Here is a 56,890-nt window from a genome sequence, read left to right on the forward strand (position 1 = left end):
CACACGGAGGTGGGATGAGTATTCGTGATTGGCCTGCGGCAGAGCGGCCACGAGAGAAGCTTCTGGAAGGGGGCGCGCAGAGCCTCTCCGATGCCGAGCTGTTGGCGATTTTCCTGCGCACCGGGGTGTCCGGGCGCAGTGCCGTGGACCTTGCGCGACATCTGCTTGCGCAGTTTGGAGGCCTGCGACCGCTGCTGGAGGCCAACCTGGCACTGTTCAGCCAGCAATTGGGCCTGGGGCCGGCCAAGTTCGCCCAATTGCAGGCTGTGCTGGAAATGGCCCGGCGCCACATGGCCGAGCGGCTGAGGAGTGATTCGGTGTTGGAAAGCCCGCGAGCCGTGCGCGACTACCTCAAGGCGATGCTGCGCCATGAGCCCCACGAGACTTTCGGGTGTCTGTTTCTAGACTCCAAGCACCGAGTGCTGGGCTTCGAGGTGATGTCCCAGGGCACCATCAATTCGGCCATGGTGTACCCGCGACAAGTGGTCAAGCGCGCCCTGGCCTACAACGCCGCAGCGTTGATCCTGTGCCACAACCATCCTTCCGGCAGCCTTGAGCCAAGCGCGGCTGATCGAAAATTGACCAAGCTGCTGCAAACGGCGCTGGAAGTGATCGATGTGCGAGTGTTGGATCACATCATCGTTGGCGATGGTGATCCGCTGTCGATGGCTGAATACGGGTGGATGTAAACCCGCCCCAGTGGGGCGGGGTTGTATTCATGGCTTGACGCTGACCTTGGAGAAGTCTTGCCGGCCAAACGGGCTGACCTGATAGCCCTCTACGCCCTTGCGTGTCAGCGCAAAGGCCGTCGGGTGCGCCAGCGGCAGCCACAGTGCCTGCTGCTGGATCTGCGCCTGCGCCTGCTGATACAGCTTGCTGCGCACGCCCTGCTCGCTGGTGGTCTTGCCGGCGCTGATCAGCTTGTCCAGTGCAGGGTCGCAGTAGCGGGCAAAGTTGGTGCCGGACTTGACTGCGGCGCAGGAGAACTGAGGGGTGAGGAAGTTATCCGGGTCGCCGTTGTCGCCGGCCCAGCCCATGAACAGCAAATCGTGTTCGCCGGCCTTGGCGCGGCGAATCAGCTCGCCCCACTCGATCACGCGAATTTCAGCCTGGATGCCGACTTTGGCGAGGTCTGCCTGCAGCAGTTGCGCGCCGAGGTTCGGGTTGGGGTTCAGCAGGCTGCCAGTAGGGCGCGTCCAGATCGTGGTCTTGAAACCGTCCTTGAGCCCGGCACGGTCCAGCAGTGCCTTGGCCTTGGCGAGGTCCTGTGGATAACCCGACAGTTCCTTGGCATAGCTCCAGGTATTGGGCGGGTAAATGCCGTTGGCGGCTTCGGCGGTGCCTTCAAATACGCTTTTCAGGTAGCTGGCCTTGTCGAAGGCCAGGTTGATCGCCTGACGCACTTCGGGTTTGTCCAAAGGCGGGTGCTGGCTGTTGATAGCCACGAAAGCGGTCATGAAGGCGGCGGTTTTCTCGACGTTGAGCGCAGCGTCCTTTTCAGCCTCGCTCACATCCAGCGGCTTGGGCGACAGGGCGATCTGGCATTCATCCCGACGCAGTTTCTGCAGGCGCACATTGGCGTCCGGGGTGATGGCGAAGATCAAGTTATCCACGGCAGGTTTGCCGGCAAAATAGTCCGGGTTGGCTTTGTAGCGCACCACGGCGTCTTTCTGGAAACGCACGAAAACGAAGGGGCCTGTACCGATCGGTTGGCTGTTGAGCTTTTCGGTGGCACCGGCCTTGAGCAGTTTGTCGGCGTATTCCGCCGAATAGATAGAGGCGAAGCCCATGCTCAGGGCCGCCAGGAAGGTAGAGTCGGCGTGATCCAGGGTGAAGCGCACGGTCAGCGGGTCGAGCGCGTCGATCTTTTTGATCAGCGCCGGCAGTTGCAGTGACTGGGCGTGGGGGAAGCCGCTCTGGGCTACCTGATGCCACGGGTTGGCCGGGTCCAGCATGCGTTCGAAGCTGAAGCGCACGTCTTCGGCAGTCAGGGTGCGGCTTGGGGTGAAGTACTCGGTGCGATGGAATTTCACGTCCGGGTGCAGTTTGAAGGTGTATGTCAGACCATCCGGCGACACCTCCCAGCTGTCCGCGAGGCTCGGCACCAGCTTGCCACTGACCGCGTCGTAGTCCACCAGGCGGTTCATCAGCGTGTCGGCTGAAGCGTTGGTGGTGGTCAGCGAGTTGTACTGCACCACGTCGAAGCCCTCGGGGCTGGCCTCGGTGCAGACGCTCAGGTTGGTGGCGGCAGACGCCAGGGGCGCAATAAAGAGAGGAGCGAGCAACAGCGGTAGGGCAGCGAGGCGCATAGTCGGTTTCCTTTGCAGATCGAAGGCCCATCTGCGAGTGCAGTCTGGAAAAGGCCTACCGTAGTGGCCTGTTGGATAAATGACCAGTCCATTTTTGCCTGTGTTTTTGGGGCAAATGCTGTTTTGATAGCGCCTCGGTGAGTTTCGCTGCGCATTTTGTCGTGCGCGCGAGCGCGGTGAATCATTCTGTGCGACGAGCGGTCGGCAGTTACAGCGCCCCTGCTGGCAACGGTTCAGGCGCCCGCTGCCCAGATTTGCACAGGGAAAAACTCACAGGATGTTGTTGCGCTTGGGTCTTTCTGGTATAAAGCAGCGCTCTTTTCTAGGGGCCCGGTTCCTTCGCTTGTAGGTGTAGCCGGTAAGACCCTAAAGAAACGCGGCGCCTGGCGCCAAATGACTGAGAGATTAAGCGGCCAACCCATGCCGGGTTGGGCATGTGGTTTTAGAGGGCTGAGGCATGTCGAGAGTCTGTCAAGTTACCGGTAAGGGTCCGGTGACTGGGAATAACATTTCCCACGCAAATAACAAAACCCGTCGTCGTTTCCTGCCGAACCTGCAGCATCACCGCTTCTGGGTTGAAGAAGAGAAACGTTTTGTTCGCCTGCGTGTATCCGCCAAAGGCATGCGCATCATCGACAAGCGTGGCATTACTGCCGTGCTGGCCGAAATCCGCGCCGCTGGCAAGATCTAAGGAGTTCTATCATGCGTGAATTGATTCGAATGATCTCTAGCGCCGGTACTGGTCACTTCTACACTACCGACAAGAACAAGCGTACTACCCCGGACAAGCTCGAAAAGAAAATGTTCGACCCGCGCGTTCGCAAGCACGTGATGTACAAAGAAGGCAAAATCAAGTAATTGATTTTCCTCCTGAAAAAAAGCCCGTATCGCGAGAGACGGGCTTTTTTTTGCCTGTAATTCGCTGATCAGGCCTTTTGTTCGAACACCACGTAGATCTTTCGGCAGGGCTCCAGCACTTCCCAGGTCCCGCTGAAGCCTGCGGGGATCACGAAGCGGTCGCCCGCGCGCAGGGTCTTGGCGTTGCCATCCGTATCGCGCAGCACCGACACCCCCTGCACGATCTCGCAATACTCATGCTCGGTGTAGTTGACCTTCCAGTGTCCGACCTCACCCTCCCAGACCCCGGCACTCATCTGGCCACATGGACTGTTGTAGTGGTTATAGATCGTTTGCTCGGGATCGCCCTTGAGGATTTTTTCGGCGGCAGGGCGGTAGCGATCGGCGGCGGTCTTGGCTTGGCTGAAGTCGACGATGTCCTGGATGCTCATGTGCGTGTCCCGTCTGGCCTGGGGTTGGAAAGCCCAAAGTCTATGTTTATTAAAATGAACATCGCAAGGGCGTTTGCCGGCGTTATGTCAAATATATTGAAACACCCCCAGCCGCTGGTTTAGGGTGGCAGCTGCCTTGAGCCGAACAGCAGGCTGGCCGGGCAAGAATTCTGTGAGGTTGCCAGGGGACATCGCCTGGCCCTTGTATTCAATAAGAGGAGGACACTCGCATGACCACCCTGACCCGTGCCGACTGGGAACAACGCGCCAAGGACCTGAAGATCGAAGGCCGCGCCTACATCAACGGCGAGTACACCGCCGCCGTTTCCGGCGCCACGTTCGAATGCATCAGCCCGGTCGATGGCCGTCTGCTGGCCACCGTTGCCAGTTGTGACGCCGACGACGCGCAGCGCGCCGTGGAAAACGCCCGCGCCACTTTCAATTCCGGCGTGTGGTCGCGCCTGGCGCCGGCCAAGCGCAAGTCTGCGATGATCCGTTTCGCGGCGCTGCTCAAGGCCAATGCCGAAGAGCTGGCGTTGCTCGAAACCCTGGACATGGGCAAGCCGATCAGCGATTCCCTGGCGGTCGACGTGGCGGGCGCCGCCAACGCCTTGAGCTGGAGCGGCGAAGCCATCGACAAGATCTATGACGAAGTTGCGGCTACCCCGCACGACCAACTGGGCCTCGTGACGCGCGAGCCTGTTGGTGTGGTGGGCGCTATCGTGCCGTGGAACTTCCCGTTGATGATGGCGTGCTGGAAACTGGGCCCGGCGCTGTCCACCGGTAACTCGGTGATCCTCAAACCGTCGGAAAAATCTCCACTGACCGCCATCCGCATCGCCGCCCTGGCGGTGGAAGCCGGTATTCCAAAAGGCGTGTTCAACGTGCTGCCGGGTTACGGCCACACGGTGGGCAATGCGCTGGCGCTGCACATGGACGTCGACACCCTGGTGTTTACCGGTTCGACCAAGATCGCCAAGCAATTGTTGATTCGCTCCGGCGAGTCGAACATGAAGCGCGTTTGGCTGGAAGCGGGTGGCAAGAGCCCGAACATCGTGTTCGCGGATGCCCCGGATCTGCAAGCCGCGGCTGAATCCGCCGCCAGCGCCATCGCTTTCAACCAGGGCGAAGTCTGCACCGCGGGTTCGCGCCTGCTGGTAGAGCGCTCCATCAAGGACAAATTCCTGCCACTGGTGATCGAGGCGCTCAAGGGCTGGAAACCGGGCAATCCTCTGGATCCAGCTACCAACGTCGGCGCGTTGGTGGACACCCAGCAGATGAACACGGTGCTCTCGTACATCGAAGCTGGCCACGCTGATGGCGCCAAGCTGGTGGCGGGCGGCAAGCGTACCCTCGAAGAAACCGGCGGCACCTACGTCGAGCCGACGATTTTCGATGGTGTGACCAACGCGATGAGGATTGCCCAGGAAGAAATTTTTGGCCCGGTGCTGTCGGTGATCACATTCGACAGCGCCGAAGAGGCCATCGCGATTGCCAACGACACCCAATATGGCCTGGCCGCCGCAGTCTGGACGGCGGACATCTCCAAGGCGCACCTCACCGCCAGGGCCTTGCGCGCCGGCAGCGTATGGGTCAACCAGTATGACGGCGGCGACATGACCGCGCCGTTCGGTGGCTTCAAGCAATCGGGTAATGGCCGCGACAAGTCGCTGCACGCGTTCGACAAATACACGGAGCTGAAGGCGACCTGGATCAAGCTGTAACGTTCAGGCATCACAGCAGTTCAAAAAAGTGGGAGCGGGCTTGCCCGCGAATACGGTAGTTCAGTCGGTATATGTGCTGACTGACCCAGCGTATTCGCGAGCAAGCCCGCTCCCACACTGATTTGTGTGTTCTCAAACATGATCCACAGGAGCGTGGAAATGCGTTGGGCGACTTACTTTGCCGTCCTGGCCTCGGTGCTCAGCGTCGGCCTGGCGCTGGGTGTCAGCATGCCGCTGGTGTCCCTGCGCCTGGAAAGCTGGGGCTACGGAAGTTTCGCCATTGGCGTGATGGCGGCCATGCCGGCTTTTGGCGTTCTGCTGGGGGCCAAGGTTTCCAGCCGGATGGCCTCGTGGTTGGGCACTGCCAACCTGATGCGCTTGTGTCTGTGGGCCGGCGCAGTGTCCATCGGCTTGTTGGCGATCCTGCCGAGCTACCCGGTGTGGCTGGTGCTGCGGCTGATGATCGGGGTGATCCTGACCATCGTGTTCATCCTCGGTGAAAGCTGGATCAACCAATTGGTGGTGGAGCAGTGGCGTGGCCGGCTGGTGGCGTTGTACGGCTGCAGCTATGCGTTGAGCCAGCTTTCGGGGCCCCTGTTGTTGGGATTGATCGGCACCGACCACGACTACGGTTTCTGGGTCGGCGTGGGTCTGTTGATGGTGGCGCCGTTGCTGCTGTTGGGGCGTACCGGCGCACCGACGGCCGAGTCCTTCAGTGTGACGCTCGGCGACCTGTGGCACTTCTGCCTGAGCCTGCCGGCGATTGCCTGGGCGGTGGCGTTGTTCGCCGCGTTCGAAGCGATGATTCTGACGCTGCTACCGGTGTATTGCCTGCAACAGGGCTTCACTGCCGAAATCGCCCTGGCCATGGTCAGTACGGTGGTGGTCGGCGATGCGTTGCTGCAACTGCCCATCGGTGCATTGGCGGACTACCTGCCTCGGCGCACGCTGTTCCTGGGGTGTGCGCTGTTGTTGCTGGCGTCGAGCCTGGCGGTTCCGTTGCTGATGCACACGCTGTTGATCTGGCCGATCTGGGTGCTGTTCGGCGCGAGTGCGGGGGGGCTGTTCACGCTGTCGCTGATCCTGATCGGCGAGCGTTATCGGGACGATGCGCTGGTGCGCGCCAATGCCCACGTGGCCCAGCTGTGGGGCATCGGCTGCCTGATCGGCCCGCTGGTGGCCGGGGCGGGCAGCCAGTGGATCAATGGGCATGCATTGCCGTTGCTGATGGCGGCGGGTGCCTTTGGGTTGGTGATGTTGCTCCTGCGTCAGGGAGCATTCGGTGCAGCACAGCCCGCCTGACGTTGGAACACGACAAGCATTGTGGGAGCTGGCTTGCCAGCTCCCACATGGGTTCGGCAGTGTGTTTAGAGCATGCGTTCCAGCCCGACGCTGGTGGCGAACCAGGCATTGAACCTGCGCCACCAACTGCCCGGCTCGCGGGTCAGGGTGTGCAACTGGCCGTTGTCCTCCGTGACCCATACCACCTGCCCATCCTGTAGTTTCGCCTCATAGCTCAAAGCCGGCGCCATGCCTTGCAGGGCCAGGTTGCGCACGTGTTCCGCCAGTTCCGGGCTGTCTACCAGCACGCCGACTTCGGTGTTCCACAACACCGAGCGCGGGTCGAAGTTGAAGGAGCCGATGAAGGATTTTTCCCGGTCAAAGATCATCGCCTTGCTGTGCAGGCTGGAGTCCGAGCCACGGAAGGTGCCGCGTCGAAACAGGTGCGGCCCGCTGCCGGCGCCGGGGTCGCCCGGTTGGCGGCGCAGTTCGTAGAGTTTCACCCCGTGCTCCAGCAACGCCTTGCGGTAAGGCGCATAACCGCCGTGTACGGCAGGCACGTCCGTGGCCTCCAGTGAGTTAGTCAACAGACTCACGGAAACTCCGGCATCGGCGCGCCCGGTCAGGTAGACGAGGCCGGGTTGCCCAGGGACGAAGTACGCCGAAATCATCATCAGCTCGCGGCGGACCCCCTTCAACTCCGGCGCCAGTTGTGTGGTCAGCAACAGCTGCGGATCCGGGTCGGCCTTGGACAGCACCTTGCTCGGCGCATCCCACAGCGCCTGGTTCCAGGCCCAGATCAGCTCGCGGCGCCAGATGTTCATGCGCGGTTGAGTCTGATAGGTGCGCAAACGGTTGTAGAGCACGTGGTTCTGCTGGCGCGACTCGGCCAGCGATGCCTCCAGGCGCACGCGGGCGGCGGCGAGATCGCCTTTGGAAGGTGTGTTTGAAACGAAATCGTCGATGGGTTTGCTCAGCGCGCTGTTCCAGTACTGGTCGAAACTGTGCCCGAGCTGTTCAGCCACCGGCCCCACGCTGAGCATGTCGATATCGGTGAAGTTCAGGTTGGGCTCGGCGTCGAAGTACTCATCCCCCAGGTTGCGCCCGCCGACGATGGCGACGCTGTTGTCCGCGAGCCACAGTTTGTTGTGCATGCGCCGGTGTTGCAGTGACAGGTTGAACAGTCGGCCCATGGCCCGCGTCACGCCGGTACTGCGCCCCAGATGCAGCGGGTTGAACAGGCGAATTTCGATGTTGGGGTGGGCGGCGAGGGTGGCGATGATCTGGTCGAGGCCGTCACTGGTGGTGTCGTCCAGCAGGATGCGTACCCGTACGCCACGGTCCGCCGCCTTGAGCAGTTCATCCACCAGCATGCGTGTGCTGATGCCGTCGTGAACGATGTAGTACTGCAGGTCGAGGCTGGTCTGGGCGTTGCGGATCAGCTCGGCGCGGGCCATGAACGCTTCGCTGCTGTTGGGCAGCAGGCGAAAGCCCGAGCGCCCCTGGTGCGGCGCGGCCTGGGCCTGGATCGAGCGGCCAAACGAAGATTGCGCGGCGGGCAGGGCGTCGCTGGGGATGCGCGGTACCTCCACGGTGGCGCAGCCGCCCAGCGTCAGGGCGCCCAACAGGCAAAGCGGTAAAAGCCGTTGCATCATCAAGGACGTCGCTTCCAGAACAGGGCGGTTGTGGGCATAGGACGGTTATTTCACGGGAAAGGTCAGTCCGTCGCTTCGGCCAGCATCTTGCTCGCGGCCGCACCGACCTTGCGCACGGCCTCTTCAATCTGCGGGGTTGGCTTGGCAGCGTAGTTCATGCGCAGACAGTTCCGGTACTTGCCCGATGCAGAAAAGATACTGCCTACGGCCACCTGTACGCCTTGTTCCACCAAAGTGCGATTGAGCTTGAGGGCGTCGAAGCCTTCCGGCAGCTCCACCCACAGCATGAAACTGCCCTGGGGTCGGCTCGCACGGGTACCGGCGGGGAAGTAGCGGCTGACCCAATCGATCATCAAGTCGCGATTGCGTTGGTATTGAGTACGCATCCGGCGCAAATGCGGTTCGAAATGGCCGCCTTTCAGGAATTCGGCAATGGCAATCTGCGGTTGGGTGGCAGTGGAGCCGGTGCTGATGTATTTCATGTGCAGCACCCGTTCGAGGTAACGGCCCGGAGCTACCCAGCCGATGCGCAGGCCAGGGGCGAGGGTTTTCGAGAATGAGCTGCACAGCAATACACGGCCATCCTCGTCGAAGGACTTGATGGTGCGCGGGCGCGGGTAGCTGTAGGCCAATTCGCCATACACATCGTCTTCGATGATTGCCACGTCAAAGCGCTGGGCCAGGGTCAGCAGTGCCTTTTTACGCGCCTCCGGCATGATGTAGCCCAAAGGGTTGTTGCAGTTGGGCGTCAGCTGGATGACCTTGATCGGCCACTGCTCCAGCGCCAACTCCAGGGCTTCGAGGCTGATGCCGGTGATGGGGTCGGTGGGGATTTCCAGGGCTTTCATGCCCAGGCCCTTGAGGGTCTGCATGGCGCCGTGAAAGCTGGGCGAGTCCACCGCGACGATATCGCCAGGCTCGCAGATCGCGTGAATGCTGGCGGACAGCGCTTCGTGGCAGCCGGTGGTGATGACGATGTCTTCGGCGGTCAACTGACAGCCTGAATCCAGCGACAATCTCGCAATTTGTTCGCGCAGTTCCATACAGCCAAGAATATTGTCGTAGTACAGCCCCGGCAGATCCTGGCGGCGGCTGACGCGTGCAAGGCTGCGAAGCAAGGGTTTCATGGTGGGCGACAATACATCCGGCATGCCGCGCCCCATCTGTATGACGTTCTTGCGAGGCACGGCGCGAATCAGCTCCAGCACCTGGTCCCATTGCGAGATTTCCACTGGACGCTGGGCCGGGCGACCCACCTCGGGGAGGGCTGGCAACTCGCGACTGACGGGCACGAAATAGCCGGATTTCGGCTTCGGTGTGGCCAAGCCGTTGTCTTCCAGCAAGCGATAAGCCTGCTGGACAGTGCTCAGACTAACCCCATGTTCTACGCTCAAGGCCCGTACGGAGGGCAACCGATCGCCGGGGCGATAGAAGCCCTGTTCGATGCGGGTGCCGAGCAATTCGGCGAGATTGACGTAAAGCGTCATGACGGTCGCTCCCTGGAGACCAGTACAGATGAGGGAAAAATACAGGATTCAGCCGTCGATAGGCAGTATCTGTATGGATTTAATAAATATGGGTTGAATCTGTATTGGTTTTTGTCATCCGCCCATTCTAGTCACTCATGGCAACAGGCAAATGAGGGGCAGCAAAATGAGCGGCATGAGCGATGTGCGGTTGGCGTTACACGGTCAGGAACTGGAAGCGGGGCAGGAGCGGGTGTTGTCCGTGCCCGCTCTGAGTCGCTGGGATGCGTTCTGGCGCCGTCGTCATACCCGCAAAGCCTTGCTGGAGTTGACCCCCGAGCAATTGCGCGATGTCGGGCTGAGCGCCGAACAAGCGCGTCAGGAAGGTTTGAAACCCTTCTGGCGCAGCTGATTCACACCAGCTCTTTGAGGCGATGCCAGAGCATCCCCAGCGCCAGCAGCGGCGAGCGCAGGTGCTCGCCGCCGGGGAAGGTGATGTGCGGCACCTGGGCGAACAGGTCGAAACGGCCCTGCTGCTGACCGCTGATGGCTTCGGCCAACAGCTTGCCGGCCAGGTGCGTGGCATTCAGTCCATGGCCTGCGTAGGCCTGGGCGTAATACACGTTGGGCTGGTCTGCCAGCCGTCCGATCTGCGGCAGGCGGTTGGCGCCGATGCCGATCATGCCGCCCCACTGATAGTCGATTTTTACGTCGGCCAACTGAGGGAACACGTGCAGCATCTTCGGACGCATGTAGGCGCCGATGTCCTTGGGATCGCGACCGGAATAGTGGCAGGCGCCGCCGAACAGCAGGCGGAGGTCGGCGGACAGCCGGAAATAATCCACCGTCACCCGCTGGTCACACACCGCCATATTTTGCGGCAGCAGGTTGGCGGCCTGCGCTTCGCTCAACGGTTCGGTGGCGATGATGTAGCTGCCGGCGGGCAGTACTTTGCCGCTCAAGTGCGGGTTCAAGCCATTGAGGTAGGCGTTGCAGGCCAGTACCAGGGTTTTGGCGCGCACGTTGCCCTGGGCGGTGTGGATGTTGAGCGTGGGGCCGTAGTCGATGCGGGTGACTTCGGACTGCTCGAACAACTTCACGCCCGATTGCTGCGCCGCTGCGGCTTCACCGAGGGCCAGGTTCAATGGGTGCAAATGGCCGGAGCCCATATCGATCATGCCGCCCACGTAGCGGTCGGAGCCGATCACGCTGCCCATTTCGCCCGCATGCAGCAGGCGCACTTCATGGCGATAGCCGAGGCCGCGCAGTTCTTCGGCATCTTCGGCCAGGCCATGCAGGTCGCGAGGTTTGTTGGCAAGGTCGCAGTAGCCCCAGGTCAGGTCGCAGGGGATTTGGTAGCGCTCGACGCGCTCGCGTACGATCTCCACGGCTTCCAGGCCCATCAGCTTCATCTGGCGCACGCCGTCGGTACCGATGATATTGGCAAACTGATCCAGCCCATGGCCGACGCCGCGAATCAGCTGGCCGCCATTGCGCCCGCTGGCGCCCCAGGCAATCTTGCGCGCTTCCAGCAACGCCACGCTGAAGCCGCGTTCGGCCAGTTCCAGTGCCGTGTTCAGCCCGGAAAACCCTCCGCCGACCACACACACATCCGCCGTGATTTCTCCGGTCAACGCCGGGTAATCGGGTTGCGGCACACTGCTGGCTGCGTAGTAGGACGTGGTGTGCCGGGCGCTGGCGGTCATGGGGAGCATCCCTGTTTGGAAAATTTGACGCAGGATACAGCGGTGAGGCGAAGCTGTCTGCGCGGGGCGTTTTGCGGCAGAATCCACGCGTGTTCGCCGTTCGGTATGGGTTTCGATGAGTTGCAACCGTCAGACAATCAGCGCATTGCGCAGGCAGATTCCTTCGTTCGAGTGTGTGCCCGGCTGCCACGACTGTTGTGGCCCGGTGACCACATCGCCCGAGGAAATGTCGCGCCTGCCCCGCAAGACGGCCGCTGAGCAGGACGCCGCCATGGATGAGCTCAATTGCGTGCACCTGGGACCGAATGGCTGCACGGTGTATGACGAGCGTCCTTTGATCTGTCGCTTGTTCGGCACCACCCAGACCTTGCCGTGCCCGAATGGGCGCAGGCCGGTGGAGCTGATTCATCCACGGGTTGAGAAGCAGATTCACGACTACATGGCCAGCACACGGCAAGTGCTGGTTTAACTCGGTTAATGTGGGAGCTGGCAAGCCAGCTCCCACAGTTGACGGTGTTGTGTCAGTCAGTCCGGGATCGGCAGGTTCAGGCTCTCCTTCACTTCCTCCATCACGATATAACTCTTGGACTCGCGCACATGGGGCAGCTTGAGCAAGATATCGCCGAGCAGTTTGCGGTACGACGCCATCTCCGAAATGCGCGCTTTCACCAGATAGTCAAAGTCCCCGGACACCAGGTGGCACTCCAATACATGGGGCAGCTTCAGCACGGCGCGACGAAATTCTTCAAAGGTGTCGCCGGACTTGTAATCGAGGCTGATCTCGACAAATACCAGCAGGCTGCCTTTCAAATGTTGCGGGTTGAGCCGCGCGTTGTAGCCCATGATGATCCCTTCGCGCTCCAGGCGGCGTACCCGCTCGGTGCACGGCGTGGTCGACAGCCCAACCTTTTCGCCCAGCTCCGTGAACGAAATGCGCCCGTCGGTTTGCAGGATGCGCAGGATGTTGCGGTCGATCTTGTCCAGCTCCCGCTTGGTCTGGGTGTTGGTACGCATAGGGGATACGCCTCTGTGAAAAGGGTTTTTGCCAAGAATTGTCGCCAAATATAGGTGCTTATATAGTGAAATGCACTGGCAATAGTTTTTTACACTGCGCACATCATTGCTCGAACAACACACGTCAGCGGCCACGCCCGCGATGAGGATATAAAAATGCGCGTTCTGGTCTTGGGTAGCGGCGTCATTGGTGTGACCAGTGCCTACTATTTGGCGCGGGCCGGTTTTGAAGTGGTCGTGGTCGACCGTCAGCCTGCCGCTGCCATGGAAACCAGTTTCGCCAACGCCGGCCAGGTCTCTCCAGGCTATGCTTCGCCCTGGGCTGCGCCAGGCGTGCCACTCAAGGCCATCAAGTGGCTGTTGCAGCGCCACGCGCCGCTGGCGATCAAGGCCACCGGCGACATCGATCAATACCTGTGGATGGCGCAGATGCTGCGCAACTGCACCGCCAGCCGCTATGCCGTAAACAAGGAGCGCATGGTGCGGCTGTCCGAGTACAGCCGTGATTGCCTTGATGAACTGCGTGCCGAGACCGGCATTGCCTACGAGGGCCGTAGCCTGGGGACTACCCAGCTGTTCCGCACCCAGGCCCAGCTCGACGGCGCGGCCAAGGATATTGCCGTGCTTAAAGAGTCCGGCGTCCCCTTCGAGCTGCTCGACCGCGCCGGCATCGCCCGCGTCGAACCCGCCCTGGCCAGCGTCACCGACATCCTTGCCGGCGCCCTGCGCCTGCCGAACGACCAGACCGGCGACTGCCAGATATTCACTACTCGCCTGGCCGACCTGTGCAAGGAACTGGGCGTCGAGTTCCGTTTTGAACAGGATATCCAGCGTCTCGACTACGCTGGTGACCGCATCAACGGCGTGTGGATCGACGGCAAGCTGGAAACCGCCGACCGCTACGTGCTGGCCCTCGGCAGTTACTCGCCGAAGCTGCTCAAGCCACTGGGGATCAAGGCACCGGTGTACCCACTCAAGGGCTACTCGCTGACTGTGCCGATCACCAACCCGGCGATGGCGCCGACTTCGACCATTCTCGACGAGACCTACAAGGTCGCGATTACCCGTTTCGACAACCGTATCCGCGTCGGCGGCATGGCTGAAATAGCCGGTTTTGACCTGTCGCTGAATCCTCGTCGGCGCGAAACCCTGGAGATGATCGTCAACGACCTTTATCCTCAGGGCGGCGACTTGACCGAAGCCAGTTTCTGGACCGGTCTGCGTCCGACCACTCCCGACGGCACGCCGATTGTCGGTGCCACCCCGTTCAAGAACCTGTTCCTGAATACTGGCCACGGCACCCTCGGCTGGACCATGGCCTGTGGTTCCGGGCGCTTGCTGGCCGACCTGATGGCGAAGAAAACACCGCAGATCAGTGCGGCCGGCCTCGACATTTCCCGTTATGGCAACCACCAGGAGTCTGCAAAGCATGTCCATCCAGCGCCAGCTCACCAATGAGCGCATGAGCCAGATCGTCGTTCACAGCGGTACCGTGTATCTGGCCGGGCAAGTCGGCGACGACATGAGTGCCGGCATTGAACAGCAGACCCGTGAAACCCTGGCCAATATCGAGCGTTTGCTGGACCTGGCCGGCACCGATAAAAGCAAGTTGCTGTCGGTGACGATTTACCTGAAAGACATCGACGCCGACTTCGCCGGCATGAACGCGGTGTGGGACAAGTGGTTGCCCAAGGGCGTTGCTCCGGCCCGTGCCACTGTCGAAGCCAAGCTGTGCGAACCGGAAATCCTGGTAGAGCTGTCCGTTGTGGCGGCCCTGCCTTAAACCTGGATCCCTCTCCCGGTGCCGACGTTGTCGGTCGGTACCGGTTTTTCTTCACTCTGCCGCCTAGAAGCCTGCCGCCATGCGTCCTGCCCGTGCCCTGATCGATCTCCAAGCCCTGCGCCACAACTACCAATTGGCCCGTGAAGTCACGGGGGCCAAGGCCCTGGCCGTGGTCAAGGCCGATGCCTACGGGCACGGTGCCGTGCGTGTGGCCCAGGCCTTGGAAGCTGAGACCGATGGGTTTGCCGTGGCGTGTATCGAAGAGGCGTTGGAGCTGCGCGCGGCGGGGATTCGTGCGCCGGTACTGTTGCTCGAAGGCTTTTTCGAGGCTGACGAGCTGCCGCTGATCAACGAGCATGATTTGTGGTGCGTGGTGCATTCGTTATGGCAGTTGGACGCGATCGAGCAAGCCAGGCTGAGCAAGCCGCTGACCGTCTGGCTCAAGCTGGATTCGGGCATGCACCGTGTCGGTCTGCACCCCAAGGATTATCACGAGGCTTATCAGCGCCTGCTGGCGAGCGGCAAGGTTGGGAAAATCGTCCTGATGAGCCACTTCGCCCGCGCCGATGAGCTCGACTGTGTACGCAGCAACGAGCAAGTGGCGGTATTCGAAGCGGCGCGCCAAGGCTTGTCGGCAGAAACCAGTCTGCGCAACTCGCCGTCGGTGATGGGTTGGCCGAATGTGAGCAGCGACTGGGTGCGCCCGGGCATCATGCTCTACGGTGCAACACCGTTTGGTGAAGACCAGGCCGTGGCCGCGCGGTTGCAGCCGGTGATGACCCTGGAGTCGAAAGTCATCTGCGTGCGCGAACTGCCGGCCGGCGAGCCGGTGGGCTATGGTGCCAAGTTTATTACGCCAAAACCGATGCGTATCGGCGTGGTTGCCATGGGCTATGCCGACGGCTACCCGCGTCACGCGCCAACCGGTACGCCGGTGCTGGTGGCCGGGCAGCGCAGCCAGTTGCTGGGGCGCGTTTCCATGGACATGCTGTGCATCGACCTCACGGATGTGCCTCAGGCCGGGCTGGGCTCCCCGGTGGAGTTGTGGGGTAAAAACATCCTCGCCAGTGACGTTGCGACTGCCGCCGAGACCATTCCGTACCAGATTTTCTGCAACCTGCGCCGCGTGCCAAGGCTCTATTCCGGCGCCTGACGCGGCCCTACGGATGACGGTCGCCCGGATTTAGGCCCAAGTGTTGTAAATACTGAACGCTGTCGCCATGATAACGCTCACTACAACAACGCCTGAATCCTAGGAGGCTCCTGCATTGGACGTCGGCGAACGACTGCAATCCATCCGTAAACTCAAAGGTCTTTCCCAGCGTGAGCTTGCCAAGCGTGCGGGCGTCACCAACAGCACCATTTCGATGATCGAGAAAAACAGCGTCAGCCCCTCGATCAGCTCCTTGCGCAAGGTGCTGGGCGGCATCCCCATGTCCATGGTCGAGTTCTTTTCCGAGGAGATCCTCCAGGAAATACCCACGCAGATCGTCTATAAAGCCAATGAGCTGATCGACATCTCTGACGGCGCCGTCACCATGAAACTGGTAGGCCGGGCGCACCCCAGCCGGGCGATTGCGTTTCTCAACGAAATTTATCCGCCTGGCGCCGACACTGGCGAAGAAATGCTCACCCACGAAGGCGAAGAAACCGGGATTCTGGTGGAAGGCCGCCTTGAATTGGTGGTCGGACTTGAAACTTTTGTGCTCGAAGCCGGCGATAGCTACTACTTTGAAAGCACCAAGCCCCATCGTTTTCGCAACCCGTTCGATGTGCCGGCGCGACTAATCAGCGCAGCCACACCGGCGAACTTTTGACAGAAGAGGCGTGCTGCCAGCGTTGCAGACACACCCGTAGCTGTATTCCGCAAGGTCGAATCTCCCTTTATTTAATAGGGTTGTTTCGGCCCGGCGGGCTAACCGTTATACTTTCGCCGCCTGCGAAACCGTGGCCGCAGGCGTGAATAGCCACCATTGAGGGTGAACGCGTGAACCTAATTATGAAAATGCTGGCTGCACCAGCAACCGTACTGGCCCTATGGGCTGTCAGCGCTCAAGCTGCGACCAATGATGAAATTGCCAAGCGCCTGGAGCCTGTGGGCCAGGTCTGCGTCCAGGGCAAGGAGTGCAAGGGCATGGAAGTCGCGGTGGCCGCTGGTGGTGGCGGTGGGGCGAAGACGCCGGACGAAGTGATCGCCAAACACTGCAACGCCTGCCATGGCAGCGGCCTGCTGGGCGCGCCAAAAATCGGCGACACCGCCGCGTGGAAAGAGCGCGCCGATCACCAGGGCGGCCTCGACGGCATCCTGGCCAAGGCGATCACGGGCATCAACGCCATGCCGCCAAAAGGCACCTGCGCGGATTGCTCGGATGATGACCTCAAGGGCGCGATCAAGAAGATGTCGGGGCTCTAAATCGCCGACCTTCGCCAAAAAAGCCGCTTGCGAGCGGTTTTTTTGTGCCTGGTATTTGTCTTTCAACGCTGTTCATTGCAGCAAAGACCCGGCAAGCTCGGTCCAACCCCTAATCATGGAATGTTCAGGAGGTCGGACCGTGCAGTTGTGTTCAATCGAGCAAGCAGTTGATGACGTGTTGGCGCGCTTGCCGGCGCATATCCACATGGGCATGCCCCTGGGCCTGGGCAAGCCCAACCTGTTCGTCAACGCGCTGTATCGGCGGATTGCCAAGTTGCCGGAGCGCACGTTGACGATCTACACCGCACTGGCCCTGGGTCGCCCAACGATGGGTGATGGTTTGCAGAAGCGCTTTCTCGAACCCTTCATCGAGCGCGTGTTTGGTGATTACCCCGAACTGGATTTTCTCGCCGACCTGCACAAGGACAAGTTGCCCACCAACATTCGCGTGCAACAGTTCTTCATGCAGCCCGGCAGTTTGTTGCACAGTGAGTCGGCGCAGCAGGATTACGTCAGCAGCAACTACAGCCATGCCGCCCGTGATATCAACGCGGCTGGCCTGAACCTGGTGGCGCAACTGGTGGCGAGCAGCGCCGAGCACCCTGATCGCCTGAGCCTGAGCTGCAACCCCGATATCACCCTGGACTTGCTGCCAATGATCGCCAAGCGCCGTGAGGCTGGCGAAACCGTGCTGATCGTTGGCCAGGTCCATCGTGATTTGCCCTACATGCCCGGGGATGCCGAACTGGGCATGGACGCCTTCGATTACCTGATCGATGAAAAAGACAGCACCACGCTGTTTTCCACGCCGAACATGCCGGTGGGGTTCCAGGACCATTTCATCGGCCTGCATGCCAGCACGCTGGTACGCGATGGCGGCACCCTGCAGATCGGCATCGGCTCCATGGGCGATGCATTGACCGCCGCTTTACTGGCGCGCCAGGCGGACAACGAAGCCTACCGATTGCTGCTGACCGACCTGGACGTGTATCAGTGGGCGCCGTTGATCAGCCACGAAGGCGGTGTCGATCCCTTCGCCCGTGGCCTTTACGGTTGCAGCGAGATGTTCGTCAACGGCCTGCTGGTGTTGGCGGACGCGGGGATTGTCCGCCGCAAGGTCTACCCGGATGTGGCGACGCAGGCGCAGGCCAACGCCGGTACGCTCGACGACGCAGCGCAGCCCGACGGTATCTCTATCCACGGTGGTTTCTTTCTGGGCCCGCGCAGTTTTTACCAGCGCTTACAGGAAATGACCCACGCCAAGCGTCTCGAATTCAACATGACGCGCATCAGCTACATCAACGAGCTGTATGGCCAGGAAGAGCTCAAGCGCCTGCAACGGCTGGATGCGCGGTTTATCAACAGCGCGATCATGGTCACGCTGCTGGGCGCCGGCGTTGCCGACCAACTAGAAGACGGTCGCGTGCTCAGCGGCGTGGGCGGGCAATACAACTTCGTTACTCAAGGCCATGCGCTGGAGGGCGCGCGCTCGATCCTGATTCTGCGCAGCTGGCGCGAGGCGGCGGGTGAGGTCAGCTCGAATATCGTCTGGGAGTACGGCCACTGCACGATTCCGCGGCACCTGCGGGATATCGTCATCACCGAGTACGGAATTGCCGATTTGCGCGGTCAGACGGATGCCAAGGTTATCGAGGCGTTGCTCAATGTTACCGACTCACGCTTTCAGGGTGACCTGATCGAACAGGCGCAAAAGGCCGGCAAGCTGCCCAGGGATTTCCAGCTCGACCCGCGTTTTGCCGACAATACGCCAGAGCGGCTCAAGGGCATCCAGGCGCGGCATCGCCGATTGTTTCCGGAGTATCCGCTGGGCAGTGATTTCACGGATGAAGAGCGGGACTTGTTGCGCGCGCTGAACTGGCTCAAAAGCAAGTTCAAGCTGACGGAGATTCTGGAGTTGGGCAAGGCGGCGCTGGATGCACCGGAGCCAGAGGCGTTTCCCGAGCATCTGAAGCGGATGCGGTTGGATAAGCCGGAGGGGTTGAAAGAGGATTTATACCAGCGGTTATTGCTGGCGGGCTTGCAGGCCACCGCACACTAACGGCTACCGTCAATCAAATGTGGGAGCTGGCTTGCCTGCGATGAGGGCCTGACAGGCAACGTCTCTGTTGTCTGAGACTCCGCTATCGCAGGCAAGCCAGCTCCCACATTTTGAATGAGTGCCCACCCTGAATATTGGGTGTGTTCCCGATTATTCGATGAAAGTGACGACGCCGCCTTCCAGCGACTTCACCCGCGCCAGCGATTCAACCCGATAACCCTGCGCATCCAATTCTGCACGGCCGCCCTGGAACGACTTCTCGATCACGATCCCCAGGCCCGCCACGGTCGCGCCGGCTTGCTTGATGATCGAAATCAGTGCCTGGGACGCCTTGCCGTTGGCCAGGAAGTCATCGATCACCAGTACACGGTCGCTGCTGGTCAAGTGGCGCGGGGATATCGCCACGGTGCTTTCGACCTTCTTGGTGAAGGAGTAAACGGTCGCCGACAGCAGGTTTTCCGTCAGGGTCAGGGATTGCTGCTTGCGCGCGAAAATCACCGGCACGCCCAGGTTCAGGCCGGTCATGATCGCCGGTGCGATCCCTGAGGCTTCGATGGTGACGATCTTGGTGACGCCCGAGTCCTTGAACAGCGCAGCGAATTCGTCGCCGATCAGTTTCATCAGGGCCGGGTCGATCTGGTGGTTCAGAAAGGCGTCGACCTTGAGTACCTGATCGGAAAGCACGATGCCTTCTTCGCGAATTTTCTTGTGCAGTGCTTCCACGGAAAGCTTCCTCTAATGGCGCGACGTGCGCCGAAAGTAGATTGAAAAGTAGTCGATTCTAGCGCTTTAACATCGCGCGTATATCCGCCAGGGCGGTATTGCCGCGAACGGCCTTCACCTCGGTCGGGGTGTCGTCATTGCCTTCCCAGGCCAGGTCGTCCGGCGGCAGCTCATCCAGGAACCGGCTGGGGGCACAATCGATGATCTCGCCGTATTGCTTGCGCTTGGCGGCAAAGGTGAAGGCCAGGGTCTGACGTGCGCGGGTAATGCCCACGTAGGCCAGGCGGCGTTCTTCTTCGATGGTGTCGGCTTCGATGCTGGAGCGGTGCGGGAGGATTTCCTCTTCCATGCCCATGATGAACACGTAGGGAAATTCCAGGCCCTTGGAGGCATGCAGGGTCATCATCTGCACGCCTTCGGCGCCATCTTCTTCTTCCTGCTGGCGCTCGAGCATGTCGCGCAGTACCAGCTTGCCGATGGCATCCTCGACGGTCATTTCGCCGTCTTCGTCTTTTTCCAGGGTGTTTTTCAGCGCCTCGATCAGGAACCACACGTTGCTCATGCGGTAGTCGGCGGCCTTGTCGCTGGAGCTGTTGGTGCGCAGCCAGTTTTCGTAGTCGATGTCCATGACCATGCTGCGCAGGGCGCTGATCGGGTCTTCGCCGGCGCACTGTTCGCGGACCTTGTCCATGAAGCGCTTGAAACGCGACAGACGATCGGTGAAACGCGTGTCCAGGTGCTCGCCCAGACCGATTTCGTCGGTGGCGGCGTACATCGAAATCTTGCGTTCGGTGGCGTAGTTGCCGAGCTTTTCCAGGGTGGTGGAGCCGATTTCCCGGCGCGGCACGTTGATCACCCGCAAGAAGGCGTTGTCGTCATCCGGGTTTACGATCAGGCGGAAGTAGGCCATCAGGTCTTTCACTTCCTGGCGTCCGAAAAAGCTGTTGCCGCCCGACAGGCGATACGGCACCTGGTGGTGCTGCAATTTCAGCTCGATCAGCTTGGCCTGGTAGTTGCCGCGATAGAGGATCGCGAAATCACTGTAGGGCCGATCGGTGCGCAAGTGCAGGCTGAGGATTTCCATGGCCACGCGCTCGGCTTCGGCGTCTTCGTTGCGGCAGCGAATCACACGGATCTCGTCGCCATGGCCCATTTCGCTCCACAGTTGTTTTTCGAACTCGTGGGGGTTGTTGGAAATCAGCACGTTGGCGCAGCGCAGAATACGGCTGGTGGAGCGGTAGTTCTGTTCCAGCATCACCACTTTCAAGGAGGGGTAGTCCTCCTTGAGCAGCATCAGGTTTTCCGGGCGGGCGCCGCGCCAGGCGTAGATCGACTGGTCGTCGTCGCCAACCACGGTGAACTGGTTGCGTTTGCCAATGAGCATTTTCACCAGCAGGTACTGGCTGGCGTTGGTGTCCTGGTATTCGTCCACCAGCAGGTAGCGCACCCGGTTCTGCCATTTTTCGAGGATATCGGCGTGTTCCTCGAACAGTTTCACCGGCAGCAGGATCAGGTCGTCGAAGTCCACCGCGTTGAACGCCTTGAGCGTGCGCTGGTAGTGGGTGTAGACGATGGCGGCGGTCTGTTCCTTGGGGTTGCGCGCGTTTTCCAGGGCCTGGGCGGGCAGGATCAGGTCGTTTTTCCAGGCGCCGATCATGTTCTTGATCTCATCCACGCCGTCGTCGCCTGCGTATTCCTTCTGCATGATGTCGGTCATCAGCGACTTCACATCGGTCTCGTCAAAGATCGAGAAGCCCGGCTTGTAGCCCAGGCGCACATGCTCCTTGCGGATGATGTTCAGGCCCAGGTTGTGGAAGGTGCACACCGTGAGGCCACGGCCTTCGCCCGCGCGCAGCAGGGTGCCGACGCGCTCCTTCATTTCCCGCGCCGCCTTGTTGGTAAAGGTCATGGCGACGATGTACTGGGCGCGGATGCCGCAGTTCTGGATCAGGTGCGCGATCTTGCGGGTGATCACGCTGGTCTTGCCGGAGCCAGCGCCGGCGAGCACCAATAGAGGGCCGCCGACGTAGTTCACGGCTTCTTGCTGCCGGGGATTGAGTCGGGACATACAGAGTTCAGGGGGTCATTGAGCAAAAAGGGCGGGCATTTTAACAGGCTCGCAGGATTCTGCTCTCACAGAACGACAGTGTGACGTACCGCTCGATCTAAATTTGCCGGTTTTGATACTTTGCCGCAGGATGTGGGGATTATTTGCGGCTAACATTCGCGACTGATACTCGCAGCCTGCGTAGTTGATAATCCATGTCATTGGTCATTATTCGGTCGCACGTCATAATGCCCGCCGCCGACGAAATCTTGCAGAGTCTAGGGAGCTAGCTTGTCTACGCCTGTCGAACCCTTGCGTTTGCTGCTACTGGCCGATATGCCTGAGTGGGCAGCGTTGTTGCGCGAGTGCCTGGCGCCGATGGGCGAGGGGGCTGTGCTGATCAGTGCGCCAAACTGGGACTCGGTGAGTCGTCTTTTCGACGACGATCACGGTGCCGTGCTGCTGACCACGCCAGACCTGCAACCCGGACCTGGCCGTTGCAGCCTGCCGTGTGTGCTGCTGCTGGAGCAGGAACCGCTGGTTTCGCCCTTGGGCGCCAGTGACTGGTTGGTGCGCGATGCACTGGACGCTGACATATTGCGCCGCTGCCTGCGTCACGTGCGTGAACGCGGTGTGCTCGAAACGACCCTGCAGCGCCTCGCCGAACAGGACCCGCTCACCGGCATCGCCAACCGCCAGGGCTTCCAGACCCTGCTCGCGGCGCGGCTGGCCGAGAACGAAGGTCGTGGCCTGGCCCTCGGTCACCTGGACCTCGACAACTTCCGCCACGCCAACGACGCCCTCGGCCACCAGGCCGGCGACCGGCTGATCCTGCAAGTGGTCTCGCGGCTCAAGAGCCAGCTCGAGGTCGGAGATCAACTGGCTCGCTTGGGCAGCGACGAGTTCGCCCTGCTGATCGACACCCGCCGTGCACCCCAGCGTGCCGAGTGGATGGCCGAGCGCATTACCGAAGTCATGGCCGAGCCCTACTGGGTGGACGGCGAAAGCCTGCTGATCGGCTGCAGCCTGGGGGTGGCGCACGCCCGTGCCCGCGCCGGGGCAGACCCGCTGATGTGGCACGCCCACATTGCCATGCAGCAGGCCAAGAGCACCCAGGGCTGCACCTTTCACATCTTCAACGAGCGGATCAACCGTAACGCGCGCAGCCTGGCCGACCTGGAAAGCGAGCTGCGCCGTGCCCTGCGTCGGGATGAACTGGAGCTGCACTACCAGCCGCGCCTGGACCTGGACGACGGGCATATCGTCGGCCTTGAAGCGTTGGTGCGCTGGCGTCACGGCGAGCGCGGCCTGTTGCCGCCCAGCGAGTTCGTGCCGCTGGCCGAACAAAGCGGGTTGATCGTGCCGTTGGGGTACTGGGTAATCTCCCGGGCCCTGCGCGACATGCAGGCCCTGCGCGAGCGCGGGCTGCCGCCATTGCACATGGCGGTCAACCTGTCGTTCCGTCAGTTTCAGGACAGCCAGTTACTGTCGACCCTCAGCCGGCTGATTGCCGAGCGCGGCGTGGAAGCGCAATGGCTGGAATTCGAACTGACTGAAACCGCAGTGATGCGCCGCAGCGATCTGGTCAAGCAGACCATGGACGCCCTCGGCCGTTTGGGCGTGCGGTTCTCGCTGGACGACTTCGGCACCGGCTTTTCATCGTTCGTGCACCTCAACAGCCTGCCCATCGCCTTGTTGAAGATCGACAAGAGCTTTGTCGGCGGCATGGAGGGGCGTGAAGAAAACCGCAAGCTGGTACACGCCATGATCAACCTGGCCCACAACCTCAACCTGGAAGTGGTGGCCGAGGGCGTGGAAACACCGGAGCAGCTTGCCCTGCTGAGGTTGTTCGGCTGCGACCAGGCCCAGGGTTATCTGATCAGCAAGCCGTTGCCGCTTTCGGAGTTGGTGGAGTACCTGACATTCGGCAAGGGTCGGCAGGCTCTGCTGGGTTGAATTGGGAGCTTGATCAATGTGGGAGCTGGCTTGCCAGCTCCCATATCGACCGCACACATCCTCCGGTCAGGCTACATAGCCTGGAATTCAGCGCGAACCTCGGGCTCCTGCCGAATCATCCGCTTCATCTTCATTTCAAACGCCCAGGTCAGGCTGATGGCAGCACAGGCCAGGCCCAGCGCCAGGCCCCACCACACGCCGGTCGGCCCCCAGCCCAGGTGGAAGGCCATCAGCCAGGCCGAAGGTGCGCCGATCAGCCAATAGCAACCAAGCCCGACCAGAAAGGTGGTTTTCGCATCCTTCAGACCGCGGATGCAGCCCATGGCGATGGTCTGCACACCGTCGAAAAGCTCGAACCAGGCCGCCACGGCCAACAGGCTGACGGCCAGGACGATCACGTTGTGAAATGCCGGGTCGTCATGGTCTAGGAACAGTCCTACCAGCGGATCGGAAAACAGCCACAACATGGCGGCAAACCCCAGCATCACGGCGGCGCCAAAGCCTATGCCGACACGGCCGGCCATGCGCGCGTGCAGCAACTGCCCGGCGCCGTAATGCTGGCCGATACGCATGGTCACTGCGTAGGACATCCCCGCCGGCACCATGAACGCCACCGAAACGATCTGCAGGGCGATCTGGTGGGCCGCCAGTTGCGTACTGCCCATGGTGCCCATGCACAGCGCAGCGAAGGCAAACAGCCCGACTTCCACGGCGTAGGTACCACCAATCGGCAGGCCCAGACGCCACAGTTCACGCAGGTATTGGGTGTTAAGACGCAGCAGGCCGGTGCTCAGCGGGTAGGCGGCGTACGTGCGGTCGTGGCGGATGTACCACATCAGTGCCAGCGCCATCCCGTTGGCGACAATCGCAGTCACCAGGCCAATGCCCATCAGGCCCAGTTTCGGCAGGCCGAACATTCCTTCGATCAACGCGTGGTTGAGCAGGTAATTGAGCACAGTGCCGCCCAGGGCGATCACCATCACGGGTGTGGCCTTGCCGATGGCACTGGTGAAGCCGCGCAACGCCATGAAACTCAGGTAGCCGGGCAAGGCGAACGGCAGGATCGTCAGGAATTGCCCGGCGGACTGCACGTTGGTTTCGGTCTGGCCGAACATCAGCAGCAACGGCTTGAGGTTCCACAGCAGCAGGCCGGCGGCCAGGGCCATCAGCCAGGCAAGCCAGAGACCGGCCTGGGTCAGGCGAGTGGCACCCTCGATATCGCCCGCGCCGTGACGGATGGCCACCAGCGTGCCGACTGCGGCGATCACGCCGATGCAGAAAATCGACACAAATGAATAACTGGCCGCCCCCAGCCCACCCCCGGCCAGGGCTTCGGGACTCAGGCGGGCCATCATCAGGGTGTCGGTCAGCACCATCAGCATGTGGGCCAACTGTGAAGCAATCAACGGCCCTGACAGCCGCAAAATGGCCCAGAGTTCGGTACGCGCCGGATGCTGCATGATCATCACGCTCTAAAAGTCAGAGGGTAGGGGAAGGGTCGATTCTCGGCGCTCGCGACCGATTGCACAAAGGGATAAAAGCGATTGTTCGCATGATTAAAACTCATGCCGGATGAATCTGTTACGTTACGTCGATGCGCTATAGGAGTTTTCCGGATGTCACGTCGTCTTCCTCCGCTTTATGCTCTGCGTGCCTTTGAGGCAGCCTCTCGGCACCACTCCTTCACCCGGGCGGCGGAGGAGTTGTCCATTACCCAAAGTGCGGTGAGCCGGCACATCCGTACCCTGGAAGAGCATTTCGCCTGTCGGCTGTTCCAGCGCAGCGGGCGTACCTTGCAGCTGACCGAGGCGGCGCGCTTGTTGCTGCCCGGTGTGCGTGAAGGGTTCGCCGCGCTGGAGCGGGCGTGTCACACCTTGAACGCCGAAGACGACATCCTGCGCATGAAGGCGCCGTCGACCCTGACCATGCGCTGGCTATTGGCGCGGCTCAGTCGCTTTCGCGCGTTGCAGCCGGGCAACGAAGTGCAACTCACCAGTGCCTGGATGAGCGTGGATGAAGTGGACTTCAACCAGGAGCCTTTCGATTGTGCGGTGTTGCTGAGCTACGGGCATTTTCCGGCGGACTGGGAGGCCAGTTACCTGTTCCCCGAGCTGCTGATCCCGGTAGGCGCACCGAACTTGCTGACTGACGGTCCCTGGGATGTACAGCGATTGGCAGCCGCCGAGTTGCTGCACCCCACTCCCGACCGTCGTGACTGGCGCAATTGGCTGGAGCGCATGGGGTTGTCATCCCAGGTGTCGCTCAAGGGTGGCCAGGTTTTCGATACGCTTGAATTGGGCATGATCGCGGCTGCGCGTGGTTACGGTGTATCCATGGGCGACCTGTTGATGGTGGCCGAAGACGTTGCCCAGGGACGTTTGAGCCTGCCGTGGCCCACTGCCGTGGCCAGTGGCGAAAACTACTACCTGGTGTGGCCGAAAACCCGCCCGGGTGGCGAGCGTTTGCGGCGCCTGGCGGAGTTTCTTCAGGGGGAAGTGAAGGCGATGGCACTGCCTGTCGTTGAGCGTCTTGATTGACGCCGTGGCGACCGTTCATGCAATCGTTTGCCGGATACCCCTGCGGGTCGCTCAAGTATTGGTCTGGCCCGCCGAAGTAAGGGTGTTGGAACCATCGTGCACCAACGTTTCCCTTCTAGATAATTTGCCGAGCTGTGCTATGAGATCAGGATGATCCTGGCCTCGGCCAGGAGCTGTCATGTCTCAACCTCGCGCTCGGATCGCCTCCCAACTGGGCCTCGCATTGGCCGTGATTCTGGCTGTCGTCATCAGCGGCAGTACTGTTTTCGCCCTGCGTTCCCTCGACTCCGCCAACCTCGATACCCGCGAAGAACACTTGGCCAGTGAGGCGCGCTTGCTCGCCGACCAGCTCAACACCTTCCACGGTACCTTGCGCGAGAGTACACAGCGTTTGAGCGGGCTGTTCGAAAAGCGCTTTGGCGCCGGGTTGAGTGTGCACGCCGACCAGCCGGTCGCCGTGGCGGGTGTGCAAACCCCCAGCCTCTATCTGGGCGACGAGGTGCTGAACAACAATTTCGCTGAAGTGGACGAGTTCAAGCAGATGTCCGGCGGCGTGGCCACGGTGTTCGTGCGCAGTGGCGATGACTTTATCCGCATCAGCACCTCCCTGACCAAGCAGGACGGCAACCGTGCCATCGGCACCGTACTGGACCGCCAGGGCCCGGCGTACCAGCGCGTGCTGGGCGGGCAAGCCTATATCGGGCGGGCGGTTTTGTTCGATCGTTCCTACATGACTCAGTACAGCCCGGTGCGCGATGCCAGCGGCAAGGTGATCGCCGTGCTGTTTATCGGCTTCGACTACACCGATGAGCAGAAGGCCCAGTTCGACAACCTCAAACGCTTCCGCATTGGCCAGACCGGCTCGCTGGCCTTGCTCGACGAACAGAAACACTGGTTGGTGCCTCCGGCTGGCGTACAGGCGCTGGACCAGGCGATTCCGGTCATGCTCGACCTGGCGAAAAACCCAGGCGACGGGCGCTTCTGGAGCGACAAGAACGAAGATTTCTACAGTGTCTCGGTGCCATTCGAAGGGGGCCCGTGGTCGGTGGTGGCGAGCATGCCCAAGGCCGAGATTCGCTCCGTGACCTGGGACGTGGGTATTCGCCTGGTGATCGGCAGCGTATTGGCGATGCTGCTGGCGGTGGGTGCCACGGTCTGGCTGTTGCGCAGCAAACTGGCGCCGTTGAGCGACCTGGTGCGCCAGGCCGAGGCGCTGGGTGCGGGCGACTTGAGTGCGCGCCTCAATGTGTCCAGCCACGACGAGATCGGCCAATTGGCGCGCAGCTTCAACCAGATGGGCGAGGCGTTGTCGACGATGGTGTCGCACATCCGCAAGGCGGCCGAAGAGGTCAACAGCCGTGCTCAGGCACTGTCTGGCCTGTCGGGCGGTGCTTATGAAGGCATGGAGCAGCAGTCGGGTGAAATCACCAGCATGGCCGGCGCTGTAGAAGAGTTCAGCGCCACTTCGCTGAACATCGCCGACAACATGGGTAACACCGAGCGCCTGGCTCAGGAGAACGCCCAGCAAACCCGCATTGGTCGTGCGTCGATGCAGGAGGCGTCGTCCTCGCTGGAACATATCGCCACGGCCCTGAACAGCACGGCCACGGTGATCAACACCCTTGGCCAGCGCTCCCAGGAAATCGGCGGGATCGTCGGTGTGATCACCTCCATTGCCGAACAAACCAACCTGCTGGCGCTCAACGCCGCCATCGAAGCCGCTCGGGCCGGCGAGCAGGGCCGGGGTTTTGCGGTGGTTGCCGACGAAGTGCGCAACCTGGCCTCGCGGACCCGTGAAGCCACGGATGAAATCTCGGGGATGATTCAGAGTATCCAGCAGGAAACCGGCAATGCCATCAGCACCATGGAGCGCGGTAATGTGCTGATGCAGGAAGGCCTGTCGCGCAACGCCGACGTGGCGTCGGCCCTGGCGCGTATCGACGAGCAAAGCCGGTCGGCCGGCCAGCAATTTGCCGCGATCACCACGGCGACCCAGGAACAGAGCAGCACGGCGAACGTGCTCAGCAGTAACCTGCAAAGCATTGCGCTGGCCAACAGCGAACAGCGGGAGGTGGTGTCGAATCTGGCGATCACCGCCAAGGAACTGGAAACCCTGGCGGCCGGCTTGCGCCAAGAGGTCGACCGCTTCCGCTGATCCCTGGTGCTGTGTTGGGCAAGCCTGTGTGCCTGGCATCAGGTGATGCTTGCTGGCCGGTATTGCAGGGCTTCTTGCAGATGATGACGAGCGATTGCCTGCGTCTGTTCCAGATCCGCCAGGGTACGCGCCACCTTCAGCAGCCGGTGCGCGGCGCGCAGTGAGAGCGTCAGACGCTCGCACGCGCTTTCCAGCCAGCCCTCATCGGTTTTCGCCAGTTTGCAGTGTTCGCGCAACCCCGGCAGATCGAGAAAGGCATTGGCACAGCCCTGGCGCTGTTGCTGACATTCCCTCGCCCTGGCGACCTGAGCCGATGCGCTCGCCGTATCGTCGCCGGCCTGCGGTACTGGGTTCAGCGCAGTGCTTTCCCGGGCGACGGTCAGATGCAGGTCGATGCGGTCCAGCAACGGCCCCGAAAGCTTGTTGCGATAGCGCTGGATTTGTTCCGGCGTACAGCGACAGCGTCCGGTGGTGTCGCCTGTGTAGCCGCAGGGGCAGGGGTTCATCGCCGCCACCAGTTGAAAGCGCGCCGGGAAGCTGACCCGGTCACGGGCTCGGGAAATCACGATATGCCCCGACTCCAGCGGTTCTCGCAGGACCTCCAGTTTAGTTACCCCTATTCAATGTCCTAAAACTCGTCCCTCCTGAAAGCATCTGACCCCTCCACCGGACTCTATTTTCTAAAAATGACCTTGATATTTGGAAGTCGAGAACTAGGGTTACCCCTAAACGATCCCAAAAAAACAAAAACCGGGGGCTTGCAACGTGAGAACTGTTCTGGAGTTTTCCCACTGCGAATACCGAACCGTGATCGTTGACGCAGCGGGCCTGCAGTCGGTTCTACCCGTCATCGTGACAGATCAAGGGATCCTCGATCAGTTTGTCTTGTACATGCATTTGAACAGGCGAAGGAGTCGATCATGGCAGGACTCTGCAACGTTCTCGTTGCGGCTACTGGTTGAGTATGTGGCAGTCAATCACGAGCACTATGATGAACCCAAAACATTATTTAAGGCTTTTTCAGATGCGCTATTTACAGGAACGATTGGTGACTATCGCGATCCATCGGGATTATGGTGGGAGCAGAGGCATCGCAATGACGCGAATACAATTATAAGCCATATAACTCGGTTTACCGACTGGTTAGCTATTGTCAATGAAGAAAATAAATTACAGCTAAATCCCTGGCGAGACGCTACGAACCACGAGCAGCGATTAAATTGGGCAGCTTATTCGCATCGTCGCCACAATGCATTTCTATCGCATCTTTGGCAAGGGAAGCGAAATACGCAGAAGTCTCGACAAATACGTTCTCAAGCATTACCTGTTGAGCGCACAACTCCTGCAAAAGCATTTCCGGATGATTACCTGGAGGCACTTGTGCGTGAGGGGTTCCGCAGGCGGGCCCGCGATACGCTTGCGCGTACTGACCTTCGCAACACCATAATCACTTACCTTATGCACTATGGTGGTCTTAGGCTCTCTGAGGCATTATCGCTATGGAGTGAGGATGTAACTGTTGAATCGGGGGAAGTTGTTATCCGAGTGTACCATCCCGAATATGGAAAGGCACCTGACGGGAGCAAGCGCTCCACCTTCCTAGAGAAGCGCTATGGCCTCAAATCTAGAAATACCTTAGTTAAGGCAAAGGACCCGCTTTTCCTAGGTTGGAAAAATGGGTTGATTACCGATCCCCATCGTGTTTGTTTCGAGGTTTTTTTCTATCCGTATGAAGCCGCGCAGACTTTTGCTCTCTTGTGGAGGGACTATCATCTTAAGCAAAGAGTAAAGCCCAGAAGCGGTAATGTTCACCCGTACGCCTTCACCAACAGAGAGGGGCAACCTTACTCTCATCGAATGTTTAGAAAAGCGCACAAGTTAGCTGTAGAGCGTATTGGATTGGAATACGAGAAGCTCTACGGCACAACTCCTCACGGGCATAGGCATGCATACGGTCAGCGATTGGCAAAAGCCGGTGCTACTCCAATACAAATAAAAAGTGCTTTGCATCATGCATCGATCGCTTCAAGTGAGACCTATACACAACCGACCGCCATGGATATACGAGATGGACTTCGCGAACTGGAAGCAGAACTTTCGTTGAAACATTCAAACACAAGTGAAATTAACGAAGTTGGGCAGTAGGATGGTGGATAATGACTGGAAAGAAGAAGCTCTTCCATTCGTATGCTGAAGCTCAGCGTTCCGTGCGCGAGTTAGGAATTAGAGATTCAGTCGCCTACAAGATGCAACATCAACTTGATCCGATGCTTCCTAGTCATCCTGCAAGAATATACTCTAATAAAGGGTGGAAGGATTGGTATGATTATCTGGGTATTGTAAAATCCGAACGCTACTTATCCTACGCCGAAGCACAAAAGGCGGCGCAATCATTGGGGGTAACTTCCAGGGCAGACTACCTTTTATGCTTAACTACCGATCCAAGGTTGCCGCGTAAACCCGAACGAGTGTTCGCGGGAAAAGGATGGACGAGATGGAACGAATATTTAGGCGCTGAGAGGCGTGCAAGATTTTACTCATCTTACTCCAAAGCCGAAGCCGCCGCTCAGTCGCTAGGCGTCTCCACTAGTAGAGAGTACAAACTGCGTTACCGCGAAGATCAAAAGCTGCCCGCGAACCCGCATATTTACTATAATAATAAGGGGTGGGTGGACTGGAAAACATTTTTAGGGACGCAGATCCCTTACTACGTTACTTATGCTGAGGCAGCGTCAGCGGCACAAGCGCTTTGCATAACGAGCCTTCCAATTTACAAGGTACGCAAAGCAGAGGACCCTAAGCTTCCTCCTCATCCAGAAGTTCTTTATACCAACGCAGGCTGGACAGGCTTCCATGACTTCTTTGGAAAAGAGAAGAAAGGAGAGTTTTATTGTTCATACTCAGAGGCCCAAGCGGCAGCTGTGGCTCTAAATGCGAGAACCAGAGATTCATATAGTTTGCTGTATTGGAAGGATTCAAGGTTGCCCTCGAACCCCCAAAATACTTACCGAGGACAAGGTTGGGTGGATTGGCCTAGTTTTCTGGGCGTTCCAAAGCGTAACTTTTATAAAAGTTATACGGATGCTCGGAAAGCTGTACAGGCACTCGGCATCAAGACGACGACGGAGTACGCATATAGATATTTAGAAGATCCCAAGCTTTACGCCCACCCTGACAAGGCTTATGCGAACTGGAAAGACTGGTATCATTTTCTGGGAACCCAAGCAAAAAGATATTATTCTTTTGAAGAGGCACAGTCTGCAGTTCAAAACCTAGGTATTACAAAGGAAAAAGAATACAAGGAGAGGCACTCTAAGGATCCTAAGCTACCGCCAAGCCCGAAGCAGTACTATAAAAACGCTGGTTGGAAGGGGTTCCGAAGTTTTGTTGGTAAATCGCCATTTTATGTTACGTTGGCCGAAGCTAAAGTAGCGGCGCTTGCGATGCAGATTACAAACTCTTCGGATTATAAACGACGTTATCGCGAGGATCATCGACTTCCGTCAGAGCCAAAAAGCTTCTACTCCACCGAATGGGTAAGCTGGAACTTTTTCCTTAACATCAAGAAACGGGACTCGTACCGCACATATAGCCAAGCACGAGAGGCAGTGCAAGCACTAGGCATTAAAAGTATATCCGAGTACAGAGCGCGATATTTTGAAGATCCTAAATTGCCTGCCGCCCCTCTGGTCTTCTATAATGAAAGTGTGGACTGGTATGATTTTCTAGGAAATATTAAGCCAGATTACTACAGTACCCTGTCTGAGGCTAAGGAGGCGGTTCAGATTCTTGGTATCAAAACTCGAAAACAGTACATAGCGCGATACAAGGAGGATCCTAGGCTGCCGACAGTTCCTGATTCAGTATTCGCTAATTGTGGCTGGCTAGACTGGTATGATTTTCTCGGGAGAGATAGGCCAGTTAATTTTACTTTACGTCATCCTAATTTCTGGGGTGACGTTAAAAAATGGCTTGATGATCAAACCAATTTGGTGCAGAAGAAAAAAAGCTTAAAAAGATTTATCGCGGAATACTATCTGCCGCAAGAATTGCCTGACGAAACAAGGCATTTATTGATGAGAAGTAGTTCGTTTAATTCTGAGGGTTACCGCCAATTCATTGAAAATCAGCCAGAGTACGCGCGGCGGTCCACCCATGGGCATATACTGAGTTTTTATAGTTGGGCGCTTAATGAGTATTGCACGGATACGGACGGATATGAAGCAATTGTGCTTCCTGAGTGCCGAAATCCGTTCGAGACAATAATGGCGGGCTTTGCCGATAGCTTGCACGTATATCGCCCAACACAATCGACTAAAGTACCGCTCGGTTATGAATACATATTGCGCGCACGGCAGCACTTGGTGCCTGATAGCGAGCATGCTTTAGTTAAGCAACCAAAATTTAAGGATTTGCCTCATCTGCAGGAACTATTTTGCACCCGCATTGATTGGTTGGAAGTAGATGAAAAGCTAATTGATCGGGACGATCCGAATTGCGTTTGGCGAATCGAGAATGTAAAACGCGTGATCGACGGTAAGCAGCAATGGATCCGCGTTTGCCAAGTCTGGTCACCTGTGCGCTTTGTTGCGTTATATACGTTGCTCAGATTTCCGCTGAGAGGCCTTCAAATCTCACTCCTTGATAGCGGCGAAGCGGATGCTGAAATGCCTTTCTTAGATCAAGAGTGTGGAAAAATAACTTGGAAACAAAATCTATCTTCCTTGGCTTCTAAGGGCAGCAAAAAACCGCGCCCGCAAGGGATGATCCAGCGAGGAGAGCAAGGCCTTCCAAAAATTTATGTGACAACTAATAAAACGGGGGTTGGCGAGGGTGGCTACGAAGTAGAGTGGATACCCGATGACCTGATCTACTGGTTTATTACCCTGCGGGACTGGCAGACCAAATACAATCCTTTATCAGAGCCGACTTCTTGGGTTTCGATTCAGAAGGTGTTAGGTAAAGACAGGCTTAACAAAAAGATTTTGCAAGCCCGTGGGACGCAGTGTTTCCTGTTCCGCACTGACTCATCTGGGAAACCATTGCACACTAGGTCCGCGTTTGAATACACGCTCCCATTACTACTCTATCGCATTCAACGGGATGGAGAAAATCTCGCAGTAAAGCCAGGCAGCATGGCGCGGAGTAAATACCTATCCGTTTACACCCCGCACAGCTTGCGCGTTAGCCTAATTACAGCTTTCATCGCAGACGGAGATGCGCCTATACACTTGATATCCAAACTTGTTGGGCACTCTTCTTTAGTAATGACGATATATTATGTAAAGCTGAGTAGCCAGCAAATGCGCAGGACAATGGGAGATACTGAGAAGCGCGCCGCCCAGCGAGTTGCTGAGGGACATGCCAACACTATTAGGCTAGAAGGCCTTCATCCCGTACGGGATCAACTTATTGTTACCGACGGTAACCGTTCTTTGATAGAAACTGATGTTCCAAATTCGGCATGTGTGGTTTTTGACTGGGGTATTTGTCCAATGTCCGCCTCCGGTTGCCACATCGGTGGATCCGAACTCAAATCGGGACAAAATGAGCTTTTTAGTGCAGTAGTTTCTGGATACCTTGGACAGAAGAACTGTCCGCGCTGTAGATTCTTTGTTACAGGGATACCGTTTCTTGGGGGGTTGGTGGCTCTAGCCAATGAGATATCACTAGAGATATATACGGAAAGTGGACGATTCGAAGAATTCTCAAAGACGGTTCGCAAACTAGAGGCGGAATTTTACGATACAAGTCTAGCGGGCGAGCCAGATATAAAGCAATGGGAGCGAAAGCAAGCCACGGCAAATGAACAACAGTCTGGTGGAAAGCTCGACGGGTTGCTGAACGATTATGTTCAAGTCAATCATTTTATTCAGGCCTGCTTAAGCCTTATGAATGACAAGAATTGCAATCAGGAGTCCTCGGAGGATATTAGACTTGTAGTATCAGGGGATTTGCTTGAAGTTGGAGCGTCAATTCAAGAGTCCGCTACGCAGTACCACCTTTTATCTGAAATATGTCAGAACGCAACTATCTACCGATCTGCAAACCCTTCACGTGCAGTCCCCTTGATATCACAGGCGATTGATCGGATGGCTGAAAACAACCATCTGAAGCCCGCTATGTTCCGTCTAACTGATCAGCAAAAGCTAGTCGTTATCAATGAGATCAACCAGTTACTTCTCAGTCGCTTAGGGTCTTGGGAGCGTATCGACGATCTATTTTCCGGAGATCTAATGCTCCTTGATATAGACGCGTATGAGCCGAAAATGACTCGTATTTCCACCGAAGTTCAGAACATCCTGACAAATGGCGCAACGCGGCCATTGGGTCAAGAGAGGGCTATCCATGAGTGAGTCGACGATTTCACCACAAACAATCTACGACCGCCTGATTGGACAATCCATTGATAGCCGCCGTAAGCGGAGTTTAGCTGCGGTGCATGAAGCATGTGGGTTGTTGCATGAGCGCGGCTCTACGGACTTCTCTTATAAGAACATTGTCAATCTGGGCAAAGATCGAGGACTACCCATACCTGGGGAAAAATCAATTGTTAACTCGACGGGCGTTCATTATCGGGAACTTATCCAGGCCTGGAAATTGACCTCCGTGCCCAGTCGACCCAAGGCCAGGACAGATGACTGGATTGACCATATTTCCGATCCAGTGGTCCGGATGAGCGTCACTTTGTTAGCAAAGGAACTTAGAGCGCTTAAGGCAAAGGATGCGCGAAAAAGCCAGCAAAGCAGCGCTCCCATCATATTGGGCGTTGTAGCAGGGCAGGCCGTATCAAAACAGCTCCGTTTAAATGGCGCGGAACTTGAGTCTTTGAAGGCCGCTATCGATCCTGCACGGCTAGGGCTAGTGGGCCTGACAATTGGACAAAGAGGGGAAATTCTTGACGGCGCTGGAAGACAGGTTCACAAGCCAGGATTTCGTGATGCGATTGAAAAAATTCTGTCGGTGCAAGTGAAGTGATAGGGCCCGTTGAAGATTCAACTGATCAGGAAACCGGGGGAAGGTGTCCTGATTCAGCCTCCTGGGTGAGAGGCAGTAGACAAGCAGGGTCGCATTCCAAGCACTCGGCTATTTGAAAGAGCTTCTCGATCGTAATGCTCACTTCCCCACGCTCAATACGTCCCATGTAGCTGCGGTCAATTTTGCAAAGGAGGGCCAAAGCCTCTTGGGACAGCCCGATTACCTTTCGTTGCTGCCGTATCTTCTTACCCAACGCTTTTTCCAGATCCCTCATAGCCGCCTCGAACCTCATGAGGCGAAACTATCCTGCGTTTGCGGACTACTCGACCACGGACTATAATCCGTATTTTTGCTTTAGCATTTCTGCGGGTGCCTGCATGAAACCGGATACGTTCACATTCGACAGGCATCTATTTGACCTGCTTCGCCAGCCTCAGCACGCCCAGTTCACGACGCGTGACCTCCGTGATGCCTATGCCCAATATCTCGATCCAGGCAGCTTTCGGCTCAGTGATTTAAGGCGATACGTCTACGAGCAAATCCGCCGCCTGCTTCGTGCTGGGTGGATTGCCAGAGATGAGGAGCACCGCCAGCGCGGCCAAGTGTATCACTTGCTCGAAACTCCCAACAGCCTCAATCTGGTTCTTGTGGGTAGTGGCTTCGCCGAGATTTCCTCGGCAGCTCACGCTGCAGCCCAAGCCCCATCAGTGATCGGTCCCACGGATCTCTATCTGATAAGCCGCTTAGAGCAGCAACTTAAAGAAATCCGCCTAGACTTCCTTTCTTCGATGGGGGAAACAGAGCGGTACAAGCAGCTTTTTGAGGAAATGCCGCACATTAAAGATCGTATAGAAAACGAATATTTCGAAGCTCGTGATCGTAGCTCGAAACTTCTAGGACATGTTCGCGCCTTGGAAAAAACACTTGAGAGCCTTGCCGCTGCATGAGAGCTGACCTAAGAACCTGGCAAGATCAGTGCATTTCAATAGCTCTAGATCGATACACCCACTACCCTCATTTCTTCTGCCAAGCCACTCCAGGAGCTGGCAAAACACGAATGGCTGCGGAGCTTGCAAAAAAACTTCTCCAGCAAGGCGCTATCGACCTCATCCTCTGCTTCGCCCCTTCCTGCCAGGTTGTCGACGGGTTCCGCTCGACGTTTGCTACGGTGCTTAATCATCGCCTCGACGGTCTAATCGGTGCTATCGGAACAGCGTGCACCTACCAAGCAATGGAGTATCAAAGCGAAGAATTTTGGCGATTGTTTGATGACTATCGTGTCTTCGCCGTTTTCGATGAGATTCATCATTGTGCCGGTCACGACATGTTGTTGAGCAATGCTTGGGGCCAAAAGATTATCCAGCGTATTCAGGACCGTGCCGAGTTTACGCTTGCGCTTTCCGGCACCCCTTGGCGATCCGATCAAAAAGGGATCGTTCTTGCCCGGTACTCGACACCAGAAGGGCAGCTCATCTGTGACTACCGATACGGTTTGCGGGAAGCCATAGTTGATGGAGTTTGTCGCTCCCCCCGGATAACCGTCTTGGATAACCAGATGGTCCGGCTGACAGAAAAACTGGACAACGAGAATACAGTTACGATCTTTCCCAGCATCGCCCAGCTTCTGGGAGAGTCGCCGGTCTCATATGAAGACCTGCTTTGCCATGATGACGTTTTGCTACAGCTGATTGGCCTAGGGTGCCAGAAGCTGAACCAGGTTCGCGACAAGACCCCCAATGCTGCGGGTCTTGTCGTCGCTACCAACATCGCGCATGCCCAGCAAATTGCACGGACCCTGGAGCACATGGGCGAGTCTTGCACCGTGGTTACCAACAAGACCCCAGAAGCGCAGCAAGTGATCAATGATTTTCGAGTCGGAAGCCAACGTTGGATCGTGGCTGTAGGAATGATCAGCGAAGGGACGGATATCCCCCGCCTCCAGGTATGCTGTCACCTGAGCCGAATCCGCACCGAACTCCATTATCGGCAAGTCCTTGGGCGGATCCTAAGGCGCACGGCAGACCAGGATGACCAAGCGTGGCTATACGTTCTGGCAGAGCCGGCGCTTCACAGGTATTCAGAGCGAGTCGCTGATGATCTGCCTGACGACCACGCTGTCCTGCAGTACGTTCAGTTGCTGGCAGCGACGTCTATTGATGAAACCCTCTCCTCGCCTCCCCAAAACTGGCCTCTCGATGACTTGCAGCGCCCCAAATCGCAAAAGGCGATTAAGTCAATAATCGGCCATGACCTAGTGGTGGGCGATTTGCCATCGGGGACAACCTGCCAAGTCAGCTTCTCTCAGTACTACCGGACGCAATTGCTAAGCGTTTGCTGACTCATCAGTGTTAGTGCCTAGAATTCTAGGCACTAAACCTAAATTCCAAGCACAACGCCTAGAATTCTAGGCGTTGTAGAGGTGCCATTCGGTTAGTAGGTTTGTCGCAGGATCTCTCAGGTAGTCTAATTAATGGGTCGCGGTAGGGATTGATCTGACCCCGAAAAGTTGGACACCATCGCCCTTAATGCTGGAGTTCGGTAGATGACTTCGCCGGACGGTTACCCTTGTCAGCCGCCTGGAAAGGCTCTTGAGCATTCAGCGAGACCTGCATGCGGTGGGGGCCATTGACCGCTTACGACAGCTACTGGGGTCTGCGTCTTGAGGGTATCGCCGGTCTAACCATCCTGTAGTGGCATATTGATTTCAATATATGGCCAGGTGTTACTATCAAGGCCCCTCCGATGCTCCACCCGTCTGGAGTGACCGTTCTGCAGGTTATCAAACGGAAGCTGTTGAATGATCCTCATCCTTGATGTAGTTTTTAATTACGGCTACGGTACGATTTTCTTACGAGGACATTACTGTGAATCTCAAGGCGGAGATCGAAGGGCTGCTGGGCACGTTTTGGGATAAGCGCGCGTTGGACATTATTGACGATCCGCTGTCGACTGACGATTTAGGTGCGCCGATGGACTCCATTGCAGCGTGTGACGCGTTCGTGGGGATCGATAAGCTTGTCCAGCGCAAACTTCCAGTAGAGCTGATCATTCGGCACGGTGGTTACGACTCGAAAGACCAATTCGTCCGGGAAATCACCAAGGGGGTCCTTCAGCACCTCCAGGAGACGGCGTAATGACTGACTGTCGGCAGGACGAACGTAACGAAATTGGTGATCGCTTAAGGCAGGCCCGTGAGTATGTGGGCTTATCTCAAGATGAAGTAGCCTCGGTGCTCGGTTTGTCGCGACCTTCGATTACCAACATGGAACTCGGCGTGCGCAAAGTCGAAGCGCTTGAGCTCAGCAAGCTCGCAAAGCTGTATCACAGGACTTTCGAATATCTTCTGACTGGTAGTGAGCCGGCGGCCGATGGGCCAGAGCAACTGGCTTTCCTTGCTAGGGCAGTAAAAGGTCTGTCGGACAAAGATTTAGGGGAAGTTGCACGTTTCGCTGAGTTTTTGAAGCAGTCCGTGCGAAAGGACAAGGAGTAATCATGGCTGATCGCAACATAGCGCTGGCGACCGCTAGGATGGCTGCGGATGTATTTGAAACATCTCGCGCTATGGAGCGGATTGAGCAGGATGGTTACACGCGCATTGATCCTTTTCGTGTAGCTGCTGGGGCTGGGGTTTCGGTGCTACTGCGGCCAATGGAAAAGCTCCTTGGAGCATTCATTCGAGACGACAATCCCGGCATTTTGGTGAATTCGGCCCGATCTGCAGGCCTGATTCACATGACCTGCGCCCATGAATTGGGACACTTTTTCATGGGGCACGAAAACGCTCTGGACGAGACTGTCGACTACGGCTCCAAAGCTGAGATTCAAGAGCAGGAAGCAGAGTGGTTTGGGTACCATCTACTGGTTCCACGGTCACTGCTTTCGATCATCTGTCGACGCAAGGGTTGGAATAAAACGTCCTTGCAGAACCCCCACATTCTTTATCAGCTGTCGCTTCGTCTTGGCGTCAGTTACAGCGCAGCCGCCTGGTCGCTATTACGCCATGACATCCTCACGTATGACGCAGTACAGCGGTTGCTCAAGGTCACGCCGGCATCGATAAAACAGTCGTTACTGCAGGCAGATCTGCCCGATGTTACCAAAGATGTCTGGCTCTTTGAGGTGTCTGATCAGTCATCAGTGCTGGAGCCACGCCCGGACGATCATCTGGTCGTGCGTCTGAAAAGCCATGCTTCTGCCGGATACCTATGGCTCGCCGATTCCGTTGAGGAGGTTAAAGCCCAGGGCTTCGTCCTCGCTCCTTTGGCTGCGGCTGCTGGTGATCCCAAGATGCTGTCGTTTGGCGCCGAAACGACAATGGATTATGTGCTCACAAGCTCGGCGGAAGACTGTTCGGTTCCTTGTCCAATCGCGCTATCCGAAGTCAGGCCCTGGATAGGGAAAGAGGACGGCGACGCCAACTTCAAATCCAAGGCGCATTTTGAGCCTATCGCGGAAGGACTGTCGCGTGAATCGAAGCAAGTGCTCATGCGTGAGGTGATGGCTTCGTGATTGAACTCGAGTGCCTTGTGGACCTGATTCCGGTCAAGGCAAGAAACCAAGGCAATCGACCTACGTGTTTGGCTTTTGCGGTCACAGACTTGAATCGCCGGTTCGCGTCGGAAGATTTAGGACCTGAGTATTTCTATCGTGCTGCGATCGAAAGGATCCCTGGCTGGAAGCCTGGTGACGGATTGCAGCTACCTGCCGCAGTCGAAGCGTCCCGGCTGGGACATCCAACAGAACGTGATTATCCATACCTGGACGATGAGCCTGCTCTGCCGCTTCAAGTGCTGCCTGCTCTGCAGATGCAAGGCCATCCCGTCAGCTTCATCGCGGCGGATCATGTGTATCTCACGGACAGGATGCGAGCAGGGGTCGCGATAGGGCTGGCGTTACGGCTTACGCTCGAATTTTATCAGCCAGTTGCTGGGGTCATTCCCTTCAGCAATACGGTTCTTCCGGGAGCTATGGTGCATGCCGTAGTTGCTGTGGGACTTGGCTATGACCATCTGGGTGAGGCATGGTTTTTGATAAGAAATAGTTGGGGGCAGGCGTGGGGGATAGATGGTCACGCCTGGATTTCTGCAGCTTACATTGCAGCGCATGCAGCTTGCGCTTTCGAGGTTTAGAACATGGCGGTTCTTATTCAAAGTGAGCGTGTAGCGCCGGCATGGCTGGCTGCTGCACGCCATCTGGCAGGGTGTGCAGAATACACGGAGCGTAATCTGATTCTGGAGATGACCTCTGCGAGTGATTTGACCGCGCAGGACCGAGTTGTAATCGAAGCTGTAGATGCCGCGATTCGGACAAGCTGGCCGGGGTTGAGCATTCAAACCGTAGCGGGCACCATTTTTCCGAATAATCTTTATAAAAAGGACGGTCGGCCCGCTTTTTACGCCTCCTACCTGGACGCCATGGCGCGCGGAAAGAAGGAAGGTACTTGGGGCACGTATGCCTTACGGATGATGCGCAGAGTGACTCGTGACGGTAAAAGTACCTTCAATCCACTTGAAGCAATCATACGTAAGCTGCAGGGGTCGAAGCTGGGGCGTAGTTACCAGGCAGCCTATGAGCTAGGTGTGGTGGATGCTGAGTACGACTTGGATGATGGGTCGGACGGCTATGGCTTCGAGCTACCGCTTTATGATCCCGCCAGCGATCGCAACCTCACAATGAACATGCCCTGCTTGAGCCATTTAAGCTTCAAGGTCACCGGGGACAAGCTTGATCTGACGGCAGTCTATCGATCGCATTGGTATGGTCAGAGGGCCTTAGGCAATCTCATCGGTCTGAGTAACCTCCACCGATTCGTGGGTATCGAATCCGGGTTTGAATGTGGAGTTCTGACGTGCATCGCCACCCACGCGTTTTTGGACGTGACTACGCTCGGTGGCGCTCGTGCTGCGAAAGAAATGCTGAGTTCGTTGGCAGATTAAGATCAGAACAGTGAGCCTTGGCGTTTGGGGTTCAGTACGTCTACAGGGATGTCGTAGAGGGCGCTCATCCCGTTGCGGAAATCCTTGATTCCGCCGTAGCTAGGATGACGAATCGCAACCACCTCAACGTCGAATCGGCTGGCATAGTTGAACGCGTCCTGCCCAATCGCGACCACCCTACGAACCTTCAGCCATTTGATCAGCGTCTCGTTCAGGAGATCGACCTGCTGAAGTTCGCGCGCTGTGAATTTGCGATTGGTAAATGGATTTCCAGGCTCATGCGGATGAAATGGAAATACGTTCCACAGCAGTGGCGGGAGTTCAACAGCTCGCAACACTGACCAGATCTCAGAGGCAGTACGCTCCGCCAGAGCCGGGCCCACTGTGGCCTGCTTGAAGTCCGAGCCAGGGTACCTCTGAGTCATCTCGGAGAGATGGTACTCATCGGTCAATGCCAGACCTGTTCGACGTCCGCCGCGGTAACCTAGGTCTCGCCCCATCCAGATGGTGTCTACGCCAATCGCGGCTGCTGCTTTGAGGTAGCCTCGAAGGTTGCGGCGTCGGGCTGACACGGCGTCAGATCGGTCATGGACGGGGCATGTGTCGGCGTATGGGTTGAATACATTATCGAGCTTCAACTCAGACAGGGCATTTACGAAGGCTGTAGGGTTCATTGCTGCTCGTTCTTTACAGGAGGTTCAAAACGCATAGTGTGCGCACGCACGTCGACAATCACCGTTCCGCCGCGGTGAGTCTGTAGCTCTCGGAAGATCCCAAAACCAGCCAGAATGGCTTTTTCCCACTGCCATAATTTGCATTTCTCAACCTCGTAGCCCTCGACCATGCTCTTGATCTGTTTCAGCACCCCGTAATCCAAGGCGCCGGGTTTGGCTCCGACGTAGAAGTTATGGCCTTTGGCATGGTTGAAGATCCAGGTCGCGATACCCTCTTCGATGATCATCGCGCGGGCGCCGTCTTCATTTTCATCCTTTTTCGCATCGGACTTGCGTTTACGTTTGAGCAAAGCGCGGAGAACCGGGGACCATCCAAGGTAGGCGACGTACGCCAAGTGAAACACGTCGTGAAATCGATAGTCATCAGGTTCGTTGCTGTTATCCGTCAGACGGTCGCCGATGAACACGCCCCTGAGGCTCTGAACCACATAGCCGTTGGCCGGTGTTCCGCGCTCAATGAACTCCATGGCAAGTTCTGCCGGGAATTGTTCGTGCTCAGGCGCATCACCGTCAAAGGCTGGTGGGTAGACAGTGTCGTCTTCCGGCCACCGACTATGGATTTTCTCCAGGTTCGCCCGCGCGACATCTTCAAGTCTCAGATTAAAGCTGGCACATACGATTGAAAGCTCTGCGAGGTGCATGCCCAGATTGTCGCTTCGGCTGTGCGGCGGCATGGAGGTGTAGTTCTGAAAGGTCATCTCAGCCAGTGAGCCGGCGTGGTTCGCCAATTTCCCAAGCTGTACCGATCTGTCGATGGAGCCCGGGCTTCGGCGAATCTCTATCAAGCTGTCAATGTGACGGAAGGTGACCGGAATGACGGGATCCTGCTCGTTCTCGCCGTTGCGGGAGCGCAAGATTGCGATGCAGCGCTCGCCGATCTGATTGTGCTCCACGTCAACGATGGCAGCGATGTTGATCAAGTACCAGAGCGCATCCCCCAGTTCCTCTGCTGCCAGCTCGCTAACTGTGGTTGCCAGATTATCGCGGCGCACTTTCTTGACCGCTGACAGCAGGCCCCCAATTTCACCGAAGTAACCGAATTTGAGCTGCTGAAAGCCTATCGCATCTCTGTCGAATTGGTTCGTTCCCGAGGCCTTTAGCCTGTACTCAGGAATAGAGAGCGGCACGAGTTGTGGCATAGGTTTGGCCATGGAAAGTCCCTTTGTCCATTGTGTCACTGGCAGATGAGGCTTCTTTATACAGCTGAATCATCTCGGACCGCATCCGTTTAGCGCAACCGACGATCGTCTCTCTGTCTGCACCCTTGGCGCCTAATGCCAACGCCCGCACTCGTACCGACTTGGTAACGTCATAGTGAGGATAGAGCGTTTTGGATTGGAACCAGCGACGTTGCAATCCAAGGCGGTCCGCAAAGGAATGCAGCTCATCCAGCGAGTCGGCAACGAGATGGCACCACTCTCGGCCCCGCCAGCGAATTCCCTCTTCATCGACATAGACCGCCATTGGTGCTCGCCTTTGTGAAAAATATATGCAAACATTTTGCACATATTAAGCAAATTATCAAGCCATTCATGAACCTCGAGCAGCTCGGTCGCCAGATCAATACGGCAAGGAAGTCCCGCAATATAAGCCTTAAGACACTGGCTGAGGCTACAGGTGTGCACTACTCTCAGATCTCCAGAATTGAACGCGGGGAAGGGGTGTTTATTAGCAAAAATTTGCGAAAAGTTTGCAAATTTTTGTCGATATCCACATCCGTCGTGCCTAACGCAGTCACTGCTGAGGATCTGAAGGAGAAGGTCCAAGGACTCGTTCAGACCTGGCCGCAGAGCGAGCAATTGATATGGAGCATTTTGGAGGGGGTGCAGGCTGCACTCGAGCGTGGCAGCGTCAGCAGGTAGCGGCACGTCCATCATCATGAGATGGCGGTGTAGAGAACGGTCCTTAAAAGACCCCAAGCTGAGCTGGGGCCTGGCAGGCACGGGATGATCGAATGCTGAAACTCAACGCCAAGACGTTGGACGGCTTAGATATCCTGTGGGAAGCGATTCAAACCAAGCATTTACTTCGGCCCTGAAGCCTTCCGTAAACTTACTCCGACAGCCGCGAGGCGGTGGGTAAAGGTCCTGTCCCTCGAAGTTACGTAAGTGGTCAGGTATCGCCGGGGCGTTGGCTCCCCAGTAAATGAACTGTTCACCAATAAGCACGCCGTCTGAACTCGTGTCCCTAGTGAGGTTAGCCTGGTTGAGGAGGCCGCCGTCGAAGCTGTGATGGGAGTCTTCTTGGACCCAAGCGCCATCTACGACATGGTAGATGTTGTCTCCGAAAGCCCTGCTCGTGCTTTTGTGGAAATCAGGTCGTTTTATCGCGAATCTCTCGTCGTCCCAATATTGCTGAAACGAGAGCTTCTCGGAGACCCGCATTGCGAAAATGAGTTTGTCCTGACGTCTTAGCTTTACGCTGCCGCAGCCGACCACGATATCACCGACCCGGGCGGCTTTTCTGATCTGCGGTTTACAGGTTCCCAGCGTGCAAATGCCGTGAAATGGGTTGGGTGCGAAACCATAATCCCTGACGAGCCTGTACGAGAAGATCCTCGGAACTCGATTCATTGGCAGTCGATCCGCTTGATCTTACGCCGCGGGCTAGCGCTGCCGTCTGCGCGCTCCCAGACCTCTTGACCCTGAATCACCTCAGCTAGGTGTGGGCTGTTTACGTTGAGCACAGAGCTGGAAATGTCATCGAAGATTTGTGGCAGGGACTCAACGTTCTGGGCAACGGCGACAATTCTTTTCCCTGACGCCCCGGCATGTCCTGCCGCCCCGGTCAGGCACTCATGCCCTTCTTCAGGAATCAGGAATATGCAAATGACCGCATTGTCGATGCAGCTTTTGATCTCGTCCGGTACAGCGCCTGCCTGTGCGGCTTCTACGATCTCTTGGTCAGCTTCGGCTGTACAAACCTCAAATCCCTCGTGTGCAAGTTGTTCAGAAACCGACTGTGCTTCGGTGTCCATACCGGTGGTGAATACGACACACGCTTTTCCATTGCTCATGGTTTGAAACCTCTTCGAATGCCTGTTCTCGGTTGTTTTTATTTCAGATCGAAACTGGTTGCGGGCGTACCGTTACTTGGCTGGCAGCCCCAATTCCAGGGCGCAGCTTCTGACGGCCTTATTCCACGTCCTCGCCTTCGCGAAAGCTGATCATATGGTTGTCGAAATCGGCGACGACGTAGCCTTTCCTCGAGACGGAGAGCTCCCGAAAAATAGCAAACCCATCGAGGATCGCTTTCTCCCATTGCCAAAGTGCACAACGCTGTACTTCGTAACCTCGGACGAACTCTTGAATCGACTTCAACAGATCGTAATCAATGTGATCGACGTCTTTGAAAAGATCGCACTCAAGCCCGCGGCCAAAAATGAATGTGGCCACACCTTCTTCGATAAGGATCGCTCTGGCACCGTCTTGGTTTTCATCGAGCTCGGGATTGCTTTTGCGCTTCAGGTGAAGAAGAGCGCGTAGCACAGGGGACCACCCGAGATGCACTGCGAATGCGATGTGGAAGACATCATGAAACCGATAGTCATCGCGCTCCATTTTGTTGTCGGTCAGGCGATCGCCAATGATGATCTTGTTGCACTTCTGGATAACGTATTGTTTGCCGCCAATATTTTCTTCGGCGATAAAGAAATCCAACCGAGGGGGTAGCCTTTCATTTTTTGGCATGTCCTCGTCAATTCTTGGCGGGTAGATAATCTCTTGTGGCCAGCGGCTGAACGTCTTCTTGAGGTTGCCCAGTGCTGCCACATCCATATCCACTCCGGCAGAGTCCGCGGCAGCCACAAGGGCTCGGAAGATATCCACCATATGCGCAGAGAGTTTGTCCCTGTTTTTAGAGAACGTATCGTTTTTGAAGTCGTTCAGAAGATCGCCCACGCAACCCGCAAGTGTCAGTACCTGGGCACTGAACGCCTCTTCGGTAACCGGCTCATCTACCCTGCTTTGCATCTCGCCAAACCCGAGACTCGGCTCACCGGGTTCGACGATGTCCCAATCTTCGATGTTTCGGAAAACTCGCTGGGATAGTGTGGATAAATCCAGCTGGGCCCGGGAAGCAAGGTTTGAGAAGTACCAGAGCACATCCCCAAGCTCCTCCAGAATGATGGCGTGATACCGCTTGAAAGCCGCACGGTCACGCTCACGTTTTTTGAGCGCGCTTAGGAGGCTGCCCACCTCGCCAAACAGGCCCAAGATGGTGAGCTCCAATCCAGTACCCGGAAGCTTATCCGTCGTTTCAGCAATCTTTTGATAAGTGCTGATACTCATCGTCCAATCGTCGCTGACCTCGGGAGGGAGGACTACGAATTGTTCGGGAGCATGAAACGGATCTTGAGAATTAACCGACTTTAATGAAGTTTTAGCGTCCATGCGGCTCTCCGGCCATAAGTCTTTATGCACAACGGAATGACGGTTTTACAGCTGTCGAATTGACATCATCATGGAATATCTAAACCGAATTACACAAGCCCCTCTGATCGCCACGGCCATATCGATAGGTCGGCCGCACCGTGATCGGAGCTTGACCAACTCCGCAGGATTCACCGCCCTCTGGGCGGCGGATGAAGGTCGATTGTGATCCTCGCTTGAACCAAGTCGCCGGCATGGTGTGCGACGGTGACTTCGGAATTTCTTCCGAGAGATAGATCCCGCCCAATCTCAATAGGCTCGCTCTGCGGTCACTTACCGGTCACCAGCGCCAAGCCCAAGCCCAAGCGACGCGCTCGGCGCTACTCGCCGCGTGAGCTGATTTTGACTTAGCTTGGTTTTCTCAGCAGGTCCGTCAGTACGTCGCTGTCGAGATCCTTCCTTCTAAAGTCATAGACAACCGCAGCGGTATCCAGCGAAAGCTGCTGCAGCTGTCCAGCGACTTCATAATATTCGATAGCGATTTTGAGCTGCGGAGGGTCAGAAATGTATTTGAGAAAGTCTGATACGGCAGGAGAAGCCCCTGCCCATATGCGCTTGAGATCATCTCGGACTTGGGGGCCTTTGCCGTCCAGCCGACCCATAGTGACCCCAAAGGTAGGGGAGCTGAAGAACCTGCTCAGGATTGAGTCATCGATAACGTAGATGCCTTGAAGCTCGCCCATGGCGTAAGGCAGGGCGTTCAGTATGCAGAACACTGGTGTCTTCCCCACGGCTTCTGGGAAGTCATTGGTTAAAATGTCAGGATAGTCGACCAATCCTTGGCGAAGGCGCTCAACCTGCTTGACATGCTCACCCATCTCTTCGTTGAAGCGGTAGGTGAGAATGGGATTGCCCATGGGAATGCCACGATTTTTACACTCGATGAAGAAAACGTAGTCGTCCCATGTGAACGCGACATCGTAGTCGAATTCGTGCTCATTATTTTCGCCTCGTCTGACCTTAAGAGTCCGCGCCTTGAACCCCTGATCACACAGCAGGCCGATTGTGGCTTGTTCAAACGCCTTACCCTTTTCCTCGAAACTCGCTCCCTCAATTGACAAGGCAGAAAGCATCGTCTTGGTAAGGTCTGCAAGGATCAAGGAGCACCCAAACAAGAAATAATGATCCTCGCCCGTTTTGATGAGGGGCTGATCATAAAGGTCTTTGCTTGCTTTACCGAATGTGGCCTTGTTGATGAATGTTGTCGCAACCTCCGTTGTGAGTCCGCAACGCTTGAGCTCACCGAGTAAACGTGCGAATGACACGCGCGGGAAATAGGTGTTCTGCTCTTTTTCCAGGTCGACAATGAGCAGCCTTAGGACGGCGTACCCTCGCAGTCTCTCCGACAAGAGCAAGCCACCAGCAGTACTTTTCAAGGTGTCGATTTTTGTGAAATGGCTTAGCGAAATTGCGGAAATCGCTTCATCAAATGACACCAATCCCAGCGGAGGCAGTGGTACGTAGTCCCGAGTCTTAGCTACCCTTTGGGCGGCATTCGTCTCCCTGAACAGCTTCAAAATATTTTGATACGCGATCGTGTCGAAACGCTCGTTCGCCAAAATGTCGAATTGCTCTGCTGTGACTTCTGGCTTGAATTCAAAATAAGTGTCGATTGCTGGAAAACGTGTCTTGAGCTTCGCGGCCCAGTCCGGAAGCTCGTCAGAAAATTGCTCTAGACTCCCACCGAGATACCGCACTCGCTCATCGATATTTTTCCACAGTCGCCATGTGCCAGCGTTGGCTATATTCGCGCTTACCGCTTCAACCACGCTTTCGGTTGCCGGTGCTAATTCAGGAACGACGATTCGACCTTCAGCATCGAACCATTTGTTTGTATACGCCTCCAGCATCAGAACATCTCCACTGGCCACCGATAGCCCGTGAAGCACAGCGTTGGGATCGTAAGCGTTGCCGTTTGCGTCCGTTAAGTTGCGATCCGGCCCCATCACCCCAGCGCTGGCTTCTGCTTTTTTGTCGACGTCTTTCAGCGTTCCGCGAATGACTCCGTCCAATGCTTTAAACACCCCTGAAACTCTCTGTTCAGGCGTGAACTTTGCGGAAGCCATTTGCGGGACTAAAGAATGGATTTGCACATACCCATAGTCGATTTTCAAAAGCTCTGCCCGCACCTCATCGATGAAGGGAATCGCGGAAGCTAGACCACGCCCGGCGTAATACTGCCCAAGCTCTGTCAAGTACTTGTCCCTTTTGATTCCATCCTCGCCGGGCCTTCTACGAACGATAGTATCGGTGTGGTACGAGAGGAGGGCGATCCGCATGAAGGCTTCCTCTGTGGCCGGCAGCGTATCAAGGATCTTTTTGAGTTTTTTAAAGTTCAGCTGACGGATTATGTCTTTAAGATCATCGTTTTCATCGGTCATGGCATATCTCGATAATGATTTTGCTGTCGCTAGCTGCGGATTCCACGCCATCCGGACACTCAGCCCACCAACATCCGGACACCCGTTCCACGCTCATTCGGACAGGCAGTCGGAGCGCAGCGACGCAGGTTTGCATTGTTAGTCTGAAGCCCCTGCCGTCCTCAATTTCGTTGCGCGCCTGCGCATCGATTCGCCCTTCAGCTCGATCCGATAAGCGTTATGCACCAGCCGTTCGAGGATCGCATCGCCCAAGGTCGGGTCAGTAAACACCTGCTGCAATGATCCATTCCTCGTTGGCTGCCACAACTGCGGTCGACAACTTGGGATGGGCCCTATCGACGACACAGGGGGCGATAGCCTGTTCTGTCTCCGTGAAGTTCTATCCTTTGTAGCCTGAGATGAGGGGCTAGATGCCCCTTTTTTTCTGCACCTATCTCGTTAGGAGATGCCAGGCATGAGCCTCAGGAGTTTATTGATAAAAAGCGGGCGATCCAAAGAAATCGATCGATGAATAGTCTTCTTCTTTACGCCGAAGCTGTTGGATGAGTTCCAATTCGTGACCGATCTTGGACGTCAGATCCTCAGCTATATCGAATGTTGTTTTTCTGACCGAAAGTATCGCAAGCTTATACGCGTCAAAAAATGAAGCACCATCTGCTATATAATATGCGAGGTATGCCCCAAATGCGGCAGCTGGATATCCAAACACGGGCCATAGATGAGAGATTGTCGCTTGGTCGGCGCAGGCCAAGCCTGGTGCCAGTCCGATTTTGGGGATATATCCTCTTTCTTCAAACCGTGCGCCGTCGCAGATGTTCAAAAATAGTAGCCGCCGTTCTTCACCGATTGGGGCCTTGTTCCAAAGATCTTCTAAAGAAACGAACTTGTCTTCTCCAACGTGCATAGTCACCGTTTTGGGAGACCAGTGGTCGTAGGTGCCATGAGATGCAACCCAGATTACGTCATAACCATCGTCTTTATAGGCAGTGGTAAAGTCTCGTTGTGCTGAATCTTCGAAGGAAACGACCTCTACGGTAGCTCCAGCTCGTTCGAAAATTTGTTTGATAGCGTCAGCTTCAAGCCCCTCAGTGAGGCTGCCTCCGCCGCACCATATCAATACTTTTTTCAACTTCCTGTCAGGTTTGGGGATCGAAAATGATGAGGCAATCGGCCATGTCCTCCCCCATTCTTTAAGCTGGGTCGCCTGAACCGGGTTGCACTCAGTGTCTATAATCAACTGGTACAGAGGCTCCGACTCGAACAGGTATGGAGTCGGGCAATAACCTTTCGTCATTGCGGATTCGTAATCAGTGGAGTCTCCATAATTGGGTAGTCCAATACGATCCGGTATTCTTAACCCTGAATTATCAGCGTAAGCGATGGTCTTAGCCACCCCCAGAAATTTATTGCTCGCATGCACTAAGTGTTCGAGAAGCGTCTGAGAATCCCGCTCAATGAATACTTTTTCAGTTCCCAGAACTGACAGGTAACCGTGCTCTCCAAAGGGTACGGAAAGATACAGGTGTTTTGCCGTGATACTGGATTCGTCTGACGGCAACTGATACCAGGATCGCAGCCCCTGGAGAGTCAGTACAGTATCTGGGGCATTCATGGTTTTGACGATGAAGGGCTGGATTGCTCCGCTTCGCAGGGCTGCATCTCTGAAAAAAGCAATCTCTTCCAACCGGGATTTATAGTTTCGTTGGACTAGGTCTATCTGACTGAGAAGGGAAGCAGGATCTCCTCCTGCAGTACCTGCATAGACGGTCGATAGCAGTTGCATCTTATTCCCAGCGTCTAGGGAATCGTCACATTCGGCAAGTGCCCGTCGCGCCCAGTCCGACGAAGCTTTACTTGAATACGCGCCGGCTGTGGTCGATAAACCCGTGTACAGCAGGGCGCGAAATTGATTAGGGAATGAATTGTTTTCGGCAATAGATTCAAGCTTGGGTACGAAGGATTTAGCCAGTTCCGGTGCGTCTTTTGCTGCCCAACACGCTAAATTGACTCCAAGGAAAATCTCGGGAAGATCGATTTGCTCAGGAGGCATCCTCATTATTGTCTCAAAACTTTCCGTTGCGCTGAACCAAAGGTCTTGCGCGATGTTATTCATCGCTGTCCGCTCTCGGGCATAAAAATAAAATGCGCCGAAAAACTTGACCATTGTTGGCATGAAGCCTGTCCAGCTTCCGATTGTTGGAGATGTGTAAAAATCTATAACTCTGCCAACGTGCAAGACCATGGTGTGGCTGTCCTCCAAATCTTCGGAAAGTGCCCAGCCAATCCAGTCCCCCATTTCAGTCAGTTCATAATTTTTATAAGCGTCGTAGAGCGCCTCGGTAGCGAAAATGAATTGAGCAAAGCATGGCATTAGACGGAGGTCAGTAGGCATGTTTTGCTGGCGCTCTATCAACTTTAGAACTGTTCGTTTGGCCTCGTCATTGGAAATGGAGACTGCCCTACGAGCATCACGAAAAACACCATCCAGGAAGTGATGCGATATTCTCAAGCTTTGTTCGATTTCCATAATTTCGTCTTCTAATAAATTCGTTGATGATAAATCGGGCCGGCAGTTATGAGTATCTGCTTTTAAATGCTTTTCCCATGGTCCACTTTGCTAGTAAGTCAGCGTCACACCAATCCAATATTTTAGTCGGATGCATTTTAAATCTGAGGAGCACATGCCAATATTTACTAAGTCGGTGCCCGCAGCCAGCGCAAGCTCTGGAAGCCCCGCGGCAGGCATGACAACCCCTGAGGTATCCACAGAGATTAAAACGTCGCAGTTTTTATCCAACTGCACTGCAGTTTTCCAAGACTGGGCAGGAAGGTCTTCGCCATACCAAACTACTGCTGGACGCATTTTTCCATTGCACCGCAGGCACCTGATCGGTTCGATCAGGGCTCCTTGGTCGGGGAGAACCGGCTGATCAGGTAGTCCCATTGCACGCGAAGCATTTGGGGAGTGAGAGATCCCCATGTAGATGCACAACATGCGGAGATCCTGCGCGCTCATGCAGATCGTCAATATTCTGAGTGACTACAGAAACCTCGCAGGTGAATCGGACTAGTTTTGATATCGCGAGATGTGCGGCATTGGGCTGTGCGTTGGCGACCCTTTGTCTTCGCCACAGATACCATCCCTATACCAGCGCCGGATTCTCGCGGAACGCTTTGGCTGTCTCTAAATCTCGTGGGTCGTGACCTGCCCAAATTCCTGTGAGTTTCTCACCGTAGGTAGGAATACCGCTTTCGGCGGAAATACCTGCGCCGGTAAAGAAGACAACATCGCTGGCGGCCAGCAGCAGGGCAGAAGCTTGCTCAATAGATGCCATAGTTCTGATCCGTTACCGCGTTATCAGGGATTCACTCGCACGACTTAATCCATCAACTCAACCTCCGAACTCTGTTTCAAGGAAAAATTTCCGAAGTAGATGGCATGGGGATTTTCCGTCGACATCGTCGGGCTCGAGACTAAGTTCTGGCCTGGAATCCCGTGTGAGAAACTGATCTGTAGTCCGTAAAGCCTGAGCCACCGCTATATCACTAGGTTTCGAAGGTGATCAGTCGTTTCGCATTCAGTCTCGCCAGTTGCATCTATTTCGCAATAGTTGCATCTATTGCGCAATGTCACAGGAGCAGCGATCTGCTGTTGGGTATGGCCGATGGCGGGATTCCAGTGGATGTCCGTACGCCAACACACTGGGATGTCCAGCGGCGTGGTACCCCTATTGAGCCGCGGTGTCGCGCTGGACTGTTTTGGTAATCTCACTGCGCAGATTGGCTGGCATTGGCCGGCACAGGGCGCGCCACTGTAAGTGGCCGATTCGGAATCATCTGATACTTTCTGCTAAGGCCGATTGAGAACTACTGGTGTCTATTCCCCCCAGCTCTCATACCTACGCCACTTGACGCGGCGCCACAGCATCAATCCACAGAGGGTTTTTCTTGAGGTGGCAAGCTAGAACTGTAGGTATTGCTCTGCTCAAAATCAACGCGAACTTTCTGCTGCTGCAACATTAACTCGGATAGCTGCGCACGAGTTTTGGTCTTAAACTCCTCAGTGGCGTGCTTATCATCCAAGTGCTTTTTACAAAACTTTATCGCTGCTGCTAGCGCTGCCTCCTTTCGCACGAGCGCAGGGGGATGATCAATCTTTGCATAGAGCTTCATCACGCACAGGGCGGCAAAAGGCGACAATGCCTGGGCTACATTGGAGGCGAGCTGGTGAGCTTCTGGTGTCGTCGACATCCAGTTACACACGTTCAAGACGACGGTATTGACGATGCCCGTTATCGAGGCGAACTGCATACTTTCCTTCATGTCGAGCTCCCCTCTTTGTGAATCACAAAATCATTATCAAGCTTATAGAATTCACACTCCTTGAATAGTCGCCGCTTGATGTAATAAGAGCTCACAACGACGCCGCCCTCCTTGTATTCAATGAGTGCGTCACGAGGGATATACCTGTTCAATATATAACTGACCAGTTTTTTAACGAAAATATATATAAGAGGGGAGCTCAGAATAAGCAACCCCAACAGTATTACCTCAGATATATCCCGGGTAGTCCACATAATCCAAGCCTCTTAGGGCGCGAGCTCGTTAACAACTCTTTTGATCGTGTAATTATTTCTGGTCTTTCCAGGGTTTCTAATCTGTTCGTGCTCAAGTTCAACGGTGTAAAGCTTGTCCTTTTGGAAAGCCTCTTCGTTGGCTGTCACTTTCTGCATGAAGGCGTCATCTTCAATACCCACGCTGCATTCGAACCCTTCTCGAGTTTGAATGCGCCAGCCAGATTTCCCCTTGAAATTCAAGGTGATAAACTTGACTACGACTTGATTGGTGTTGACTTCAATTTCTTCAAGCGAGCCAACCTTGATAGGCTCAAAAAGCTTGATTTTTTCAGATGGAATTTCCACCTCAACTTTATCATTTTCGCCCAAGATTTTAACCCGAGCGCCGTCGATATTTTCCACCGGGGCTTTGATTACCTTGTGCAATGCCGTTCGCACCGTTTTGTCAGTAACCAATTGAGCGATCCTTTGGGGCAGCTCAATTTTTTCGCCTTCAACTTCCAGAGTGGCGATCTGAGTGGCAACGTCAAGGGAGTATTTGTCGATCTTGCGGTCTTTTAGCTTTTCGATCACTGCGATGGCAGTGGCTGCGCCGGCTGCAATCCCCGTAGTGACGAAACCCACGCCAGTCATAATGGCCTTTGTAGTCATAGGATCTGCAAAAATTGCAAACACGACTTCGAGCGAGCCTTCTTGGGCTGGCGCAAGGACTTTCAAGCTAGCCTCAGACGAGCCATTGCTAACAATCTTCGCGGCGGCCTTGATGAGATCATCCATCCCCAGGATCGCATTACCAAGTGATTTGGCATCAATCGTGTGATTGGCTAAATCGCCCGCAGCGTCGTAGGAAATTGTAAAAATCGTTTCAACTTTTTCGTCCTTGGGCTGATTGCTCATCGACTGACTCGGGGCTCTTGGGTAGTGGAAGTTCGAATTTTTTGAAATCTCTGATGAGTTTTTGACGCTTTTTAAAAGCCCAAAAAACCACCGCTACAATCGTCGTGCAAACGAAGCGCGCCAATCCTAACCCCTGAATCCTTTTTTCTTTAAGATTTTTTGCTCACAACGCTTGTTTCGCCTCGTCTCCATTCCTCTGAGTCAAGTCGGTTTCTGAACCACTGCTACTGGTCTGAGCTTGATTGGCCAACCGTGACCGCGTTCCGATATCGCGGTGATACGCCGATTGCCCTGTCACCGACCCGAAATCTAGGAGTGCCCTACCTTTGGTAGCCTAGAACCAGTCCTGAAAAAATCCATTGTGAATTATGATATTAATGTTGATCGTGTGGTTTTAGGACTGTCCAGGGATAACCTCTCGTGTACCTTGCGATCAAACTCCGGTAGCTCGTCGAGAAACAACACGCCATGGTGGGCCAGAGTGATTTCTCCAGGCTGCGGTTTCGAACCGCCGCCCACCAACGCGGGCCCGGATGCAGAGTGGTGTGGCTGGCGAAAAGGCCGGTGCGGCCAGTGGCTTAGCGGCGCCAGGCTGACCACCGATTGAATCGCCGCCACTTCAAGCGCCTCTTGCTCGCTCAGCGGTGGCAGCAGCCCGGGCAGGCGGCTGGCGAGCAGGGTCTTGCCGGTGCCGGGCGGGCCGCTGAACAACAGGTTGTGTGCGCCTGCCGCCGCGATCAACAACGCGCGCTTGGCGGCGAGCTGGCCCTGGACCTCGCTCAAGTCGGGATAGGGCCTGCTCAACAGCCGCAAGCCATCGGACTTGAACGGCTCGATCGGTACCTGTCCATTGAGGTGCGCCACCACTTGCAGCAAGTGGTCCACCGCAATCACCTTCAACCCCGAAGCCAGACAGGCTTCCTCGGCATTAGCCCTGGGCACGATCACGGTGCGCCCGGCCTTGCGTGCCGCCAACGCGGCGGGCAATACACCTTTCACCGCACGCACCTCGCCGGACAGCGCCAGTTCCCCCAGGCATTCCACATCGTCGAGCATCAACGATGGCACCTGAACGCTGGCGGCGAGGATCCCCAACGCAATCGCCAAATCAAAACGCCCGCCGTCCTTGGGCAGGTCGGCAGGCGCGAGATTGAGGGTGATGCGGCGGGCGGGGTATTGCAGCGCGCTGTTGAGGATGGCACTGCGCACGCGGTCCTTGCTTTCCTTGACGGCGGTTTCCGGCAGCCCCACCAGCGTCAGGGACGGCAGCCCATTGGCCATATGCACTTCGACAGTGACGGCGGGGGCTTCGACGCCAATTTGGGCGCGGCTGTGGACGATTGCGAGAGACATGCTTGTTCCTTGAAAGGAGGCCGCTTCCTGCGGTTTTCCAAGGGTAGACGAGGTGGGAGAGAGCGAGGTGGGGAGGTTTTACAGAACGTATCCAGAGTAACCCACGCCGCTTTATGTGGGCGCTGGCCTGTCGGATCGCCGCACCGCGGCGATAGCATCGCCTCGGCGCAACTGAAATACCGAGTCGGCTGTATCGCAGCGGTGCGGTGATCCGACAAGCCAGCTCCTACAGGAACCGCGTTCAGTCAGCAGAGGGCGGTGTCAGCCGTGCTTCCAGCTCTGCCACCTTCGCCTCCAGGCTCTCCAGCCGTGCACGTGTACGGGCCAGCACCACCATCTGGCTATCGAACTCTTCCCGGCTGACCAGGTCGAGCTTGCTGAAGCCGCTTTGCAGCAGTGCCTTGAACTGGCTTTCGATTTCGTTGCGGGGCAGCGGGGTGTCGCCGCTGAACAAGCGAGAGGCATGGCCGCTCAGGGCGTCGAGGAGGTCTTTGGGCGCGAGCATGGGAAACATTCCGGAAAACTGTTGGCCGGCAGTGTATCACGCAGCGTCTATAGTCTTTTTCGCGACCGTGAGCGCACGCTTTTCGCGCATGGGGCCGGGCGCGGTCGCACCGTTTTCGTGCGCAATGGCGCGACAAAAAAGCCCCGCAGGTGGGCATAAGTGGGCAAAGGACTGATTTCAGTGGTTTTTACGGAGCTGGCAAGGTTTCTGCTTAGACGATCATGACCCATGCACTGATGCAGTCGCTGTGACGAATGCAGTGCGCCGACGGATCAGGGGTACAGGTTTCGTCACCAGTGGTTCGCTGGCGTCGCAACGGTAAATGCCGAGGCGACGACGCGTTACAAAGCCAGGCACTGCGCTTAGACTTGAGACGGGTTTGTTTTCCTGGGGCAAGTCCACCAATTCGGGAGAGAGTTTTCATGAAGCTAGTCACTGCCATCATCAAGCCGTTCAAGTTGGACGATGTACGCGAGTCGTTGTCCGAAATCGGCGTGCAGGGCATTACCGTTACTGAGGTCAAAGGCTTCGGTCGGCAGAAGGGTCACACCGAGCTGTATCGCGGCGCGGAATACGTGGTCGATTTCCTGCCAAAGGTGAAGATTGATGTCGCCATTGACGACAAGGATCTTGACCGGGTTATCGAGGCGATAACCAAGGCCGCCAACACCGGCAAGATCGGTGACGGCAAGATCTTCGTGGTCAATCTGGAACAGGCTATTCGCATCCGTACCGGCGAAACCGATACCGACGCAATCTAAGCCGCCAAACCCCCAAGCCCCAGGAGAAAACAATATGACTCTGCGTAAATTCGCAGGGCTAGGCGCCCTGTTGTCCATCGTAATGCCAAGCCTGGCCATGGCGGCAGACGAAGTGGCTGCTCCAGTCCTCAATTCCGGCGACACCGCATGGATGCTCACATCCACTGCGCTGGTGCTGTTCATGACCATCCCGGGCCTGGCGCTGTTCTACGGCGGCATGG

The 56,890-nt window shown here is 56.6% G+C and carries 50 protein-coding genes and 4 pseudogenes (1 of these 54 only partly in view); 29 read left to right on the forward strand and 25 right to left on the reverse strand.

Annotated elements, in window-relative coordinates; translation table 11 throughout:
• Window positions 1-14: 14 nt before the first annotated feature.
• Window positions 15-689, forward strand: coding sequence for a RadC family protein (gene radC / locus ACW9IN_RS04985; RefSeq protein ID WP_457364832.1), 675 nt, complete (start codon window positions 15-17; stop codon window positions 687-689).
• Between the two features lie 27 nt (window positions 690-716).
• Here radC and ACW9IN_RS04990 read toward each other — a convergent pair whose 3' ends face one another.
• Window positions 717-2,309 carry an ABC transporter substrate-binding protein gene (locus ACW9IN_RS04990; RefSeq protein ID WP_457364833.1) on the reverse strand — a complete coding sequence of 531 codons (1,593 nt, stop codon included), beginning with the start codon at window positions 2,307-2,309 and terminating at the stop codon, window positions 717-719.
• Window positions 2,310-2,766: 457 nt separating this feature from the next.
• On the opposite strand from ACW9IN_RS04990, the gene rpmB reads away from it, so the two are divergent.
• Complete coding sequence (gene rpmB / locus ACW9IN_RS04995; protein WP_457364834.1) at window positions 2,767-3,000, forward strand: 50S ribosomal protein L28; 234 nt, start codon at window positions 2,767-2,769, stop codon at window positions 2,998-3,000.
• Window positions 3,001-3,011: 11 nt separating this feature from the next.
• A complete protein-coding gene (gene rpmG / locus ACW9IN_RS05000; RefSeq protein WP_457364835.1) occupies window positions 3,012-3,167 on the forward strand; it encodes a 50S ribosomal protein L33 in 156 nt (51 codons plus the stop codon).
• A 68-nt stretch (window positions 3,168-3,235) separates the two neighbouring features.
• On the opposite strand, the gene ACW9IN_RS05005 is transcribed toward rpmG, so the two are convergent.
• The gene (locus ACW9IN_RS05005; RefSeq protein ID WP_457364836.1) at window positions 3,236-3,598 is read right to left on the reverse strand and encodes a cupin domain-containing protein; all 363 of its coding nucleotides are present in this window, start codon (window positions 3,596-3,598) and stop codon (window positions 3,236-3,238) included.
• Window positions 3,599-3,828: 230 nt separating this feature from the next.
• Here ACW9IN_RS05005 and ACW9IN_RS05010 point away from each other — a divergent pair, with 230 nt between their 5' ends.
• A complete protein-coding gene (locus ACW9IN_RS05010; RefSeq protein ID WP_457364837.1) occupies window positions 3,829-5,322 on the forward strand; it encodes an aldehyde dehydrogenase in 1,494 nt (497 codons plus the stop codon).
• Between the two features lie 159 nt (window positions 5,323-5,481).
• Window positions 5,482-6,624 (forward strand): MFS transporter, encoded by a 1,143-nt coding sequence (locus tag ACW9IN_RS05015; protein ID WP_457364838.1) that lies wholly within the window; start codon window positions 5,482-5,484, stop codon window positions 6,622-6,624.
• Window positions 6,625-6,689: 65 nt separating this feature from the next.
• On the opposite strand, the gene ACW9IN_RS05020 is transcribed toward ACW9IN_RS05015, so the two are convergent.
• Together ACW9IN_RS05020 and ACW9IN_RS05025 are read right to left on the reverse strand one after the other, a co-directional pair.
• Window positions 6,690-8,258, reverse strand: coding sequence for a phospholipase D family protein (locus tag ACW9IN_RS05020; protein WP_457364839.1), 1,569 nt, complete (start codon window positions 8,256-8,258; stop codon window positions 6,690-6,692).
• Between the two features lie 62 nt (window positions 8,259-8,320).
• A complete protein-coding gene (locus ACW9IN_RS05025) occupies window positions 8,321-9,745 on the reverse strand; it encodes an aminotransferase-like domain-containing protein (RefSeq protein ID WP_457364840.1) in 1,425 nt (474 codons plus the stop codon).
• A gap of 166 nt (window positions 9,746-9,911) precedes the next feature.
• Here ACW9IN_RS05025 and ACW9IN_RS05030 point away from each other — a divergent pair, with 166 nt between their 5' ends.
• Window positions 9,912-10,136 (forward strand): DUF1127 domain-containing protein, encoded by a 225-nt coding sequence (locus tag ACW9IN_RS05030; protein WP_457364930.1) that lies wholly within the window; start codon window positions 9,912-9,914, stop codon window positions 10,134-10,136.
• Between the two features lies 1 nt (window position 10,137).
• On the opposite strand, the gene ACW9IN_RS05035 is transcribed toward ACW9IN_RS05030, so the two are convergent.
• Window positions 10,138-11,430, reverse strand: coding sequence for an NAD(P)/FAD-dependent oxidoreductase (locus ACW9IN_RS05035; protein ID WP_457364841.1), 1,293 nt, complete (start codon window positions 11,428-11,430; stop codon window positions 10,138-10,140).
• A 115-nt stretch (window positions 11,431-11,545) separates the two neighbouring features.
• On the opposite strand from ACW9IN_RS05035, the gene ACW9IN_RS05040 reads away from it, so the two are divergent.
• Complete coding sequence (locus tag ACW9IN_RS05040) at window positions 11,546-11,899, forward strand: YkgJ family cysteine cluster protein (protein ID WP_457364842.1); 354 nt, start codon at window positions 11,546-11,548, stop codon at window positions 11,897-11,899.
• Window positions 11,900-11,955: 56 nt separating this feature from the next.
• Here ACW9IN_RS05040 and ACW9IN_RS05045 read toward each other — a convergent pair whose 3' ends face one another.
• Window positions 11,956-12,444, reverse strand: a complete 489-nt coding sequence (locus ACW9IN_RS05045; protein ID WP_003176896.1) for an Lrp/AsnC ligand binding domain-containing protein — start codon at window positions 12,442-12,444, stop codon at window positions 11,956-11,958.
• A gap of 156 nt (window positions 12,445-12,600) precedes the next feature.
• On the opposite strand from ACW9IN_RS05045, the gene dadA reads away from it, so the two are divergent.
• The 6 genes from dadA to ACW9IN_RS05075 all read left to right on the forward strand — a co-directional run bounded on the left by dadA (window position 12,601) and on the right by ACW9IN_RS05075 (window position 18,699).
• Window positions 12,601-13,902 (forward strand): D-amino acid dehydrogenase, encoded by a 1,302-nt coding sequence (gene dadA / locus ACW9IN_RS05050; RefSeq protein ID WP_457364843.1) that lies wholly within the window; start codon window positions 12,601-12,603, stop codon window positions 13,900-13,902.
• On the forward strand, window positions 13,874-14,227 hold the full coding sequence (locus ACW9IN_RS05055) for a RidA family protein (protein WP_145158111.1): 354 nt from the start codon (window positions 13,874-13,876) through the stop codon (window positions 14,225-14,227). The genes dadA and ACW9IN_RS05055 overlap by 29 nt, the downstream gene beginning before the upstream one ends.
• Window positions 14,228-14,306: 79 nt before the next feature.
• Complete coding sequence (gene alr / locus ACW9IN_RS05060) at window positions 14,307-15,380, forward strand: alanine racemase (protein WP_457364844.1); 1,074 nt, start codon at window positions 14,307-14,309, stop codon at window positions 15,378-15,380.
• A gap of 115 nt (window positions 15,381-15,495) precedes the next feature.
• Entirely contained in the window at window positions 15,496-16,044 is a 549-nt protein-coding gene (locus ACW9IN_RS05065; protein ID WP_003176893.1) for a cupin domain-containing protein, read from the forward strand.
• A gap of 182 nt (window positions 16,045-16,226) precedes the next feature.
• Window positions 16,227-16,640, forward strand: a complete 414-nt coding sequence (locus ACW9IN_RS05070; RefSeq protein ID WP_457364931.1) for a c-type cytochrome — start codon at window positions 16,227-16,229, stop codon at window positions 16,638-16,640.
• A 115-nt stretch (window positions 16,641-16,755) separates the two neighbouring features.
• Window positions 16,756-18,699, forward strand: coding sequence for an acetyl-CoA hydrolase/transferase C-terminal domain-containing protein (locus tag ACW9IN_RS05075; RefSeq protein WP_457364845.1), 1,944 nt, complete (start codon window positions 16,756-16,758; stop codon window positions 18,697-18,699).
• Window positions 18,700-18,849: 150 nt separating this feature from the next.
• Here ACW9IN_RS05075 and ACW9IN_RS05080 read toward each other — a convergent pair whose 3' ends face one another.
• Window positions 18,850-19,422: a xanthine phosphoribosyltransferase gene (locus ACW9IN_RS05080; RefSeq protein WP_457364846.1), complete on the reverse strand. Its 573-nt coding sequence runs from the start codon at window positions 19,420-19,422 to the stop codon at window positions 18,850-18,852.
• A 58-nt stretch (window positions 19,423-19,480) separates the two neighbouring features.
• Window positions 19,481-21,490 carry a DNA helicase Rep gene (rep, locus tag ACW9IN_RS05085; RefSeq protein ID WP_457364847.1) on the reverse strand — a complete coding sequence of 670 codons (2,010 nt, stop codon included), beginning with the start codon at window positions 21,488-21,490 and terminating at the stop codon, window positions 19,481-19,483.
• Window positions 21,491-21,760: 270 nt separating this feature from the next.
• Between rep and ACW9IN_RS05090 the strand changes: the two genes are divergently transcribed.
• Window positions 21,761-23,425 carry a putative bifunctional diguanylate cyclase/phosphodiesterase gene (locus ACW9IN_RS05090; protein ID WP_457364848.1) on the forward strand — a complete coding sequence of 555 codons (1,665 nt, stop codon included), beginning with the start codon at window positions 21,761-21,763 and terminating at the stop codon, window positions 23,423-23,425.
• Window positions 23,426-23,496: 71 nt separating this feature from the next.
• Here the strand turns inward: ACW9IN_RS05090 and ACW9IN_RS05095 are convergent, their stop codons facing one another.
• On the reverse strand, window positions 23,497-24,891 hold the full coding sequence (locus ACW9IN_RS05095) for a NorM family multidrug efflux MATE transporter (RefSeq protein WP_457364849.1): 1,395 nt from the start codon (window positions 24,889-24,891) through the stop codon (window positions 23,497-23,499).
• Between the two features lie 150 nt (window positions 24,892-25,041).
• Between ACW9IN_RS05095 and ACW9IN_RS05100 the strand changes: the two genes are divergently transcribed.
• Window positions 25,042-25,962, forward strand: a complete 921-nt coding sequence (locus ACW9IN_RS05100) for a LysR substrate-binding domain-containing protein (RefSeq protein ID WP_457364850.1) — start codon at window positions 25,042-25,044, stop codon at window positions 25,960-25,962.
• A gap of 178 nt (window positions 25,963-26,140) precedes the next feature.
• A complete protein-coding gene (locus ACW9IN_RS05105) occupies window positions 26,141-28,117 on the forward strand; it encodes a methyl-accepting chemotaxis protein (RefSeq protein WP_457364851.1) in 1,977 nt (658 codons plus the stop codon).
• 38 nt (window positions 28,118-28,155) lie between these two features.
• On the opposite strand, the pseudogene ACW9IN_RS05110 reads toward ACW9IN_RS05105, so the two are convergent.
• A pseudogene (locus ACW9IN_RS05110) lies at window positions 28,156-28,722 on the reverse strand (ATP-binding protein); the annotation flags it as partial.
• A 160-nt stretch (window positions 28,723-28,882) separates the two neighbouring features.
• Here ACW9IN_RS05110 and gmtY point away from each other — a divergent pair.
• From gmtY to gmtX, 3 genes are read left to right on the forward strand one after another with little or no spacing between them, the layout of a single operon-like run.
• Window positions 28,883-30,262 carry a gamma-mobile-trio recombinase GmtY gene (gmtY, locus tag ACW9IN_RS05115; protein ID WP_457364852.1) on the forward strand — a complete coding sequence of 460 codons (1,380 nt, stop codon included), beginning with the start codon at window positions 28,883-28,885 and terminating at the stop codon, window positions 30,260-30,262.
• 11 nt (window positions 30,263-30,273) lie between these two features.
• Window positions 30,274-34,473, forward strand: a complete 4,200-nt coding sequence (locus tag ACW9IN_RS05120) for a VPA1269 family protein (RefSeq protein WP_457364853.1) — start codon at window positions 30,274-30,276, stop codon at window positions 34,471-34,473.
• Window positions 34,466-35,095, forward strand: a complete 630-nt coding sequence (gene gmtX, locus ACW9IN_RS05125; RefSeq protein ID WP_457364854.1) for a gamma-mobile-trio protein GmtX — start codon at window positions 34,466-34,468, stop codon at window positions 35,093-35,095. The genes ACW9IN_RS05120 and gmtX overlap by 8 nt, the downstream gene beginning before the upstream one ends.
• Window positions 35,096-35,120: 25 nt before the next feature.
• Here the strand turns inward: gmtX and ACW9IN_RS05130 are convergent, their stop codons facing one another.
• Window positions 35,121-35,369 (reverse strand): helix-turn-helix domain-containing protein, encoded by a 249-nt coding sequence (locus ACW9IN_RS05130; protein WP_169905973.1) that lies wholly within the window; start codon window positions 35,367-35,369, stop codon window positions 35,121-35,123.
• A gap of 103 nt (window positions 35,370-35,472) precedes the next feature.
• Here ACW9IN_RS05130 and ACW9IN_RS05135 point away from each other — a divergent pair, with 103 nt between their 5' ends.
• The 7 genes from ACW9IN_RS05135 to ACW9IN_RS05165 all read left to right on the forward strand — a co-directional run bounded on the left by ACW9IN_RS05135 (window position 35,473) and on the right by ACW9IN_RS05165 (window position 41,031).
• Complete coding sequence (locus tag ACW9IN_RS05135; protein ID WP_169905975.1) at window positions 35,473-36,042, forward strand: hypothetical protein; 570 nt, start codon at window positions 35,473-35,475, stop codon at window positions 36,040-36,042.
• The gene (locus ACW9IN_RS05140; protein ID WP_457364855.1) at window positions 36,039-37,433 is read left to right on the forward strand and encodes a DEAD/DEAH box helicase; all 1,395 of its coding nucleotides are present in this window, start codon (window positions 36,039-36,041) and stop codon (window positions 37,431-37,433) included. Before ACW9IN_RS05135 ends, ACW9IN_RS05140 begins: the two co-directional genes overlap by 4 nt.
• Before the next feature lie 526 nt (window positions 37,434-37,959).
• Window positions 37,960-38,229 (forward strand): hypothetical protein, encoded by a 270-nt coding sequence (locus ACW9IN_RS05145; protein WP_338135842.1) that lies wholly within the window; start codon window positions 37,960-37,962, stop codon window positions 38,227-38,229.
• Complete coding sequence (locus ACW9IN_RS05150; RefSeq protein WP_169905979.1) at window positions 38,229-38,585, forward strand: helix-turn-helix domain-containing protein; 357 nt, start codon at window positions 38,229-38,231, stop codon at window positions 38,583-38,585. Before ACW9IN_RS05145 ends, ACW9IN_RS05150 begins: the two co-directional genes overlap by 1 nt.
• 2 nt (window positions 38,586-38,587) lie before the next feature.
• Window positions 38,588-39,604, forward strand: coding sequence for an ImmA/IrrE family metallo-endopeptidase (locus tag ACW9IN_RS05155; protein ID WP_457364856.1), 1,017 nt, complete (start codon window positions 38,588-38,590; stop codon window positions 39,602-39,604).
• Window positions 39,601-40,224: a C1 family peptidase gene (locus ACW9IN_RS05160; protein ID WP_457364857.1), complete on the forward strand. Its 624-nt coding sequence runs from the start codon at window positions 39,601-39,603 to the stop codon at window positions 40,222-40,224. The genes ACW9IN_RS05155 and ACW9IN_RS05160 overlap by 4 nt, the downstream gene beginning before the upstream one ends.
• A 3-nt stretch (window positions 40,225-40,227) precedes the next feature.
• On the forward strand, window positions 40,228-41,031 hold the full coding sequence (locus tag ACW9IN_RS05165) for a hypothetical protein (RefSeq protein ID WP_457364858.1): 804 nt from the start codon (window positions 40,228-40,230) through the stop codon (window positions 41,029-41,031).
• Between the two features lie 2 nt (window positions 41,032-41,033).
• On the opposite strand, the gene ACW9IN_RS05170 is transcribed toward ACW9IN_RS05165, so the two are convergent.
• Genes ACW9IN_RS05170 through ACW9IN_RS05180 form a run of 3 tightly spaced genes read right to left on the reverse strand, consistent with a single transcriptional unit; the run spans window position 41,034 to window position 43,229 of the window.
• Window positions 41,034-41,705, reverse strand: coding sequence for a uracil-DNA glycosylase (locus tag ACW9IN_RS05170; RefSeq protein ID WP_169905987.1), 672 nt, complete (start codon window positions 41,703-41,705; stop codon window positions 41,034-41,036).
• Entirely contained in the window at window positions 41,702-42,916 is a 1,215-nt protein-coding gene (locus tag ACW9IN_RS05175) for a nucleoside triphosphate pyrophosphohydrolase family protein (RefSeq protein ID WP_457364859.1), read from the reverse strand. Before ACW9IN_RS05175 ends, ACW9IN_RS05170 begins: the two co-directional genes overlap by 4 nt.
• On the reverse strand, window positions 42,873-43,229 hold the full coding sequence (locus ACW9IN_RS05180; protein WP_169905991.1) for a DUF4031 domain-containing protein: 357 nt from the start codon (window positions 43,227-43,229) through the stop codon (window positions 42,873-42,875). The genes ACW9IN_RS05175 and ACW9IN_RS05180 overlap by 44 nt, the downstream gene beginning before the upstream one ends.
• A 68-nt stretch (window positions 43,230-43,297) precedes the next feature.
• On the opposite strand from ACW9IN_RS05180, the gene ACW9IN_RS05185 reads away from it, so the two are divergent.
• Entirely contained in the window at window positions 43,298-43,627 is a 330-nt protein-coding gene (locus ACW9IN_RS05185; protein ID WP_457364932.1) for a helix-turn-helix domain-containing protein, read from the forward strand.
• 102 nt (window positions 43,628-43,729) lie between these two features.
• Here the strand turns inward: ACW9IN_RS05185 and ACW9IN_RS05190 are convergent, their stop codons facing one another.
• The 11 genes and pseudogenes from ACW9IN_RS05190 to ACW9IN_RS05240 form a co-directional block, all read right to left on the reverse strand.
• Window positions 43,730-44,338: an Nmad2 family putative nucleotide modification protein gene (locus tag ACW9IN_RS05190; protein WP_457364860.1), complete on the reverse strand. Its 609-nt coding sequence runs from the start codon at window positions 44,336-44,338 to the stop codon at window positions 43,730-43,732.
• Complete coding sequence (locus tag ACW9IN_RS05195; protein WP_457364861.1) at window positions 44,335-44,781, reverse strand: hypothetical protein; 447 nt, start codon at window positions 44,779-44,781, stop codon at window positions 44,335-44,337. Before ACW9IN_RS05195 ends, ACW9IN_RS05190 begins: the two co-directional genes overlap by 4 nt.
• Window positions 44,782-44,899: 118 nt before the next feature.
• The gene (locus ACW9IN_RS05200; RefSeq protein ID WP_457364862.1) at window positions 44,900-46,156 is read right to left on the reverse strand and encodes a nucleoside triphosphate pyrophosphohydrolase family protein; all 1,257 of its coding nucleotides are present in this window, start codon (window positions 46,154-46,156) and stop codon (window positions 44,900-44,902) included.
• A 386-nt stretch (window positions 46,157-46,542) separates the two neighbouring features.
• Window positions 46,543-48,576, reverse strand: a complete 2,034-nt coding sequence (locus tag ACW9IN_RS05205; protein WP_457364863.1) for a hypothetical protein — start codon at window positions 48,574-48,576, stop codon at window positions 46,543-46,545.
• Between the two features lie 138 nt (window positions 48,577-48,714).
• Window positions 48,715-48,846 (reverse strand): annotated as a pseudogene (locus tag ACW9IN_RS05210) (ATP-binding protein); the annotation flags it as partial.
• A 199-nt stretch (window positions 48,847-49,045) separates the two neighbouring features.
• Entirely contained in the window at window positions 49,046-51,103 is a 2,058-nt protein-coding gene (locus ACW9IN_RS05215) for a hypothetical protein (RefSeq protein ID WP_457364864.1), read from the reverse strand.
• A 153-nt stretch (window positions 51,104-51,256) separates the two neighbouring features.
• Window positions 51,257-51,911: pseudogene (locus ACW9IN_RS05220) on the reverse strand (SIR2 family NAD-dependent protein deacylase); the annotation flags it as partial.
• A 592-nt stretch (window positions 51,912-52,503) separates the two neighbouring features.
• The gene (locus ACW9IN_RS05225; RefSeq protein ID WP_457364865.1) at window positions 52,504-52,899 is read right to left on the reverse strand and encodes a hypothetical protein; all 396 of its coding nucleotides are present in this window, start codon (window positions 52,897-52,899) and stop codon (window positions 52,504-52,506) included.
• 266 nt (window positions 52,900-53,165) lie between these two features.
• Window positions 53,166-54,050 (reverse strand): DUF7946 domain-containing protein, encoded by an 885-nt coding sequence (locus ACW9IN_RS05230; RefSeq protein WP_457364866.1) that lies wholly within the window; start codon window positions 54,048-54,050, stop codon window positions 53,166-53,168.
• Window positions 54,051-54,461: 411 nt separating this feature from the next.
• Window positions 54,462-55,403: pseudogene (locus ACW9IN_RS05235) on the reverse strand (YifB family Mg chelatase-like AAA ATPase); the annotation flags it as partial.
• A gap of 241 nt (window positions 55,404-55,644) precedes the next feature.
• Complete coding sequence (locus ACW9IN_RS05240; protein WP_457364867.1) at window positions 55,645-55,908, reverse strand: accessory factor UbiK family protein; 264 nt, start codon at window positions 55,906-55,908, stop codon at window positions 55,645-55,647.
• Between the two features lie 422 nt (window positions 55,909-56,330).
• On the opposite strand from ACW9IN_RS05240, the gene glnK reads away from it, so the two are divergent.
• Complete coding sequence (glnK, locus tag ACW9IN_RS05245) at window positions 56,331-56,669, forward strand: P-II family nitrogen regulator (protein ID WP_002555808.1); 339 nt, start codon at window positions 56,331-56,333, stop codon at window positions 56,667-56,669.
• A 34-nt stretch (window positions 56,670-56,703) separates the two neighbouring features.
• On the forward strand, window positions 56,704-56,890 hold the 5' end (the start) of the coding sequence (locus ACW9IN_RS05250; protein WP_457364868.1) for an ammonium transporter. 1,151 nt of this gene lie beyond the right edge of the window; only the first 187 of its 1,338 coding nucleotides appear in the window; the start codon lies at window positions 56,704-56,706; the stop codon falls past the right edge of the window.

The sequence above is a fragment of the Pseudomonas sp. SDO5271_S396 genome (assembly GCF_054071795.1).

Excerpts from the sequence above, each read along its gene's own strand:
- ACW9IN_RS05100 (WP_457364850.1), top strand. The coding sequence starts at position 25,042 with ATGTCACGTCGTCTTCCTCCGCTTTATGCTCTGCGTGCCTTTGAGGCA.
- ACW9IN_RS05140 (WP_457364855.1), top strand. The coding sequence starts at position 36,039 with ATGAGAGCTGACCTAAGAACCTGGCAAGATCAGTGCATTTCAATAGCT.
- rpmB (WP_457364834.1), top strand. The coding sequence starts at position 2,767 with ATGTCGAGAGTCTGTCAAGTTACCGGTAAGGGTCCGGTGACTGGGAAT.
- ACW9IN_RS05135 (WP_169905975.1), top strand. The coding sequence starts at position 35,473 with ATGAAACCGGATACGTTCACATTCGACAGGCATCTATTTGACCTGCTT.
- ACW9IN_RS05070 (WP_457364931.1), top strand. The coding sequence starts at position 16,227 with ATGAAAATGCTGGCTGCACCAGCAACCGTACTGGCCCTATGGGCTGTC.
- ACW9IN_RS05055 (WP_145158111.1), top strand. The coding sequence starts at position 13,874 with ATGTCCATCCAGCGCCAGCTCACCAATGAGCGCATGAGCCAGATCGTC.
- ACW9IN_RS05120 (WP_457364853.1), top strand. The coding sequence starts at position 30,274 with ATGACTGGAAAGAAGAAGCTCTTCCATTCGTATGCTGAAGCTCAGCGT.
- ACW9IN_RS05155 (WP_457364856.1), top strand. The coding sequence starts at position 38,588 with ATGGCTGATCGCAACATAGCGCTGGCGACCGCTAGGATGGCTGCGGAT.
- ACW9IN_RS05020 (WP_457364839.1), bottom strand. The coding sequence starts at position 8,258 with ATGATGCAACGGCTTTTACCGCTTTGCCTGTTGGGCGCCCTGACGCTG.
- rep (WP_457364847.1), bottom strand. The coding sequence starts at position 21,490 with ATGTCCCGACTCAATCCCCGGCAGCAAGAAGCCGTGAACTACGTCGGC.
- ACW9IN_RS05175 (WP_457364859.1), bottom strand. The coding sequence starts at position 42,916 with ATGGCCAAACCTATGCCACAACTCGTGCCGCTCTCTATTCCTGAGTAC.
- ACW9IN_RS05205 (WP_457364863.1), bottom strand. The coding sequence starts at position 48,576 with ATGACCGATGAAAACGATGATCTTAAAGACATAATCCGTCAGCTGAAC.
- ACW9IN_RS05130 (WP_169905973.1), bottom strand. The coding sequence starts at position 35,369 with ATGAGGGATCTGGAAAAAGCGTTGGGTAAGAAGATACGGCAGCAACGA.
- glnK (WP_002555808.1), top strand. The coding sequence starts at position 56,331 with ATGAAGCTAGTCACTGCCATCATCAAGCCGTTCAAGTTGGACGATGTA.
- ACW9IN_RS05015 (WP_457364838.1), top strand. The coding sequence starts at position 5,482 with ATGCGTTGGGCGACTTACTTTGCCGTCCTGGCCTCGGTGCTCAGCGTC.
- ACW9IN_RS05025 (WP_457364840.1), bottom strand. The coding sequence starts at position 9,745 with ATGACGCTTTACGTCAATCTCGCCGAATTGCTCGGCACCCGCATCGAA.
- ACW9IN_RS05170 (WP_169905987.1), bottom strand. The coding sequence starts at position 41,705 with ATGAACCCTACAGCCTTCGTAAATGCCCTGTCTGAGTTGAAGCTCGAT.
- ACW9IN_RS05230 (WP_457364866.1), bottom strand. The coding sequence starts at position 54,050 with ATGAGCAATCAGCCCAAGGACGAAAAAGTTGAAACGATTTTTACAATT.
- ACW9IN_RS05165 (WP_457364858.1), top strand. The coding sequence starts at position 40,228 with ATGGCGGTTCTTATTCAAAGTGAGCGTGTAGCGCCGGCATGGCTGGCT.
- ACW9IN_RS05040 (WP_457364842.1), top strand. The coding sequence starts at position 11,546 with ATGAGTTGCAACCGTCAGACAATCAGCGCATTGCGCAGGCAGATTCCT.
- gmtX (WP_457364854.1), top strand. The coding sequence starts at position 34,466 with ATGAGTGAGTCGACGATTTCACCACAAACAATCTACGACCGCCTGATT.
- ACW9IN_RS05045 (WP_003176896.1), bottom strand. The coding sequence starts at position 12,444 with ATGCGTACCAACACCCAGACCAAGCGGGAGCTGGACAAGATCGACCGC.
- rpmG (WP_457364835.1), top strand. The coding sequence starts at position 3,012 with ATGCGTGAATTGATTCGAATGATCTCTAGCGCCGGTACTGGTCACTTC.
- alr (WP_457364844.1), top strand. The coding sequence starts at position 14,307 with ATGCGTCCTGCCCGTGCCCTGATCGATCTCCAAGCCCTGCGCCACAAC.
- ACW9IN_RS05105 (WP_457364851.1), top strand. The coding sequence starts at position 26,141 with ATGTCTCAACCTCGCGCTCGGATCGCCTCCCAACTGGGCCTCGCATTG.
- ACW9IN_RS05180 (WP_169905991.1), bottom strand. The coding sequence starts at position 43,229 with ATGGCGGTCTATGTCGATGAAGAGGGAATTCGCTGGCGGGGCCGAGAG.
- ACW9IN_RS05010 (WP_457364837.1), top strand. The coding sequence starts at position 3,829 with ATGACCACCCTGACCCGTGCCGACTGGGAACAACGCGCCAAGGACCTG.
- ACW9IN_RS05200 (WP_457364862.1), bottom strand. The coding sequence starts at position 46,156 with ATGGACGCTAAAACTTCATTAAAGTCGGTTAATTCTCAAGATCCGTTT.
- ACW9IN_RS05195 (WP_457364861.1), bottom strand. The coding sequence starts at position 44,781 with ATGAGCAATGGAAAAGCGTGTGTCGTATTCACCACCGGTATGGACACC.
- ACW9IN_RS05035 (WP_457364841.1), bottom strand. The coding sequence starts at position 11,430 with ATGACCGCCAGCGCCCGGCACACCACGTCCTACTACGCAGCCAGCAGT.
- ACW9IN_RS05005 (WP_457364836.1), bottom strand. The coding sequence starts at position 3,598 with ATGAGCATCCAGGACATCGTCGACTTCAGCCAAGCCAAGACCGCCGCC.
- ACW9IN_RS05240 (WP_457364867.1), bottom strand. The coding sequence starts at position 55,908 with ATGCTCGCGCCCAAAGACCTCCTCGACGCCCTGAGCGGCCATGCCTCT.
- ACW9IN_RS05075 (WP_457364845.1), top strand. The coding sequence starts at position 16,756 with ATGGAATGTTCAGGAGGTCGGACCGTGCAGTTGTGTTCAATCGAGCAA.
- ACW9IN_RS05225 (WP_457364865.1), bottom strand. The coding sequence starts at position 52,899 with ATGAAGGAAAGTATGCAGTTCGCCTCGATAACGGGCATCGTCAATACC.
- ACW9IN_RS05095 (WP_457364849.1), bottom strand. The coding sequence starts at position 24,891 with ATGATCATGCAGCATCCGGCGCGTACCGAACTCTGGGCCATTTTGCGG.
- ACW9IN_RS04990 (WP_457364833.1), bottom strand. The coding sequence starts at position 2,309 with ATGCGCCTCGCTGCCCTACCGCTGTTGCTCGCTCCTCTCTTTATTGCG.
- ACW9IN_RS05150 (WP_169905979.1), top strand. The coding sequence starts at position 38,229 with ATGACTGACTGTCGGCAGGACGAACGTAACGAAATTGGTGATCGCTTA.
- dadA (WP_457364843.1), top strand. The coding sequence starts at position 12,601 with ATGCGCGTTCTGGTCTTGGGTAGCGGCGTCATTGGTGTGACCAGTGCC.
- ACW9IN_RS05190 (WP_457364860.1), bottom strand. The coding sequence starts at position 44,338 with ATGAATCGAGTTCCGAGGATCTTCTCGTACAGGCTCGTCAGGGATTAT.
- ACW9IN_RS05215 (WP_457364864.1), bottom strand. The coding sequence starts at position 51,103 with ATGGAAATCGAACAAAGCTTGAGAATATCGCATCACTTCCTGGATGGT.
- radC (WP_457364832.1), top strand. The coding sequence starts at position 15 with ATGAGTATTCGTGATTGGCCTGCGGCAGAGCGGCCACGAGAGAAGCTT.
- ACW9IN_RS05030 (WP_457364930.1), top strand. The coding sequence starts at position 9,912 with ATGAGCGGCATGAGCGATGTGCGGTTGGCGTTACACGGTCAGGAACTG.
- ACW9IN_RS05185 (WP_457364932.1), top strand. The coding sequence starts at position 43,298 with ATGAACCTCGAGCAGCTCGGTCGCCAGATCAATACGGCAAGGAAGTCC.